Here is a 48,013-nt window from a genome sequence, read left to right as displayed (position 1 = left end):
AAACCCCGGACCAACCCCGCCTCCCAGCGCAAGCAATCCGAAACGCCCTCGTTCGGCGAGCCGCAACCATTTCCGTTCCGCTGCCTAATGACAATATCCAATAGGGTGGGTCAAAATAATCTATAGAGTGGTTATAGGTATTCTCTCGGGTGGTTTATGCGGCGCCGCAATTTCGGGCGGTCCCACCCACGCCGAAGGCCGAAGGCGCCTCGGCATCGGCAATGAAATACCGATAATTCAAACATCTGTGAGATAGGCAGCGCCTATGGACGAGGCGCCGTCGCTGCGGACAAGCCTCCCCGGCCGGGCTGTGACAGAATGACTTGAGCCGCGCCGCGGCGCCGATCAGCGGGCGGCGCTTCCCGGCGCCGGCGCGGCGACGTCCAACGCATTGCGCAGATCGGCGGCGCCCTTGTCGCGCGCGGTGAGCGGCGCCAGTCCGAAGCGCGTTTCGATCGTCGCCAGAATCGACGCAGTGTCATAGACCGTGTGGTCGACGAATCCCTTTTTCGCGAAGGGCGACAGAATCAACGTCGGCACGCGCGTCCCGGGACCGAAACGGTCGATCTGCGGCGGCGCGACATGATCCCAGGAGCCGCCGTTCTCGTCGGCCGTGATGATGATCAGCATGTCGTTCCAATTCGGACTGCGCCGCAGCCGCGCGACGACATCGGCGAGATGCGCGTCGCCGGTCTTCAGATCGGCGTAATGCGGATGCTCGTTGAACTTGCCGACCGGCTTGTAGAAAGAGACGGCGGGCAGCGTCCCCGCCTCCGCCGCCGCGAAGAAATCGTCGGCGTCCTTCAAATGCCGCTCGCGCGCGGGCGTTCCGGGACCGAAATCGGCGAAATAGAGAAAGGGCTGGTGATGCGTCTGAAAGAACTCGGGCGCCTCGCGCTGGCGAATGCGCCCGGCGCGCATGTCGTTCCAGCCGCCGGCATACCAGGCCCATGAGACGCCCTTCTCGCTCAGCCGGTCGCCGATCGTCGGCTGCGTCTGCGGCGGCAGGCCGAGGCCCGCGGGCGTCGGAGCGTCGCGTGGCGACAAGGGCGTCGTCGGCTGCATCGTGCTGACCACGAAGCCGTCGCTGGTGACGGGTCCGGGCTTTTTGTAGCGCGGCGGACCGATATGAGCGCTCGCCGGCGTGTCGGCGGCGCGCGCGAGAAAGCCGGTGGCCTCGTCGATCTCGGCGATCAGCGACGGCGGCGCCGAGGGGAAGGTCGGGGCGCAGGCGCAGACGAGAAACATGTGATTGAGGAAGGAGCCGCCGAAGGCGCCGTGGAAAAAATGATCGGCGAGCGTGAACTCCTGCGCGAGGCGCCATTGCGCGAGGGAGCGGCCGTCGTAATAGCCCATGACCAGCCCGCCGGCGCCCGAGACGGCGGCGAAGCGATCCATTCTGCCGCCATTGATCTGCTCCTTCTCCTGGAAGAAATCATGCGTCAGATCGGGCGTCTTCTCGGCATTGGGCAGGAAGGCGTCGATGGGAAAAGGCGCATTGGGGAGAATGGAGGGAAAACGGGCGTCGACGCCCTTGTCGCCGCGGATCGGCGGCAACTCGCCGAAAGGCTTGCCGTCGACGTCGACCTGGGCGAAGCGTTCGGCGCCTATGCCGAGGCCATCGGCGCCGGGATAGAGGCCGAAGACATTATCGAAGCTGCGGTTCTCGGTATAGATCACGACGATGTGGCCGATCGCCGCAAAAGGATTTGCCGCCTCCTGCGCGAGCGAGGAGCCGACGAGGCCGAAGAGAAATAGCAAAAGGGAAGCTCTGGCCAAAATTCGTGAGAGCGTCACGGCGCGGCTCCATTCGCAATTGTCTTTTTCGCAAGCTAAATGCGCAAACGCACAATTTCATGACTTCGCAGAAAAGCCTCCGCGCGCGGGCGCGGAGGCTGTGTCGAGCGCAGCGAGAAATCCGCTCAGTGAGCGTGCTTCGTCGCGAGCTCCTGCTGCGGCTTGGGCGTCGCATTGGTGCGCGCCGGCAGGACCGGATAGTCGACTTTCGGCTGATCGCCGGTCAGCGCGCCGAGGAAGGCGACGATGGCCGTGGTCTCGTCGGGCGCGAGCTGCACGCCGAGCTGGGATTTCGCCATGACCTCGACCGCCTCCTCCAGCGTCCACACCTGGCCGGTATGGAAATAGGGCGCGCGCAGCGCGACATTGCGCAGCGGAGCGACGCGGAAGGAGAAAACGTCCGCCGGGCTCTTGGTGACGGCGAAACGACCTTTGTCGGCTTCCGGCAGAATGGCCGCCGACGGCTTTTCCACCGCGCCGAACTGCGCGTAATTGCCGCCGCCGACGTTCACGCCGTCGTGGCAGCCGCTACAGCCCTTGTCGATGAAGAGGCGCAGGCCCTTCTTCTGCGTCGCGTCCAGCGCCGCCTCGTCGCCGGCGAGGAATTTGTCGAGGCGTGAGTTCGGCGTCACCAGCGTCGCTTCGAAAGCCTCGATCGCCTTGGCGAAATTGTCGAAGCTCGCCGGCTTGTTGTCGCCCGGGAAGGCCTTCTGAAACGAGGCGACATAGGCCGGAATGCTGTTCAGCGTCGCCTCGACATTCGACGGCGTGTTGTTCATCTCGACGCCGGCCTGCACCGGACCCTTGGCCTGAGCCTTCAGGTCCTCGGAGCGGCCGTCCCAGAACTGGGCGACGTTGAACACGGCGTTGAGAACGGTCGGCGCGCGGCGCGGGCCCTTCTGCCAGCCATGGCCGATGGAGGTCGAGCCGGCGTCGACGCCGCCGAGGCTCAGATTATGACACGAGTTGCAGCTGATGAGCTGGCTCGAGGAGATGCGCGGATCGAAGAACAGCTCTTTGCCGAGCTCGATCTTGGCGGGTGTGAGTTCGTTGTTCTTCACGGCCTTGGCGGCCGCAGCCGCGGTGACCGGCTTGAAAACGGCGTTGGCGTCCGATCGCAGATCGCCGGCGACTGCGGCGAAAGGGATCAGCGCCATCGCGCTCAGCGCGGCGATGAATGCACGTGACATTTCCCAGGGCTCCTCCGATGGGGCTCGCGCGTGCGCTGCGAACGGACGCCGCTCGAACCGCCGCCCGCCTACCACAAGCTGAGCCCGCGGGCAAAGGCAATAATGCGCCAAACTGGGAGATGTCATGTAATTACAACTATAACTCTACTATTTTTCCGGTCATGTCGAATTGATGACGCCGCCCCGGCGCCAGATATTTTTCTCGCGCCGCAAGCTTGAAATATTGGTCGCGCGGCGTAGCTTCGGTTACTGGCGGCAGGCGAGACAAAAGCTGGAAGACCGCCCCGAAAATCCTTGCCGATGAGAAGGATTCCAGGCAGGATTGCGAATGCTCGCGCCGAGCGAAAGAAGCGGCTTCAGCCGACAGGCGCAGCGGGGAGGACGACATGGCCGTGCGCAAGCGCGCCGCGACCGCGGTCGCGGCAATGTTCAGTCTCTCGTTTCTCGATCTCGCGGGGCTCGGTCTCGCCGGCCTCGGCGCGGCGGGACTTTCCGCGGGCGTCGCTATCGCCGAGCCGCTGGGCCTGCCGCCTATCCCCATCCCCGCTGATAATCCGCAGACGGCCGAAAAAATCGCGCTCGGCGATCGCCTGTTCCATGATCTGCGTTTTTCATCCGACGGCACGGTCGCCTGCGCCACCTGCCACAAGGACGACCGCGCCTTCACCGACAGCCCACTGCGCACCTCGGAGGGCGTCGGCGCGAAGACCGGCACGCGCAATGCGCCGACAGTGATCGACGCGGCCTATTTCACCTCCTTTTTCTGGGATGGGCGCTCGGCCTCGCTCGAGGATCAGTCGCAGCATCCATTCCTCAATCCCGTCGAGATGGGCCTGCCCACGCATGAGCCGATTCTCGTGATCGCGCGCTCCGATCCCTTCTATGTCGAGCTCTTCAAAAAGGTCTTCGGCAAGAGCGGCGACGGCGTGACGATGGATGAGGTGAAGAAGGCCATCGCCGCCTATGAGCGCACCCTCGTCTCCGGCGATTCGCCCTTCGACCGCTGGCGCTTCGGCCATGAGGAGAATGCGATATCGGAGGCAGCAAAGCGCGGCTTCGAGGTCTTCGTCGGCCAGGGCCGCTGCGTCTCCTGCCATGTGATCGAGCAGGACCAGGCGCTGTTCACCGACAATCGGTTCCACAATATCGGCGTCGGCGTCAATCGGATGCAATCCGCTATTCCGCGCCTCTCCGCCGAATTTCTGAACGCGAAATCGAAGGGCGTCGATGTCGACAAAGCCGTGCTGACCGACCCCATGACCTCGGAGCTCGGCCGCTTCGCCGTCACCGATCAATTCGACGTCATCGGCGCCTTCAAGACGCCCACGCTGCGCAATGTCGCGGTGACCGCGCCCTATATGCACGACGGCTCGCTGAAGACGCTGAAGGACGTCGTCGAGCATTATGACAATGGCGGGCGCAGCAAGGGCGATCCGCCGCAGGTGAATGATTATCTCTCCGGCGGCATTCGCCCACTGAACCTCTCCAAGCAGCAGCAGGACGATCTCGTCGCCTTCCTGGAGACGCTCACCTCGCCGGCCTATGTCGGCGCGGCGACGAAATGAACGCGCCCGGCGCGATCGAGAAAAGGGAGCCGAGCAGATGAGCGAATTCGTCACCAGGCGCAGCGTTCTCGCGGGAGCCGGGGCCGGCGCGGCGCTGACCACTCTGCCGATCAGCATGGTCACGCTCGCCTTCGGCGGGGAGCGCGAGGATTTCACCTTCACCTATATTTCCGACGCGCATATCCAGCAGATCAAAGGCGCGAGCTTCGTGCGCAATTGGGATCAGGGGCTGAAACGCGCCGTCGCCGAGGCCAATCTGGTGAAGCCGGAATCGGATTTCGTCATCTTCGGCGGCGATCTCGCCCAGCTCGGCAAGCGCGAGGAGCTCGACCACGGCGCCGAAATGCTCTCCAAGCTGAAAGGCAGACTGCACGCCGTCATGGGCGAGCACGATTATTATTTCGATCTCGGCGATTATTGGAGCAAGCTCTACGGCCCGCATTATTACAGCTTCGACCATAAGGGCGTGCATTTCATCGTGCTGAACTCGATTTTGACCAGCGAGCAATGGACCTTCCATCGCTGGCCGACGGCCGAGCAGCGCATGTTGGAGATGGCCGGGCTCGACAATCCGAACGGCTCGCCCTTCATGGTCGGCGACAAGCAGCGCAAATGGCTCGCCAATGACCTCGCCAAGGTGGACAAGAAGACGCCGCTCGTCGTCTTCTCCCATTCGCCGCTGCAGAAGATCTACAAGGGCTGGAATTTCTGGACCGACGACGCCGAGGAGGTGCAGGCGCTGCTGCAGCCTTTCGACAGCGTCAACGTCATCTACGGCCATGTCCATCAGATCCAATATAATCAGATCGGCAACATCAGCTTCAACTCGGTGATGGCCACGGCCTGGCCCTGGCCCTATCCGCAGAGCTATGCGCAGGCCGAGAGCCATCTGCCCGTGCTCACCATTCCGATGAACCGCGCCGATCCCTTCTTCGAGCGCGACGCCACCGGCTGGCAGCTGATCGACATAGGCTCGGGCCGCGTCACCGCGCGCTATCAGCTCTGGGACAATGACCAGCGCACCGTCGCCTTCGACCGCAAGGCCGGCCATCCGGTCGACGTCGCCTATCAGGAGCCGACGCAGCGTCGTCTACCGCAAACTCATTATTGATCGGAGTTCGCCATGCTTCGCTCGACCTTGCTCCTCGCTTTCAGTCTCGCCGCCTTCGCCGCGACGACCGCGCGCGCCGATGAATTCACCAAGACCGACGTCGAGCGCTATCAAAAAGAGTTCGAGCAGGTGGCGGCCAAGGGCCGCGAATTATGGACGAGCGGCACGCTCGGGACCAATGGCGTCGCTTGCGCGCAATGCCACCCCAACGCCGCCAACACGCACCCAGAGACCTATCCGAAGTTCCAGAAGCAGCTCGGCAAGGTGGCGCAGCTGTTCGAGATGGCGAATTGGTGCATTCGCAATCCGCTGCAGGGCGCTAATCTCGCGCCGGACGATCCGCGCATGACGGCGCTCGTCTCCTACATCACTTTCGAGCGGCGCGGCGTGAAGCTCGCGCCCGGCCAGCATTGAGGACAGGCGCCATGCGGAAATCCTTTGCTCTCGCCCTGCCCGCTTTGCTGATCGCCGGCTCGGCCTGGGCCGCCGCAAGCGACGAGACCCGCGCCGATGTGCAGAATTTGGCGGGCGCCGCCGCCCCGGCTCAGGCGGCGGCCGCGCCCTCCCCTTGCGCAGGCTGCGCCGGCCACGATTGCGCCAATTGTCCGTTGGCCCTGGCCGCCGCCGCGCAGGCGGCGACCGGAACGGCGTAATCGCCAGCCCCGATCCGCTGCAACGTCGACTGAGTCCGGCTATTCGGACGGCGCCGCAGCCATTGCCGCCGCGGCCACGAGAGGAATGCCGAAAAAGCTCTCCTCATCCGAGCCGGCGGCCTTGTGCAGCTCGAAAGCGTCCGTCCAAACCGCCCTCTCCGTGTCGTCGGCCGGGCGGTAGGTGCATTTGGCTTCGGCATTGCCGGCCTGAAGCCATTTCCTGCTGTTGCGAACGAAGCGGTCGAGCGCTTTCTGATCGGTCGGGCGAATAACGCATCTGGGGACGCCATCGACCAGGACGACTTGCGGCAGCATGTCCGATCTCCGACAAAGGGCCTGAGCCCGTCTGATTGCTTGTCTCAGAATTAGATAGCAATCGACATGCCATGCCTCGCAGGATCAGCCGATGTAATCCTGCACCACATCGCCCAGAATGCGGTTCACATCGTCTATGGTCGAGACGTCATAGCGCGTGGTCTTCTCGCCGGCGGCCTCGTCGTCGCGCTCGAATTTCGGATGGCCGAAGCGGATCGAGCTTCCCTCGATCTCGAAGGGCAGCGGCAGCGGCTCCTTGAGCGGACGCGAGACGAAGAGCAGGCCCATCACCTTCTGCTCGACGGCGCTCGCCTTCAGCGCCAGCTCGACACCGAATTTCGGGCCGATATCCTTTTTGATCGAATCGTCGAGGAAGGCGACCCAGCGGAAGAAGCTGTCGAAATTGCGCCGTGCGGCGGCGAGCACCTGTTCTTCCGCCTTGGCGAGGCTCGCGCTCGGATCGCTCATTGTGTCAAATCCCCGGTCTGCGGCGCCTTTCGCCGAAGAAGCCGAGAACTACGCGAAATTCGTGCCGCCAGACGCTCGACTGGCTTCATAGGCGCGCAAATGCGTCGCGGCGATTTCCAGCGCCGGCGTCTCCAGCCGCGCCCGCCGCGCCCGCGCCAGCATGTCGCCGAGAATATGCTCGCCCTCGGTGCGCCCTCCCCGCTCTATGTCGCGTAGCATCGAGGCTTTGAGCGCCGAGCCGCGCACGAATAAAATCGACAATAGTTCCGGGAACTCGGGCGACGGCGTCCAGCCCTGCGCGCGGGCGACGCTCTCGCATTCCGCGAGCAGAAGCCGGATGAGACGCTCACCTGAGGGCGTCGCCAATATGTCTCCGACGCTCGCGCGCATCATCGAGGTGATCCCCGCCAGCGTCGCGAGCAGCACGAATTTGTCCCAGAGCCGCCGCTCTACATCGTCGACGAAAGTCGCCGCGACCGACGTCCGCGCGTAAATGGCCTCCAGCGCCGTGAGCCGCTCGTCCGGTCCGCCGTCGCGCACGCCGAAAATCAAGCGGTTGCGCTCGCCGAAGTGGCGCACGACGCCATCCTCGGCGAGGGTCGCGCTGATCTGTGCGACGCCGCCGAAGACTTTCGCCTCAGGAAAGCGCGCCTCGATTCGATCGAGATGCGCGAAGCCGTTGAGCAGCGGCAGCACGCCCGTTCCCGGCGCGACGGCGCCGGCGATGGTCTCGAGGGACTCGTCGAGATCATAGGCTTTGCAAGTGAGGATCACGAGATCGAAAGCCGTCAGCGCTTTCGGGTCGAAGACGGCTTTCGCCGCGAGATTCATGTCGCCCAAAGGGCTCTCGATCCGCAGCCCGCGCTCGGCGAGGAGGCGCGAGCGCGCTTCCCGCACGAAAAAGGTCACATCCGCGCCCGCTTCGACGAGCCGGCCGCCGAAATAGCCGCCGACGGCCCCCGCGCCGAGGATCAGAACGCGCATCACGCGCCGCCGGTCGGATAATTCGGGCTCTCTCTGGTGATCGTCACGTCATGGACATGGCTCTCGCGCAGGCCGGCGTTGGTGATGCGCACGAATTCCGCCTTGGACTGGAACTCGGGAATGGTCGGCGCGCCGACATAGCCCATGGCGGCGCGCAATCCGCCGGCGAGCTGATAGAGGATCGGCGCCACCGGTCCGCGATAGGGCACCTGGCCCTCGATTCCCTCCGGCACCAGCTTCAGGCTCTCCTTCACATCCTGCTGGAAATAGCGGGCGGCGGAGCCGGCCTCCATCGCGCCGACGGAGCCCATGCCGCGGTAGGATTTGAAGGAGCGGCCCTGATAGAGAAACACCTCGCCCGGCGCCTCCTCCGCGCCCGCGAGCAGCGAGCCGATCATCACCGCCGAGGCGCCGGCCGCGATCGCCTTGGCGAGGTCGCCCGAATATTTGACGCCGCCGTCGGCGATGACCGGCACGCCGGCTTTGAACGCCTCCTCGGCCGCGTCCATGATCGCCGTGAGCTGCGGCACGCCGACGCCCGCCACAATGCGGGTCGTGCAGATGGAGCCCGGGCCGATGCCGACCTTCACGGCGTCGGCGCCGGCGTCGATCAGCGCCTTGGCCGCGTCGCGCGTCGCAATATTGCCGGCGACGATCGAAACCTTGTTGGAGAATTTCTTGATGCGGCCGACCTGATCCAGCACCGCCTGCGAATGGCCATGAGCCGTGTCGATGACGATGAGATCGACGCCGGCGTCGATCAATTGCAGCGCGCGCTCGAAGCCGCGATCGCCGACCGTGGCGGCGGCGGCGACGCGCAGCCGCCCCTCGGCGTCCTTGGCGGCGTGCGGATGCAGCGTCGCCTTTTCGATGTCCTTCACGGTGACGAGGCCGACGCAGCGATAATCCTCGTCGACGACGAGCAATTTCTCGATGCGATGCTGATGCAGCAGGCGGCGCGCCTCCTCCTGATCGACGCCCTCGCGCACGGTGATGAGCTGCTTGGTCATCAGCTCGGCGACCGGCTCGCGCATATTGTCGGCGAAGCGCACGTCGCGATTGGTGAGAATGCCGACGAGCTTGCCGGGCTTCTCGCCATGGCCGCGCTCGACCACCGGAATGCCGGAAATATTATAGCGCGCCATCAGCGCCAGCGCGTCGGCGAGCGTCTCGTCGGGATAGATGGTGATCGGATCGACCACCATCCCGCTCTCATAGCGCTTGACCTTGCGCACCTCGGCGGCCTGGGCGGCGGGGGTGAGGTTCTGGTGGATGACGCCCAATCCGCCGGCCTGCGCCATGGCGATGGCGAGGCGCGCCTCCGTCACCGTGTCCATGGCCGAGGAGATGATCGGCAGGTTGAGCGTTATGTCGCGCGTCAGCCGAGTCGAAATATCGACTTGCGACGGCATCACCAGCGAATGGCTCGGACGCAGCAACACATCGTCGAAGGTCAGAGCCTCGTGCAACGGCGGTCGTGCGTATGATGTCATGAAGCCAACTCCCTCGGGGGCGCAAAAACCGGCCATGCTCGAGGCCGGACGACATAGAGACGGCGACGGCCGTCTTCCGGGTTGGCGCGTGCTCATAGCACCAATATGACGGAAGGCAAAATCGGCGCGCGCCCGCGGTGGAAAACTCGATCGAGGCCGCGCGACGGAAGCCTCACGCCGTCTCCAGCGCCGCCGCTTCCGCGCCCATGTCGAATTGCAGCCGCGCCAGCCGCGCATAGAGGCCGCCCGCGGCGACGAGGCTCGCGTGAGTCCCCTGCTCCACGATGCGGCCCTCGCTCATCACCAGAATGCGGGTGGCTTCGAGCACTGTGGCCAGCCGATGGGCGATCACCAGCGTGGTGCGTCCCCGCATCACATCATGCAGCGCCTCTTTCACCAGCGCCTCGTTCTCGGCGTCGAGCGCCGAGGTCGCCTCGTCGAGCAGCAGGATCGGCGCGTCGGCGAGAATGGCGCGCGCAATGGCGAGGCGCTGGCGCTGGCCGCCGGAAAGCGTGACGCCGCGCTCGCCGATCTCCGTGTCATAGCCCTGCGGCAGCGCCTCGATGAATTGCGCCGCCTGCGCGCGCTTGGCCGCTTCGACGATCGCGCCGCGCGAGACGCCCTCGCGGCCATAGGTGATGTTGTCGGCGACGCTCATGCCGAAGACGATCGGGTCCTGCGGCGCGAGCGCGATGGCGCCGCGGAGCTCGATCGGATCGAGCGCGCGCAGATCGACGCCGTCGATCGTGATCGCGCCCCGCGAAACATCGTAGAAGCGCTCGAGCAATTGGAACACGGTCGATTTGCCGGCGCCGGATGGGCCGACAATGGCGATGCGCTCGCCCGGCGCGACGGCAAAGCTCAGCCCATCCAAGGCCGCCCGTCCCGAGCCCGCAGGATAAGAGAAGCCGACATCATCGAAGGCGACGCCGCCGCGAACGGGCTTCGGCAGATGGAGAGGAGCGGAAGGCGCAGCGACCGTGGGCTGGATGGAGAGAATCTCGCCGATGCGGCCGGCGGCGCCGGCGGCGGCGGACACCTCGCTCCAGACCTGCGACAATTCTCCGAGCGAGCTCGCCGCCAGCACGGCGTAGAGCACGAATTGCGAGAGAACGCCGGTGGTGATGCGGCCGGCGAGCACATCCTGCGCGCCCAGCCACAACATTGCGACGACGCTGCCGAAGGCGAGGAAAATCGTCACCGAAGTGACGATGGCGCGAGTCTGCGTGGCGTCGCGCGCGGCGGCATAGGCGCCTTCCGCCGCGGCGCCGAAACGCTCGGCCGCGACTCGCTGCGCATTGCAGGCCTGCATGGTGCGCATGGCCGCGAGATTTTCCGCGGCATAGGCGCTGGCCGTGGCGAGTTGATCCTGCGCATGGCGCGAGCGCCGCCGCATCACCCGCCCGGAGGCGATGAGCGGCAGGACGATGCAGGGAATGGCCGCGAGCGCGACGCCGGTGAGCTTGGGGCTCGTCAGCGTCATCATCACGATCGCCCCCGCGAACATGAAGAGATTGCGCAGCGCGATCGACACGGAGGAGCCGAACACGGATTTCAGCTGCGTCGTGTCGGCGGTGAGGCGCGAGGTCAGTTCGCCGGTCTTCGTCTTGTCGTAGAAGGCGGCGTCGAGCGAGGTGAGATGGCGGAAGAAATCGCCGCGCAGATCGGCGACGATGCGCTCGCCGAGCGTCATCACCAGATAATAGCGCGTGCCGGAAGCGAATGCGAGAATCGCCACGACGCCCACCATCGCGCCGAAATAGAGGTTCACGGCGGAAGGATCGTCGGCGGAAAATCCGTGATCGATCATGCCGCGCACGGCGAGCGGCAGGGTGAGCGTCGAGACCGCGGCCACGCCGAGCGCGATCAACGCCAGCGCGATTCGGCCCTTATAGCGATAGGCGTAGGGAAGAAGCGGCTTCAGCGCGTCGAAGGCGCGCAGCCGCGAACGAAAATCGCGAGAGGAGGTTTCGGCTGTCATGCGGGGGATATAAGCGCCGAACCGGATCAGTCCAAGCCGCATCGTGTCGGCCGACGCATTTCACGACGCCGGCGATTTCGCGGGGCGCCACGCCAAGCGATTGATTTGCCGAGATTGAGGAAAAAAGGGCCGCGTTTTCTCGAAAAACGGCCGACGGAGCCCGCTAGACAGTCGACAAGGTTATGTTAGGCTCGTCATCGTCGACAAGACAGCCCCGCAGAGAGGGGTAGGAGCGCACCCGCCACCGAATGAACGATAAGGCGGGACGTTCTGGAAACCAAAGGAGTGACACCAATGGCTGAAAAAGAATTCGAACTCAACACCACCGTCTATATTTTCGCGGGCGTCGGCGCCCTTCTGCTCGGCGGCCTCGGCGCTGCTGGTCTCGGCGGCGTCGCGAATACGCTTTCCGCAGCCGTAGTCGGCGCTCTCGCCGGCGGCATCCTCGGCTTCTACTTCAAATAAGCCGCGAACCGCTCGACCTCTCCCCCCATGGACGCCCGAGTCGGAACCCCTGTCCACGGATCCCGGCCAACGTCCGAATGTAACGCCGGCGACCGCCTGTCGCTGGCGTTACTTTATGCCCTGCCTCGAGCCGCTCGCCACTGATTCGCAACTGCGGGTCTGATGCGGCGGAACCTAGGCGCAAATAACCACAGAGCGCGGCCTGCGGTAAATGCGCCAGATTGTCGCGCCCCCTCGGCTCAATCGTCGTCGAAGTCGAGAGTCTTGAGCCGGCCGAACACACGGTCGGCGTCGAACTGATCTTCCTCCTCGACCGGAGGCGCGGCCGGGCGCTTGCCGAACACATCCTCGGTCGTCGTCGGCTCGTGATGAGGCGCAGTGGTGATCTCGGCCGGCTGCAGCGTCTGGCCCTGCTCCTCGAGCGCGGCGGGACGATCCTTGGCGGCGCGATTGACCTCGAAATCGAGATCGATCTGCGAGCAGAGGCCCAATGTCACCGGGTCCATCGGCGCGAGCGCCGCGGAATTCCAATGGGTGCGCTCGCGCACCGCCTTCAGCGTGCTCTTGGTGGTGCCGACGAGGCGCATGACCTGCGCGTCCTTCAGCTCGGGATGGTTGCGCACCAGCCAGAGAATGGCGTTGGGCCGATCCTGACGGCGCGACAGCGGCGTGTAGCGCGGCCCGCGCTGGCGCTTGACCTCGGGCACCTTGACCTTGGAGACGGACAGCGACAGCCGATGGGCCGGGTCGCGCTCGCCGCGGCCGATCTCCTCGCGGGAGAGCTGGCCGGACGTGATCGGATCGAGCCCGCGAATGCCGGCGGCGACCTCGCCATCGGCGATTCCCTTCACCTCGAGCGGGTGCAGCTTGCAGAAATCGGCGATCTGGTCGAAGGCGAGCGACGTGTTCTCGACGAGCCAGACGGCGGTCGCCTTGGGCATGAGCGGAGCGGTGCTCATCGATCGATTCTCCTTCAGATGCGCGAGATAAGCCGATCCCGCGCCGCGGGGCCGAAGCCGCGATTTTTACGGATTACCATGCGGGGGATGACCTCCATATAGACTGGCCGCCGGCGAAGCGCAATCGCCGATGCCGGCCTCGCGTCATCGAGCGCCTTCCCGCGCATGGGCGGGCCGCAATCCCCTCACAAATTCGGGCAGAGCGGCGCCGATCGCCGCGCCGAGCCGCGGCCCGTGGCGATGAAACAGCAGGCCGGCGGCGATGACGGCGACTCCTATGCCCGAGAGGGCGAAGGGAAAGAGAATCGAGTCCTTGAACACCTCGGACGCCAGATGGCCGAGATAGAGCGTCACGCCAAAGGCGCCGAAGACGGCGTAGGCGCGGCGCATCAGCACGAGCGACAGCAGCAGAAGGCCGAGATTGATCGCGCAATAGAGCGCCTTGCCGATCTCGTCGCCGCTGTGCTGCGCGGTCAGCCCGCCCCAAAAGGCGAAAAGCCCGGAAAGATGCAGCCAAAAGGCGAAGTCTCCGCCGCGCCAGCGCTTCAGATCGACGAGCCAGGCGGCGGCGATGACGAGCGCGCCGAAAGCGAGGCTCACATTGGCGCGCTGCTCGAAGGTGAAGGCCTCCTTGCCGACCAGCCAGGGCGTCAGATCCATCGACATGAACCACAGCGCGAAGGCGATTATCATGGTGAGGAAAGGAAAGGGAAAAAACGCCAGCGCCAGCACCGCCGCGGCGATCGTCCCCAGCTCCATCGGCAGCCAGCTCGCGCGCACCCAGACATAAAAGTCGTGATAGGGGACGGATTCGGTCGGATCATGACCGCCGAGAAGCTGGAGCGCGAAGACGAAGAGCGGCGCCATGGAGACGGCGCATGTCACCAGCAGGCCGGCGGGCGTGCGCAGCCCGCGCCGCCGCCACAGCCAGCCGCCCGCGGCGGCGAAGCCGACGCCATAGGCCAGCGAGGTGATCATCAGCGCGCGCGGCCCCCAGAGGCCGAAGGCGGTGGTGCTGAACAGGCTCATCGCGCCCATGACGATGAGCGCGCCCATATACCAGAGCACATTGACGACGTCGAAGCGCGGCGCCCCCTCCCCTGCGCTTCCGCGCTCGACGAGGAAATGCGCGAGCCGCCGATGGGCGTCGGCGTCTATGACGCCGGCCTCCAGCGCCGCGCCGAGATCGTCGGTGGTGAATTTCGATCGGGCCATGGCGAATTCTTTCCGTCCAAGAAAATCATTCGGGGCCGGACACGACCTCGGCCGCGCCATCTCGCGCCCGACTATAGCCGCTCCGCCCCGCATTCGCCCCTGCATAGCGCCTAGAAAGGGACAAAAATGTGCGTTTCCGCATTCTGGAGCCCACGTCTCCGCCGGGAGGGAGAGCCGGATGGCCGTCTCAGCCCCAATTTGACAGGACGCCCCCCTTTTGCCCATGTTCGCGCCCCGACGCGGGCCGGGCTCCCCGGCGAAGCCAAGCGGCGAGCCGCCCGCGACCGGATTTCTGAAGGACTGCTCGATGAATGTCGTCATCGTCGAATCGGCCGCCAAGGCCCAGACGATCAACAAATATCTCGGCCGCGATTTCAATGTGATCGCCTGCTACGGCCATGTGCGCGACCTGCCTCCCAAGGACGGCTCCGTCGATCCAGCCGAAGATTTCGCGATGAAATGGGAGAGCGACGCCAAATCGGCCAAGCGCATTTCCGCCATAGCGGACGCCGTGAAGAGCGCCGACACGGTCATTCTGGCCACCGACCCGGATCGCGAGGGCGAGGCCATCTCCTGGCATTTGCTCGACATATTGAAGAAGAAGAAGGCGCTCGGCGGCAAGCGCGTCGAGCGCGTCGTCTTCAACGCCGTCACCAAGGACGCGATCAAGCACGCGATGGCGCATCCGCGCGAGATCGACCAGGCGCTGGTCGACGCTTATCTCGCCCGCCGCGCGCTGGATTATCTCGTCGGCTTCACCCTTTCCCCGGTGCTGTGGCGCAAATTACCGGGCGCGCGCTCGGCCGGCCGCGTGCAGTCGGTGGCGCTGCGCCTCGTCTGCGACCGCGAGCTGGAGATCGAGAAATTCGTCACCCGCGAATATTGGTCGCTGGTCGCGCATCTGAAAACCAAGGCCGGCGAGCCCTTCACCGCCCGCCTCTCGGGCGCCGACGGCAAGAAGATCACCCGCCTCGACATCGGTTCCGGCCAGGAGGCCGAGGATTTCAAAAAGGCGCTGGAGAGCGCCGCCTTCACAATTCGCTCGGTGGAGGCGAAGCCGGTCAAACGGCACCCCTACGCGCCCTTCACCACATCGACGCTGCAGCAGGAAGCCTCGCGCAAGCTCGGCCTCGCGCCGGCGCAGACCATGCGCATCGCGCAGCGGCTCTATGAGGGCGTCGATATAGGCGGCGAGACCGCCGGCCTCATCACCTATATGCGAACCGACGGCGTCGACATGGCGCCGGAGGCGATCGCCTCGGCACGCAATGTGATCGCTTCAGAATATGGCGAGCGCTTCGTGCCCAAGGTTCCGCGCAAATATACGGTGAAGGCCAAGAACGCCCAGGAAGCGCATGAGGCGATCCGCCCGACCGAGCTCTCCCGCCTGCCCAAGCATGTCGCCAAGCATTTGGAGCCGGAGCAGGCCAAGCTCTATGAGCTGATCTGGACCCGCACCATCGCCAGCCAGATGGAATCCGCCGAGCTGGAGCGCACCACTGTCGATATCGACGCCCTCGTCGGCAAGCGGAGCCTCGAGCTGCGCGCCTCCGGCCAGGTCGTTCGCTTCTCGGGCTTCCTCGAGCTCTATCAGGAAGGCCGCGACGACGATCAGGACGAGGATGGCGGCCGCCTGCCGGCGATGGCCGCCGGCGAGCCGGCGACGCGCGAGAAGATCGAGGCCAGCCAGCATTTCACCGAGCCGCCGCCGCGCTACACGGAGGCCACTCTGGTCAAGCGCATGGAGGAGCTCGGCATCGGCCGCCCCTCCACCTACGCCTCGACTCTGGCCGTGCTGCGCGAGCGCGACTATGTGCGTCTCGACAAGAAGCGCCTCGTGCCGGAGGACAAGGGCCGCATCGTGACGGCCTTTCTGGAGAGCTTCTTCACCCGCTATGTGGAGTTCGACTTCACCGCCGATCTCGAGGAGAAGCTCGACAAGGTCTCCAACAATGAGATCGACTGGAAAGAGGTGCTGCGCGACTTCTGGGCCGATTTCTCGGGCGCCGTCGACGGCACCAAGGAGCTGCGCACCACTCAGGTGCTCGACAGCCTCAACGATCTGCTCGGGCCGCATATTTTCCCGGCCAAGCCCGACGGCTCCGATGCGCGCGCCTGCCCGGCCTGCAGCGCCGGCCAATTGTCGCTGAAGCTCGGCAAATACGGCGCCTTCATCGGCTGCTCGAACTATCCCGAATGCCGCTTCACCCGCACGCTCTCGCCGCCAACCGGCGAGGCCGCCGAGGGCGCGCGGCCAGGCGTGAAGGTGCTGGGCCAGGACCCGGAGAGCGGCGCCGAGATCACTCTGCGCGGCGGCCGCTTCGGCGACTATGTGCAGGAGGGCGAGGCGACCGAGGAGGGCGAGAAGCCCAAGCGCTCCTCCATCCCCAAGAGCATAAAGTCCGACGAGCTGACCCTCGAGCAGGCGATTCGGCTGCTCTCGCTGCCGCGCGAGGTGGCCAAGCATCCAGAGAGCGGCGAGCCGATCGTCGCCGGCATCGGCCGCTTCGGTCCTTATGTCCAGCACGGGAAGACCTACGCCAATATCGGCCGCGACGACGATATTCTGACGATCGGCGGCAATCGCGCCATCGATCTCATCGTCACCAAGGAGAGCGGCGGCGGCGGCTCGCGCTTCGGCCGCGCCTCCGACCCCGGCCGCGCGCTCGGCGACCATCCGCAGGGCGGCGCCATCTCGGTGAAGAGCGGGCGCTTCGGCCCCTATGTGAATTGGGGCAAGGTCAACGCCACCCTTCCCAAGGGAACCGATCCCGAGAGCCTGACGGTGCAGCAGGCGGTCGATCTTTTGGCAGCCAAGGCGAGCGGCGCGCCCTCGGGCGGCGGCCGCGTGCTCGGCGAGCATCCGCAGGGCGGCGCGATCACGCTGCGCGACGGCCGCTATGGCCCTTATGTGAATCTCGGCAAGGTCAACGCCACTCTGCCGAAGAATATGAGCCCGGAAGATGTGACGCTGGAAGAGGCGATCCGTCTGATCGAGGAGAAGGGCGGTCCGGTGAAGGCCAAGAAGGCGCCGGCCAAAAAGGCCCCCGCCGCCAAGGCCAAAGCGCCCGCCTCCAAGGCCCCGGCGAAAAAACCCGCCGCCAAGAAGGACATTGAAGAGAGCGACGAGGTTCCCTTCGAGGATTCGAAGCCGGCGAAAAAAGCGGCCGCCGCCAAGGCTCCGGCCAAGAAGCCCACGAAAAAGGCCGCCTCGGGGAAGTGAGCGGGAGGCGCGAAACGAGAATTTCGCGCCTTTCGACGTTGCCTCCATGCGTTCGAGACGTCATATTCACGGAATGTCGACGAAAATCGCCTATAGACCGCGCAATAGCTGAAGGGCAATCCGATGCTGCTGCGTTTTTCCGTCGCCAATTTCGGCTCGATCCGCGACGAGCAGCAATTGTCGATGATCGCCTCCTCGCTCAAGGACGAGCCCGGCGGCCTCATCGACACGCCTGCGCTGCGCTCGGAAAAAATCCTGCCCTCGGCCGTGATCTATGGCGCCAACGCTTCCGGCAAAAGCAATCTCGTGCGGGCGCTGGCGCATATGCAGTTGCTGGTGCGCAACTCGCACCGCCAGGGCGAGCCCGGCGCGCCCATCCCACTGAAACCCTTTCTGCTCGACCCGGCCTATGCGACGAAACCGAGCGTCTTCGCCATTGATTTCGTCTGGAACGGCGCACGCTACGCCTATCGCTTCGAGGCGTTGGGAAATGAATTCATGCAGGAATCGCTTCATGTCTGGCGCGGCGGGCCGGTGACGCTACTCTTCGAGCGCGAGCGGCAGGAGTTCAAATTCGGGCGCAGCTTGAAGGGGCGGAACAAGGTCATCGAGGATTTGACGCGGCCGAATAGTCTTTTTTTGTCGGCGGCGGCGCAGAATAATCACGAGGAGTTGAGTGATGTCGTCGATTTTTTTTCAAATTTTCAAGTTGATTCCGCAGATGTTAAGAACGCGCGTCAAGTGTCTTACGATGTTGCAGAGAGCGGCGTCGATCAGAAAGTGATAGCCCTGCTTTCAAAAATCGATTCCGGAATTGAAACCCTGCGCACAGTCAAGGATGATCTGGTACAAGATAAGACATATTTCCACGTATACACTACTATAAAAAATATAAATAAATCACAATCAAATAAGCGTGAAAAGTCGATATTTCGATATCGATCAGCTATTTCTAATATGACTGATTCAAGCCAAAAATCACTTTTTGATATAAAAGATCTAACACAGAGGTCGATATTTGATGATGACATGGTGCAATTGGGCCACCGAGCGATAAATGGCACAACCGTGTTCCTTGAAATTGAAGACGAAAGCAGTGGCACTGTACAACTCTTGTCAATCCTAGGCCCGGTTTTCCGAGCTTTGGACAAGGGCCATTTTATAATCATCGACGAATTCGGCAGCCGCGTGCACACACGCGCCTCCGAACTCATCCTCTCCCTTTTTGCGTCCAAGGAAACAAACCCCAAAGGCGCTCAGCTCATCGTGACGACTCACGACACCAATCTGCTGAACGCCCCTGCCCTTCGGCGCGATCAAGTCTGGTTCACCGAGAAGGACGAGACCGGCGCGACGCATCTCTATCCGCTGACCGACATAGAAACCCGCAAGGGCGACAATCTCGAGAAGGGCTATCTGCAAGGCCGTTATGGCGCCATTCCCTTCGCCGGCGCCGCCGCCGATCTGCTGAAGACGCGCTGATCCATGGCGCGCGACCGCTGGGACCTCGCGCGCGAGAAGGCCAAGCGCCAGCCGAAGCGTCGAATCATCATCTATTGCGAGGGCAAGAAGACAGAGCCCGCCTATTTCCGCGCGCTGGAGCGCCATTATCGGAATGCGCTGATAAAGGTCGAGACGATACAAGCCGGCGTGCCCATGACCGTGGCGGAGCGCGCCGTCGCGCGCGCAATCGACGAGGGGCTGTCGAAGCGAAGCCGGCGCAAGCCGAAAAACTCGTTCGAGGAAGGCGATCAAGTCTGGGCGGCCTTCGACGTCGACGAACATCCGCGCTTCGACGAAGCGGTCGCGCTATGCGTCTCGACGGGCGTCGGCATCTGCCGCTCGAACCCTTGCTTCGAGGTGTGGCTGATCCTACACGAGCAGGAATTTCACAGCCCCGCAGACCGTCACGCGGTCTGCGCGCATCTCGAGCGCCTGCGTCCAGAATATGACTCGAATGGCGCGAAGACCTGCGATTTCGAGGAAATGGTTCATCGCGTCGAAACCGCCGAGACGCGCGCCAAAACGCAGCTTCAAAGCCGCGAAAAAGAACGGGCGCCATTCGGGCGCCCGTCCACCACCGCCGGCGAATTGACGGCCGCGATCCGCGAGGCGGCAGCGCTTCACAGGCCGAAGCGCTGATCTCCCCTCACTGCGTCAGCCGCAGCGAGCCGAGCCCCGTGCCGATCGTCGAGAAGGCGAGGTTGAGGCTCTCCGCGTCGGTCGCCGCGAAATAGTGATCCTTGTTGGTCGCGCAATTCTTCAAGAGCGTCAGGCCCTGATCGTCGATCGGATCGCTCGAGATCGAGAAGCCGATGGTGAAAATCTCCACCCCTGCCGCTTTGGCCGCCTTGCAGGCCTCCAGCGTCAGATCGTCCTCGGCGCTGCGCGATGTCGACAGATAGCTCGTCTTGCTTCCGGCCGAGGCCGTGAGCGCCGATCGGTAATTGACGCCGTCGCCCGCCGAGCCGTCTGGAAGCCGCGCATTGGCGGAGCCGTTGTAGGTGTAATAGCCGAGCGACTCGTAGTCGGACCCGACCACGGTGCGGGTTTGCGTTCCCCAATTGTTGAAGCCGTCGGTCATGAACACGATGACCTTGTGATTGCCGGTGGCGCTATAGGCCTTGCCTCGAGCGAAGGGACCGACCGGCGAGATCGTCCGCCAACCCCACATGAAGCCGACATGGAGATTGGTGTTGCCATTGGCGGCGAGCTTGTCGATCTTGTTTTCGACCGTGGTCTGCGTCGAAGTGAGCTGCAGAACCGATTGCGTCGCATTGTCCGGGCAGAACTGATTCGGCCCGAAAAAGCTCTCGGGGCCGAAGGAGCCGCCGATCGACGAGCTGGTGTTGTATTTGCAAATATGGGTGAGCCGGCCCCATTCGCTGCTCGCCGTATCGCCGCAGGTCGAGGACGCGCTCCCGCCGCCCCAGTCCCAACTCCACCCCCCGTACTCGGCGTCGTTGTCGTCGAGATAGCTGTTGCCGTAGCCGTTGCTATCCGGCTCGTCGGGCGCGAGATAGGGGACGAACAAGGTCTCGGCGTTCGTCGAAGAGATCGTCATATCCTGCACATTATAGGGATAGATCGGCTCTTCGAAGCAGCCGCGCCAATCCAGCGAGGACCTGCTGCTCGCGAGCTTGCTGAAAATGTCGAAACGGTTCGTGAAGCCGGCGGCGGTCGCCGCCGTCTTGCCGCCGAAGGCGACCCAATGCTGAGAATTGGCGCCCTCGAGATCGATCCAGGAGGCCGAACGATTGGTCGAGACGGTGGGATCGACAGCGACGACGCCGCCCGCGAAAGGCGTCACCGCGAACTTCACCCGTCCCGGCGCCTTGGTGAACATGGTGCCCACGAAGCTCTTCGCGGCGGTCCGCAGGGCCTTGAGCTTCGTCACGCCGCCCGTGCTGCGGGTCATCGAGCCGGAATTGTCGAGCACCAGCGCGATCTCATAAGTGTCATTCGGGCTGATGCCGCCCTGCAGCGCCGCGCAGGCCGTCACCTGGGTGGACATGGACGTCGTCCCGGCGATCTTCATGATGGCGGTCGCGACCTGCGCCTGCGCCGTGACACAGAGCGAGAGCCGATCGGCGGCGATGGCCGCCGACGTCACCGTCGCCGTGGCGTTGCGATAATTGGTCGAGAGATAGACCTGGGCCTGGCTGCGCGCCTGCTGATCGGTCGTCGTGCCGACGATGCCCTTGGCGACCGCGAGCACGGCTGTGTCCGCCGCCTGCTGCAACGAGCCGCGCGCGGCGGCTATGCGGCCATAATCGACGCCGGCGCCGATCATCATGACGACCGGCACGAAGCTCAAGCCGAATATGATTCCGACGTTTCCTGCTTTGTCTCGTGCGAAGGAACGAGCAGATCGTTCCTTATTCGCCACAGGCCGCATCATGTAGGGGCTCTCGATGTTCGTGAAAATCGGACCGCCTACGCTTACGGCAAATTTCTCTTTCGGTTCTAAACCGATCCGGACAATTACGGTTGACCTCCGGTAACCTCGAGAAAGCGTAAACGGAGCCTATTCGCCCCCTCGGCGCCGGGCCGCGCGCTTCGGCGTCGCACGGTGTATATATCGACGTCCCAGCGCCGACCGCCGGGACGATTCCGCGACCTTCGAGACCGACTTTGACCAGAAAAACACGCGAGTTCGCCTCGCCCGCCCCCGTCCTTCCCGCACGCGAGGAAATTCTCGCCTTCATCGCGCGCGAACGCGAGGCGATGAGCCGCGCCGGCAATACGGGAAAGATCGGCAAGCGTGAGATCGCACGCGCGTTCGGCGTCAAAGGCGCCGATCGAATCGGATTGAAGCGCATTTTGGCCGAGCTCGAAGCCGAGGGCGCGATCGAGAGGCGCGGCAAAAGGCTCGCGCGTCCGGGCGTCCTGCCCGCTGTCGTGCTGGCCGACATCACGGGTCGCGACCAGGATGGCGAGCTGATCGCCGCGCCGGCCGAATGGGATTCCGACGAGCTCGGCGCGCCGCCGCGTATCCGCATCTCCGCGCCGCGCAGACCCAAGCCCGGCGAGCCGCTGCCCGGCGTCGGCGACCGCGCTCTGGTGCGCGCCGAGCCGGATCGTGACGCCGGCCCGAATGATCCGCCCTACGCCGGGCGTGTGGTGAAGCTCCTCTCCAAGGCGCGGGCGCGCATCGTCGGCGTGCTGCGCGTCGCCGCCAATGGCGTGGCGCACATAGAGCCCGTCGAGAAGAAGCAGGCCGGCCGCGAGATGGTCATCGCGGCGGAGGATCGCGGCGAGGCCAAGGACGGCGATCTCGTCTCCGTCGATCTCATCGGCAAGACGCGGCTCGGCGCGCCACGCGCCCGCGTGCGCGAGACGCTCGGCTCGCTCGCCACCGAGAAGGCGATCAGCATGATCGCTCTGCGCGTGCATGGCGTTCCCGACGAGTTCCGCGCCGAGGCGGTCGCCGAGGCCGCCGCCGCTCTGCCCGCGCGGCTCGAGGCGCATCGCGAGGATTGGCGCGAGCTGCCGCTCGTCACCATCGATCCGCCCGACGCCAAGGACCATGACGACGCCGTCTTCGCCGAGCCGGACACGGCGCCCGACAATCCCGGCGGGCACATCGTCACCGTAGCCATCGCCGATGTCGCTTATTACGTCCGCCCGCATTCGGCGCTCGACAAGGATGCGCTGGAGCGCGGCAATTCGGTCTATTTTCCCGATCGCGTCGTGCCCATGCTGCCCGAGCGCATCTCCAACGACCTCTGCTCGCTGAAGCCACACGAGGATCGGCCGGCGCTCGCGGTGCGAATGCGCATCAGCGAGAAAGGCCATAAGCTCGGCCACACCTTTCATCGCGTGATGATGCGCTCCAAGGCCAAGCTCAATTATGCGCAGGCGCAGGAGGCGCTCGACGGACGCCCGGACGAGATTTGCGCGCCGCTGATGGAGCGCGTGCTGGAGCCGCTGTTTCGCGCCTATAAATCGGCGGATCAGGCGCGCGAATTGCGCGCGCCGCTGGAGCTGGAGCTACCCGAGCGCAAAATTCTGCTGAAGGCCGACGGCACGGTCGATCGAATCGTCGTGCCGCCGCGCCTCTCGACGCACCGCTTGATCGAGGAATTCATGATCCTCGCCAATGTGGCGGCGGCGGAAGTTCTCGAGGAAAATCGTCAGCAGCTCATCTATCGCGCCCATGACGAGCCCTCGCGCGAGAAGGTGGCGGCGCTCTCGGAATTTCTCGCGACGATCGGCGTGAAGCTCGCCAAGGGCCAAGTGCTGCGGCCCTCGCATTTCAATGTCATCCTCGCGCGCGTGCGTGGCAAGGAGCATGAGAATATCGTCAATGAGATCATCCTGCGCACGCAGGCGCAGGCCGAATATACGCATGAGAATTACGGCCATTTCGGCCTCAATCTCCGCCGCTACGCGCATTTCACCTCGCCCATCCGCCGCTACGCCGATCTCGTCGTGCATCGCGCGCTCATTCGCGCGCTGGGCTTCGGCCCCGGCGCCATGCCCGAAATCTCGGCCGGCGAGCTGGCGGAAATCGCCGCGCGCATCTCCGGCGCCGAGCGGCGCGCCATGGCGGCCGAGCGCGAGACAATCGATCGGCTGATCGCCGCCCATCTCGCCGAGCAGATCGGCGCGCGCTTTCCGGCACGCATTTCCGGCGTGACGCGCGCCGGACTCTTCGTGCGGCTGCTCGATACGGGCGCGGACGGATTCATTCCGGCTGCGACGCTGGGGCGCGAATATTTCCGCTATGACGAGGCCGGCCATGCGCTGACCAGCGGCTCGGGCGAGAGCTTTCGCTTAGGAGACATCATAGAGGCGCGGCTCGTCGAGGCGACGCCGATCGCCGGCGCCCTGCGCTTCGAGGTGGCGAGCGGCTCCCGCAGCAGGGCGGCGCCGATGAAAAGCGGCCGGCTCTCGGGACGCGGCCGCGTCGAGCGGGCGAAGCAGAAGCGACGCAAATGAGCGCTCGCCGACGTTCGGACGCCGAACGAACGCCATTTCCGCCCGAAACGACCCTATATCGGCGATTTCTGCGAGATCGCGCGCCGCCGCCCGCCTTGACAAAGGCGCCCGCGTCCTTATGGTGCCGGCCAATGCGCCGCCGGGTTCGTGAGGATCGGGACCGGAGCGAGAATGTCCCCTCACAAGTTCAGGACTGACGGCAATGGCCAAATCCGCCATGATCAAGATCAAGCTTCTGTCGACGGCCGACACGGGCTCCTTCTATGTGACGAAGAAGAACGCCCGCACCAAGACCGAGAAGCTCGTGTTCAAGAAATACGATCCCGTCGTGCGCAAGCATGTCGAGTTCAAGGAAACCAAGATCAAGTGAGGCGAGGCGGGCCAGCCCGCCTCTTCCGCCGCCGACGGCGCCGCTATCGCGGCTTCGAAGCTCGAAGACGCCCGAAGCTCTAAGTGATACTGAAACGAAACGAGCCCGGAAACGGATTTCTCCGTTCCGGGCTCGTTTCGTTTCAGGCGGAGAGAAGATTGTTCCTCGATCGTCACGCCCACCGGCTGCGGCCGCCTTCGTTTCTCCCGAAACGAAGGCGGCCGACTGGCGCTGGCTTTAAGGAGGCCACTCCAACCAACGCCAGCCGGCCAACCCCACGGACCCAGGAGATGCGGCGGACCTGAGCACTCCGCAGGGTATTCGAAGTTGTCTGCCGATACGCATCCAACGCAAAAGCACGCCTTGGGTTCTTATTCTTCTTTGCCCCCCGACGCTGCCTGACGCGCATCACGTTTTGGCATGGCTGAGGTTAGCTCAGCTGCATAAAAATGCAACCATCTGGCAAAATTTTCTACAACTTTCCAGATACTAAGTCAAAAACAGTGGCTTGTGATGACGCCTCCGCGGAAGTGAGCGCGCTCTGCGGGCGCTTGTCCACGACGCCTTTGCTCGGGACCGAGCTTTGTGGCAAACCCAGCCGGCCGGGGGCCGCCGATCGGGTTTGGCCGTCAGCGGCGTGGGAGGAAAATCGATGAAGTTTCGTGGTCTCGGATTGGCGCTCATCGGCGCGGTGGCGCTGGCGCTCGCCGCCTGCAGCGGCGGCCGCGAGCCCAATGACGCCGTCGGCGCCAAAGTGCTGCGCAATCTGCTTTCCAAGCAAGGCGTCAATGGCAAGCTGATCTCCTTCAAGAAAATCGACGGCCGCGCGCTGAAAACGCCGAACGCCGAGGCCTATGAGTTCTTGTACGAGGCCGAGGTGCAGTTCCCGGAGGCCTATGAGGCCGAATGCGCGAATGAGCGCGCACGCGGACGCTGCGCCTATCTCGGTCTCGCGCAAAGCCAGAGCTTCCAGAAGGGCGAAGTGCTGAAAGCCGAGGGCACGCTGCATTTCGTGCGATCCGACAAGGGCTGGGTCGGCGAAGACCAGATCGCCTATTGAGCCGCCCGCTCGTCGTGATCCCCGCCCGAATGGGCTCCTCGCGCCTTCCCGGCAAGGCGCTGGCGCCCATAGCGGGGCGGCCGATGATCCTGCATGTGCTGGAAAAGGCCCTCGCCGCCGCGATCGGCCCGGTCGCGGTGGCGACCGATTCTCCCGAGATCGCGGCGATCGTCGCAGCGGCCGGCGGGCGCGTGGCGATGACGAGCGGCGATCACGCCTGCGGCAGCGACCGCGTCGGCGAGGCGGTCGCCGGCCTCGATCCGGCCGGCGAGCATGACATCATCGTCAATCTTCAGGGCGACCAGCCGAACATCGCCCCGGATACGCTGGCGACCGCGCTGGAGCCGCTCGCGGACCCCGAGGTGGATATCGCGACGCTCGCCGCGCCGGCCGCGCCGGGCGAGCGCGACGACCCCAATTCCGTCAAGCTGATCGGCGCCGAGATCGCGCCGCGTCGGATGCGGGCGCTCTATTTCACCCGCGCTCCGGCGCCATACGACGATGGGCCGGATTACCATCATATCGGCGTCTACGCCTTTCGCCGCACGGCTTTGGCGCGCTTCGCCGCCCTGCCGCCCTCCGCGCTCGAGCTTCGCGAGCGGCTGGAGCAGCTGCGCGCGCTCGAGGCCGGAATGCGCATCGACGCCATGATTCTGGACAAAGCCGCCCGCGGGGTGGATACCAGCGCCGACCTTCAACGCCTGCGCGCGGCGCAGGACAAAGACGAACGGAGCCGTCGATGAGCGAGCGGCCGAAAATCGCCTATCAGGGCGAGCCCGGCGCCAATTCCGACATCGCCTGCCGGGACGCCTATCCTGATCACGAACCCCTGCCCTGCGCCAGCTTCGAGGACGCTTTCGCGGCGGTGACCGAAGGCGTCGCGGCGCTGGGCATGATCCCGATCGAGAATTCGATCGCCGGCCGCGTGGCGGATATTCATCATTTCCTGCCCAACGCTGGACTCTACATCATCGGCGAATATTTTCTGCCGATCCATTTTCAGCTGATGGCGCCACGCGGCGCGACGCGCGAGACGTTGCGCGGCGTCTACAGCCATGTGCACGCGCTCGGCCAGTGCCGCAAGATCATCCGCGCGCTCGGCCTCACCGCCCATACGGCCGGCGACACCGCCGGCGCCGCGCGGGAAGTCGCCGAGTGGAACGACACGAGCAAAGCCGCCCTCGCGCCGCGCCTCGCAGCGGACATATATGGTCTCGACATTCTCGCCGAGAATGTCGAGGACGCCGCGCATAACACGACGCGCTTCGTCGTGCTGTCGAAGACGTCGAGATGGGCGGCGGCGGGCAATGGCCCGACGATGACGAGCTTCGTCTTCCGCGTGCGCAACGTGCCGGCGGCGCTCTACAAGGCGCTCGGCGGCTTCGCCACCAATGGCGTGAACATGACCAAGCTCGAGAGCTATATGGTCGACGGCGAATTCGCGGCGACGCGTTTCCTCGCCGATGTCGACGGCCATCCAGACGAGCCGCCGCTCGCCCGCGCGCTCGACGAATTGCGCTTCTTCTCCAAGGAGCTGGAGATCATCGGCGTCTATCCGGCGCATCGCTTCCGCCAGGAGAACAAGCGTAGCTTCGAATATGGCGATTAGTTTCGGACGCACGATCGACGGCGCGCATCACCCTCCCCTTCAGGGGAGAGGGTCGGCCGGCGAATAGCCCGGCGCTTGCGACGGGCGTTCTTTATAGAACGCCCTATGGCCGGACGGGGTCCGAGATTCGGGAAGTCCCCCTCCCGAGCGCATTCGGCGCTCGACCTCACCCTGGAGGGGGGAGGTGGAAACGCGATCTTTCATACGTCTCTGTCGTTCCGCCCGATTTCGCTGGTTTCAGACGGGAGAAGCCCCATGGCCGCAGCCTATGACAATGACAATGTGTTCGCCAAAATCCTGCGCGGGGAGATTCCGGCGCATAAGGTCTATGAGGACGATGTGGCGCTGGCGATCATGGACATCATGCCGCGCGCCGAGGGCCATGTGCTGGTGATCCCCAAGGTTCCGGCGCGCAATCTCCTGGACATCGACCCGGCCGCGCTCGCAGCGCTCATTCCCCGCGTTCAGCATGTCGCCAAGGCGGCCAAGGACGCCTTCGGCGCCGACGGCCTCACCCTGCAGCAGTTCAATGAGAGCGCCGGCGGACAGGTGATCTTTCACCTCCATTTCCATATTCTGCCGCGCTTCGAGGGCGTCGCGCTGCGGCCGCCGGGAACCATGGCCGATGGCGAGAAGCTGAAGGCGCAGGCGGAGAAGATCAGAGCCGCGCTCGGCCCGTTTGTGGGCTGAGCGTCGCCCGCTTCAAGCGCGCCCGAATATTTTCCGCAGCTCTGTCTTGGCCCTCTCCAAAATGCGGCGGCGCTCCGCCGGCAGACCGCGTCCGGCGCGATTGATGTAGAAGGTCAGCATGGACATTGCGGAGCGAAAGGGCGCGCTCTTGCGACGCTCGCTGTTTTCCGCCGAGCGCTTCAGCGAGCGCGCTATGGCGCGGGGATCGTCCTGCGTGAATACGTCGGGCTCGAGGTCCAGCGCATTGCTCTTGCGCCCGACCTCGGCCGACCAATAGGCGGATTTGCTTTTCTCGCCGCTCAGGCGGCGCGCGCGCTCTGGCAATGGTGACCGCCGGGCTGGGAAACGCCGCGCAATGTCGCGCCGCTGAGGCCGGCGTCGCGATCCATCGCGAGATCGGCGAGCGAGACGATGCCGACGAGGCGCTTGCCGCGATCGAGCACGGGCAACCGGCGCAGCTGCTGCTCGGCCATGTTCTGCGCGACATCCTCGACGTCGTGATCCTCATAGCAATAGCGAACGTCTCTGGTCATGACGTCGCGAATCTTCGTCTCCGCGCCCTTGCCGGCCGCGATGGCGCGCAAGGCGATGTCGCGATCGCTGATCATGCCGACGAGACGATCGTTCTCGCCGACCGGCAACAGGCCGATGTCGAGATCGGCCATGCGTTTGGCCGCGTCGCAGATCGTCTGATCGGGCTCGACGAGACAGACCTCGCGCGTCATGATGTCCTTGATCTTCATCATTCGACTCCGTGTTTGCCTTGGAAAACTTGCGGGGCCGGCGAAGGTTCCGCGCCTTTCAGCGCGCGAGCAGCGCGACCGCGAGGCCGCCGGCGAGCGCGAGCGCGGAAGCTGCGGCGACACGAAAGCCGAGGCCGGCGCCGCCGATCCACCATGTCAGCGCCGCCTTGGAGAGCGTGTTGACGGCGACCGCGAGGCCGATCGACGCCGCAGCGACATCGAGCGTGAGCGTCGCGCGATCGAGCCGCGCGACGGACAAAGTTATGGCGTCGACGTCGACGACGCCCGAGATCGCCGCGACCGCGAGCGCGCCCGCCTCGCCCGCCATTCGGGTCGCGAGACGCGCCACGATCGCGACCACGGTGAGGAGCGCGCCGAATTGAAGCACGACGCCGAGATCGAGAGGGTTCTTCGACGCATGGCTCACATCTGTCGAAGAGGCGACCGCGCGGCGCATGAACAAAAGCGCGAAGGCGAGCATGACGGCGCCGCCTGCCGCGAAGGGCGCCGCGAGAACGCCGAGGAGCTCGATATCGATCAGCGCGACAACAGCGAGCACGCGCAGCGCCATTGTGGCGTTGGCGAATAACGCGCCGGCGGCGAAGAGCGGCGCGCCTTCGCTCTGCTCGCGCAAGAGGCGCGCCATCGTCATCGTCGCGGCGGTGGAGGAGACGAGGCCGCCGGCAATTCCGGTCAGCGCCACGCCGCCGACGCCGCCCGCCGCCTTCATGGCCACATAGCCGAGGAAGTTGATGACCGCTATCAGCACGGTCAGCAGCCAGATCTCGTGCGGATTGACCGTCTTCCACGGATCGACGGCGCGGTCCGGCAGCAGCGGCAGCAGAATGACCGTCATGGCGGCGAGCGTCAGGCCGGAGCGCAGCTCCTCCCAGCTCAGGCGCCGCAGCCAGCCATGGCTCGCGGATTTCAGCGCCAGCAATCCCGCAGTGGCGACGCCCGCCGCGGCCGCGGCCTCGACATCGCCGACGACGGCGAAAGCGCCGAGCGCGAAAGCCAGCATAGCGGCGACCACTGTGGTCGCGCCGAAGGTCTCGTCATGGACGATCTCGCGATAGCGAAACAGGACGATCGCGCCGGCGAACGCCACGAAGGCGAGGCCGAGCGACACCGCGCCGCCTATGCCGGTCTGATTGCAGATGGCGCCCCAGACGGCGCCGAGGAGGGCCGCCAGCGCATGGGTACGAAAGCCCGCGGCGCGCTCGCCCTCCTCGTCCTCGCGCGCCTGCCAGCCGCGCTCGAGGCCGATCAAAAGGCCGATCGCCAGAGCCACCGTCAGGCGGCGGAACAATTCGGTCGTCTCCATGCGCCGGCCTTCCCGAATAGTGGAACTTCACAATTATACTCGCGCTCCGGCAAACATGCGCAGCGCCGCCGGCGAGACGCCTTGTCGCAGATCGAAATAGCCCGCCCAAGGATCGGCGCGTAGCGCGGCGAGGCGACGCTCCACCTTGTCGAGGCAATAAAAATCGGCGCGCTCGATGCGGCCGAGCTCGTCCCAGGAGACTGGCGTCGCCACGGAAGGCGTCTCCCGCGCGCGCGGCGAGAAAGGCGCCACCGCGCTCGCGCCGCGATCATTACGCCGATAGTCTATATAGATGCGGCCATGGCGCCGCGCCTTGGTCGCTATTGCGGTGAAGCGGGCCGGATCATCCGCCGCGAGACGGCCGGCGACGCCTCTGGCGAAACCGGTGAAGGTCGGCCAGTCGAGCGCGTCATCCAGCGGCGCGACGACATGCAGCCCCTTGCCGCCGGTGAGCAGCGCGAAGCTCGCGAGCCCCGCCGCCTCCAGCAGAGCGCGGAAATCGCGCGCGGCGCGCTTGACCTCCTCGAAGGTCACGGATGGATCGGGATCGAGATCGAAGACGAGACGATCGGGACGTTCCAGCGCATCGAAGCGCACGCCCCAAATATGCAGCTCCAGCGCATCCATCTGCGCCGCGCCTTCGAGGCCCGAGAGATCGTCGAGGAAGAGGAATTCTTCCCATTCGCCGTCGCTCCCGGCGATGGGCGCGGCTTTGAGTCCCGCGGGCAGGCCGCGCCGATGATGGCGCTGGAAGAAGCAGCCATGCGCCGCGCCATTGGGACAGCGCAGCAACGACAGCGGCCGCCCGGCGATATGCGGCAGAGCGAAAGGCGCGACCCGGCGCCAATAATCGACCAGCCTCTGCTTGGTGACATGCAGAGCGGCCGGGTAGAGCGGCTTGTCCGGGTTGGTGAGGCGGATCATCGCTGGCCTCGCTTCGGCTCGCGAGGCGTTGGGATGGAGGCTCCCTCATCCTGAGGAGCGGCCGCAGGCCGCGTCTCGAAGGACGAGGGAGCCTTCATGCGCTGGCTGCTGGATCTCGCCCTCGTGCTTCGAGACGGTCGCTTCGCGACCTCCTCAGCATGAGGGCGAGGATTGCAGGACGTTGGAGAACTCACCTCACTCGCCGGCTTGTCCTCGCGCAGGCCGATGAAGGTCGGATGACGCAGCACTCCCTCCTTGGTGCGCTCCGTATAATCGATCTCGACGACGAGCCGCGGCGCCACATAGCGCGCATGACGCGCGATTTCCGCCGGAACGGCGGCGAAAGGCGAGGTCTTGCGCGCATGCGCCCGCAGAGCGGCGCCGATCTGCGCAAGATCGCGATCGGAAAAGCCGGCGCCGACGCGGCCGCGATAGCGCAATTCGCCATCGACGAATTCGCCGAGCAGCAGAGAGGCGAAGTCGCGGCCCTTCTTCGTCGAAGGACGATAGCCGCCGACGACGAACTCATCGCGGCCGAGACATTTGACCTTTATCCAGGCGCGCGTGCGCCGCGAGAGATAGGGCCGATCGACGCGCTTGGAGACGACGCCCTCGAGCCCCATGCGTCGGCATTCCGCGAGAAAACGCGCGCCGGCGCCGATCACATGGCCGCTGTAGCGTATCGCCGCCGGCGGCTCGGCGAGCAGCGCAGCAAGACGATTCTTGCGCTCGAGCAAAGACTCATTGGAAACATCCTCGCCATCGAGCTCCAGCAGATCGAAGGCGTAGAAGACGAGCGCCCGCGGACGCTTCTCCAGCATCTTCTGCAGCAGGCCGAAATCGCTGCGGCCGCTCTCCTCCAGCGCGACGATCTCGCCATCGATGAGCGCGCTTTTCATCGGCAATTGCGCGGCGGCCTCGGCGATGCCCGAAAATTTCGCCGTCCAATCGAGGCCGGAGCGCGTGTAGACGCGGCACTTGCCGCCCGCTGTCGCGACGAGCGCGCGATAGCCGTCGAATTTGATCTCATGCAGCCAGTCCTCGCCGGCAGGCGGCTCGGCGGCCGGCGTCGCGAGCTGCGGCGCACGAAATTTCGGCAAGCGCGGCGCACGGGTTTCGCCATCGGCGATCTCCGCGAAGCTGCGGCCCGTCGTCACGCTGCGCGTCCATTCGCGCGTCGGATCGAGATCGGCGTCGGCCTGCCCATCCTTCATTTTGACGAGAAGCCAATTTTCTTTGAGCTCTTTCCCCCGGCGCGGCACTCGCACCAGCGCGAAGCCGCCTCTCAGCCGCTCGCCTTCCAGAATGAGCTCGAGACGCCCATCCGCCAGGCCGCGATGCGGATCGCCCTTGGGCGTCCAGCGGCCGCGGTCCCACAGCATCACCTCGCCGCCGCCATATTCGCCTTTGGGGATGGTTCCCTCGAAGCTCCCATAATCGAGCGGATGATCCTCCGTGCGCACGGCGAGACGCTTCTCGCTCGGGTCGAGGCTGGGGCCGCGCGTGACGGCCCAGCTCTTCAGCACGCCGTCCAGCTCGAGGCGCAGATCGTAATGCAGCCGGCGCGCGCGATGCTTCTGCACGACATAGGCGCCCTGCCCTTGCGCCCGTGCGGCGCCTTCCGGCTCGGCCGTGCGGTGAAAATCGCGCTTGGCGCGATAGGCGACGAGCCGCTCGTCCTTCGCTGCGAGCGGCCTCGCGCGGGGAGAAGCGCGATGAGCCGATGACGAGCGCGCGGATGGACCCAATTTGCGCTCCTCTCGCGGTCACGCGCGCTTCTTCACCGGCCCCGTCTTCGCCGCAGCCTTGGCTGACGCCGTCTTCGCCGGACTCGCCTTTTTCGCCGGCTCGGCGGCGCGCGCCTTGCCGTGTACGGGTTGCGGCGCGCTCTCGCCGACGCTGCGCTTCAGCGCCTCGATGAGATCGATCACCTTGCCGGGGCCGCGACGCTCCTCCTCGCCAGTGGTGACGATCGCCTGGCCTTCGCGCTTGCGCTCGACGAGATCGCGCAACGCTTCGGCGTAGGAATCCTTGAACGCCTTGGGATCGAAAGGCGCGCTCTTGCGCTCGATCAGCTCGGACGCCAGCGCCACCATCTCGGCGTCGCTGTCGCCTTCGCCGATCTCGGCGAAATAAGGCTCATAGGAGCGGAGCTCATTGGCGTAGCGCAAGGTCTCGACGAGCAGCCCCTTGCCGAGCGGCGTCACCGCGACAATGCTCTCGCGCCCGCGCATGGTGAGCCGGCCGATGCCGATCTTGCCGGCGCGGCGCAGCGCCTCGCGGATCACCGCATAGCCTTCGGTCGAGACATCGCCCTCCGGGGCGAGATAATAGGGCCGGTCGAAATAGCGCGGATCGATCTCCTCGCGCCCGACGAATTGCACCAGCTCGATCGCTTTGCCGCTGTCGAGCTTGATCTCGTCGAGCTCGTCCGGCTCCAGCACGACATAGGAATCGTCGCCGATCTCGAAGCCTTTGACGATATCGGCGGAGTCGATCGGGCCGACGCCGGGCACGACCTTCTCATAGCGCACGCGCTTGCCCGAGGGCTTGTGGATCTGATGCAGCGTCGTCGCCTGGGCGCTCGATGTCGCCGCATAGAGCTCGACGCCGATGGAGACGAGCGAAAGCCGCAGATAGCCTTGCCAATAAGCGCGCGCGCGTGGAGCCATGAGGTGAGACCCTTTGCTGTTCGCGCTCTATCTAGCGCCGCGGCGCGCGCGGACGATGGCGGCGTTGAGTTCGCCGCCATAGATGAAGATGACGCCCGAGAAATAGAGGAAGACGAGCGCGATCATCGCCGAGGCGAGGCCCGCATAGGTCAGCGCATAGCGGTCCGAGAAGGCGGCGAGATAGCGGCCGAAGGCGGCGCCGGCGACGAGCCACAGCAGCAGTGTCGCCAGCACGCCGGGGAGTATGTCGAGAAAGCGCCGCCGCCCCGCCGGCAGCCAGGCGTGAACGGACAGCAGCGTCAGCGCCAAAATCAAAGTGGCCACGCCATAGCGCGCGAGCGTCACCATCGTCTCGAAAGGCGCGAACCAGTCGAAATAGCGCGCAGCGGCGTCAGTGATGAGCGGGCCGAGCACGACCAGCACCGAGAGCGCCAGCAGCGCCGCCGCGCTGCCGATCACATAGAAGATCGACTCGAGCCGCAGCAGCCACCAGCTGCGCGATTCCGGTGTTTCATAGGCGCGATTGAGGCCGATGCGCAGGCTCTCGAGGCCGCTGGAGGCGAAATAGACGGCAAAGAGCGCGCCGAAGGTGAGATTGCCGACCTGCGGCTCCGTCGCGACGCGCCGGATCTCTCGCGCGATCGGCTCGGCCACCTCCGGCGGCCAGGCGTCGAGCAGCAGACGGCCCGCCTCGTCCGCGAGGCTCTTCGAGCCGAGCAGGCCGGCGAAGGCCGTGACCACGATGAGAAAGGGAAACAGCGACATCAATGTCGAGAGCGCGATATGGCTCGCTATGGCGAAGCCGTCGCGATCGACGAAATGCAGGAAAGCGTCCAGCGGAATGCGTAGCGGCGCGGGCAATCGTTCCGCCCATGGCGCGAGCGACCCGAGAGCGCGCCGGAAGACTGCTTTGTCGACCTCGTCCAATCTCGGCTCCCACGCTCGCCGGCAAGCGATAGTCGAGCATATAGAGCCATAGGACGTCGGCAACTTTCGTCATCCGGCGACGTTGAAGAGAAGCGGCGGCGACGCTCCGGCGCCGTCGCCGGCTGCCTCAGACGCCGCGCCGCAGCACGCCACCGACGAGGGCGATGATGAAGAGCACCACCGCCACCCAGAACAATATGCGCGCGGCGTCGATCGCCGTGCCGGCGACGCCGCCGAAGCCGAAGAAGGCCGCAATCAGCGCGACCACGAGAAAGACGACGGCCCAGCGCAGAAGATCGCTCATCTCTGTCTCCTCCCATAGAGGATGGATGAGGGATAACGTCGGCGCGCCCAACGGGTTTCGCGCGAGAGGAGGCGGAAATGAGCTTGGGGACCAGAGCGGGAACGGGCGCGCTCCCGCGCGCCGACGGCGAGCGTAGCTTCACCATCAATTTCGGCCCTGTGCATCCGGCCGCGCATGGCGTGCTGCGCCTGGTGCTGGAGCTCGACGGAGAGGTCGTCTCCCATGTCGACCCGCATGTCGGCTTCCTGCATCGCGGCACGGAGAAGCTCATCGAGGACAAGAGCTATCTGCAGGCCCTGCCCTATTTCGACAGGCTCGATTATGTCGCGCCGATCAATCAGGAGCACGCCTTCTGCCTCGCCGCGGAACGGCTGCTCGGCCTCGCGGTTCCCAGACGCGCGCAGCTCATTCGCGTGCTCTATTGCGAGATCGGGCGGCTGCTCTCGCATCTGCTCAACATCACCACGCAGGCCTCCGATTGCGGCGCGCTGACGCCCAATCTCTGGGGCTTCGAGGAGCGCGAGAAGCTGATGGTCTTCTATGAGCGCGCCTCCGGCGCGCGGATGCACGCCTGCTATTTCCGTATCGGCGGCGTGCATCAGGACCTGCCCGCCGCGCTGCTCGACGATATCGAAGCGTTTTGCGATCCATTCCTGAAAGTCTGCGACGATCTCGAAGGATTGCTCACCGATAATCGCGTCTTCAAGCAGCGCAACGCCGACATCGCCGCCGTATCGCTGGAGGAGGCCTGGGGCCTCGGCTTCTCCGGCGTGTTTGTGCGGGCCTGCGGCGCGCAATGGGATTTGCGCAAGGCGCAGCCCTACGAATGCTACGAGGAGCTGGATTTCGACATTCCCGTCGGGCGTCACGGCGATTGCTACGACCGCTATTGCGTGCGCATGGCCGAGATGCGCCAATCGACGCATCTGATGCGCCAATGCGTCGCTTTGCTGCGCAGGCCGGAAGGCCGTACGCCGATCGCCGTCGACGACCATAAGGTGACGCCCCCCAAACGCAGCGTGATGAAACGCTCGATGGAGGCGACGATCGAGCATTTCAAGCTGTTCAGCGAAGGGATTCACGTTCCGCCCGGCGAGGTCTACGCCGCCGTGGAGGCGCCCAAGGGCGAGTTCGGCGTCTATCTCGTCGCCGACGGATCGAATCGTCCCTATCGCTGCAAGATTCGCGCGCCTTCCTTCGCCCATCTGGCGGCGGCCGACCGGCTCTCGACCGGCCATATGCTGGCCGATGTCGCAGCCATCGTCGGCTCGATGGATATCGTCTTCGGAGAGATCGACCGCTGAAAAAGGAGAAGCCGACATGCCGACGACGCTCGCGGAAAAGACCTGCACGCCCTGCCGCGGCGGCGTTCCGCCGCTCGACCGCGCAAAGGCCGAGGCTCTGCTCGCCGAAGCGCCCGATTGGTCGCTGATGGACGAAGCGCGGCGCATAGAACGCGGCTTTCGCTTCGGCAATTTCCGCGAGGCGGCGGAATTCGTGCGCCAGATCGGCGAATTGGCCGAGGCGGAAGGCCATCACCCGGATATCGCCTTCGGCTGGGGCTATGCGACCGTCTCGCTGCAAACGAAGAAAATCCGCGGCCTGCACGAGAACGACGTCATAATGGCGACGAAGATCGACCGCATCTTCTCGCGCTGGCGAGGCCTGCCTGCAGGGCGCATGTGAGGCCGACCCGTCCCTTGCGCCGGCTTTTCAAAAGCCGCCCGCTCTAGTACATGTCCGTGTCGCGGTCCCGGTAGCTCAGCAGGATAGAGCAACGGTTTCCTAAACCGTAGGTCAGGGGTTCGAATCCCTTCCGGGACGCCACTTCGCAACTGTCCGGACCGCGTCGCCTCGAAACCTCCGCTCGGCGGGGCCGCCGCCGGTCCGCGGCGAGTGTTGCGCCGCCGCACGCGTTCCTCGCCGAACAAATCGCGCCTATTCGTCTCTCGTTAGCCCGGTTTTCGTGCGAGCGCCGGCTTCCCTCGGAATTTTTCGTTTGCGCTGCGGGATGCATCTGCCATAAAAATCGCGGGCGTCCATAGCGAGCTCGTGGGTGGACCTCGGCTCCGAGCGGGGATTTTTGCAAATGGCCGACGCGCGCAGAGTTTGGGTCGCCGGGCACAAAGGCATGGTCGGCTCCGCCGTGACGAGATGTCTCGAGGCGCGGGGCGAATCCGTATTGAAGGTCGATCGCTCCGTGGTCGACCTCCGCAATCAGATTGCAGTCGAGGTCTGGCTGAAGCAAAACCGGCCCGACGCTATCGTATTCGCCGCTGCGAAAGTCGGCGGCATCTACGCCAATGACACTTATCCGGCCGATTTCATCTACGACAACCTCGCCATCGAGACCAATATCATTCACTCCGCTCATGCAGCCGGCGTAAATCGTCTCGTTTTCCTCGGTTCCTCCTGCATCTATCCGAAATTCGCGCCGCAGCCGATCACGGAGGGCGCCCTGCTGACCGGGCCGCTGGAGCCGACCAATGAATGGTATGCGATCGCCAAAATCGCGGGCATCAAGCTCTGTCAGGCCTATCGCAAGCAATATGGCCGCAGCTACATCTCGGTGATGCCCTGCAATCTCTACGGCCCGAACGACAATTTCGATTTGCAGACGAGCCATGTGCTGCCGGCCCTCATCCGCAAATTTCACGAAGCCAGGGAGGCCGGCCGCGACGAGGTGGTTGTTTGGGGCACGGGAACGCCGCTGCGCGAATTTCTGCATGTCGACGATCTCGCGCGCGGCGTCGTGTTCTGCCTCGATAATTATGACGGCTATGAGCACATCAATTGTGGCGCGGGCTCCGAGGTCACGATCCGCGAGCTCGCCGAGACGGTGCAGCGCGTCGTCGGATTTTCCGGCCGGCTCGTGTTCGACACGACCAAGCCGGATGGCACGCCGCGCAAATTGATGGATTCGAGCCGGCTTCGCGATCTCGGATGGACGCCGCAGATTTCCCTCGACGAGGGAATCGCCGATGCTTATCGATGCTTCCTCGCCAAGGAGAAAGCCGAGCGGGCGCCGGTCCTCGAGCCCGTCGGCTGACGCTCCGAGATTTCGAGAGCAATGGTCGCACTCGAACGAGACGGCGCGCACGCGATTTGGCGCGCGGCCGATGTTGCGAACTGATCCGCGATCGCGATGCGACGGCTCCGAGCTGACACGAAAATGAGGCCACGTCCCGAATTTTCGCAGTGATCGGACGCTGGGCAGCGTCCGATCCGACCCTCGAGAGAAAGGAAGCAACAGGCTCTCCTCGCCCTTCGCCGGAGGGGCCCGAGCTTTTTGTCGAGAACGAGTTGACTAGATGAAATATCGCTATATTGGTTGGAAAAGTCAACGATTTGAGGCCTGCGTGTCGATCGCCGAATCAGCCAAGAATCTCGTCCGATCGATGAACCTCGGCAAGCTCTTCGGACGTTTTCCCCGCCGTTTCGACATCGTTCCCCTCATCGACCTAGAGACGACAGCGAATGCGGTCGGCGAGTGGGAGGTCACCGGCGGCGATCCTCAATTCGACCTCGCAGGCTTCGGCGTCATTCCGCTCCCCGCCGGCCCTTATGCGATTCGGTCGGTCGGCGGCGCAGCGCTCGACCAGCTCCGAGAGGCCAGCATCTACATCGACACCGGGTCGGGATTTTCCGAGGACGCGCGTCAACGCATTCGCTTTTTCGAAGAGCCCGACGGCGGATTCACCGCCTATTGCCGCTTCGCCGCGCCGGTCATGCGCATTCGCTTCGATCCGGCCGACGGCTCGCGGCCCGTTTTCTCGCTTCTGCAGCTCGAATTCGAGCCGACCTCCGCTCAGGAGCAGGCCGCGCGGCTTCGGCGCGAAAGCGAAGGGCGCATTCGCCTGCTCATGAATTTGGTGCGCCTGCTCCCGGAAACCGAAGGGGCCGGCGGCGCCGGCCGCGTATGCAAGGCCTATCTCGCGCATCTGCCGGACTTCGTCACGCTGCGCGTCGCCGTCCCGCCCTATCACGCCGATCTCGCGCAGCGCTATCCAAAGGCCGAATTCGTCGTCGTCACCGCCGACGACACTGCGCAAATGACGCAGCATCTCGACTGGTGCGACTGCTATTTCGACCCGCTGAACGCGCTGCGTCCGACCTATATTCCCAAGCATGTGCCAGTGCTCGGTTGCGTTCTCGATCTGCAGCACATGCATCATCCGACATTCTTCTCCGATACAGAGAATGCGATGCGTCTGCGCGAATACGGCTATGTGTTCGATCGCGCCGATCTTCTCGTCGCCATCTCCGAATTCGAGAAACGCAACTTCGAGAGATTTTACGGCGTCGACGGCATTCACGTGGCTCACCTCAGCGGCTTCATGGCCGAGGACGCCGGCCTGTCGCGAGACGACATCGCCGCCGCACGCGCCCAGAGCTGCGACGCCGGTCGCTATCTCATTTATCCGGCCGTGCCTTGGGTTCACAAGAACCACGAGATATTATTGCAGGCCATCGCCCTGCTCCGCCGACGAGGCCTCGACGTTCCGATCATGCTGACCAACACGGGCGCGAAGAAAGATCGCGTCGCGGAGCTGAAGGCCGTGGCCGCGCAGCTCGACGTCTCGGACCTCGTGCGGACCGAGTCCTTCCTCCCAGAATCGACGCTGCTCCATTATTTCGTCCATAGCGCCGGCCTCGTATTTCCATCGCTGTATGAAGGTTTCGGCATCCCCCTCGTCGATGCCATGAAGCTCGGCGTTCCGATTTTGACGGGGACATCCTCTGCGATCCGGGAAATCTGCGGCGACGCTTGCGCCTATTTCGAGAATGAACGCAACGCAATCGCCGTCGCCGACGACATAGAGCGCTTCTGGCTCGACGAGGACCGCCGCCGCGCGCTCGCCGAAAAAGGCTTTGTGCAAGGCGAAAATTTCTCGTCGCGAAAAATGGGCGAGCAATTGACGAAGGCCATAGAGAGTCTCGTCGAACGCAAGAAGCGCGACGCCGCCGCCGATGCGCCCACGTTTCGACGCGAGAAGCGTCCAGCGATCATCGAGCGTCTCGCCGTATTCGCGCTCTATCTCGCGCCGCTCGACGCGGACGAGACCGCGACTTTGCGCGAGATCGAGGATATAAATCGCTATCATGCGCATCTCTTCGGCGCGCAGGCCCAGGTGACCGTCGGCGTCGACATCTCCCTGCTACGCGACGAAACACTGCGATCCCTATTCACGAAAGCGCGTCGACTGATCGTTTTCGACTCGTCCAAGCCCCGAGCGCGCGAGCTCGCGACGCGCGAGTTCAGCCATCGCTACAATGACGCGCTCTATCAGCTCGTCACCACTCTGCCTCAAAGCGATTCCCTTTATCGGGCCAATATCATGGACGCGCTTTTGATGGGTCTCGATCTCAATCCGACGGCGACGCACGGCGAGCTCGATGTCGGCGCCGCCAACATCACGCTCGACCCGCCGCCGACGGAAATCGAGGGCGTCCTGCGATATGAGACGCGGCGCAGAAGCGGCTATGCGGTGGTCGATGCGGTGATCCGCCGCGGCGGGCCGCTCAGCGATCTATACAATGGCGACATCGCCTATCTCAGCGCCTTTTGCACGCGGGGGACGCGTCTGCGCTTTCCCGGCCGCGTCTCTCCCCCTGACGATTCTCGAGCCGGTCACTGACAATGAGAATGGCAGATATCTTCCTTGGGCGCGATCGTGCGAATGTCGAAGGCAAAGCGCCTCCGACATCGGAGAGGCTACGCGGGAAGCCGGCCGCCCCGCAGAAAAAGGAGCATATCTACCCGATCGTGGGCGTGGTGACGCCGGTCCGCAATCGGCGCGACTGGACGCTCGGCTTCGCGCAGAGCATGAGAAAACAGAATTATCCTTTTTTTCGGCTCTACATCGTCGATTCGGGCTCGACCGACGGCACGCCGCAGGCGCTCCGCGCGCTCGGCGCGAGCGAGATCACCGTCATCGACGACCCCGATTGGCACTATTGGACCGCGGCGACGAATTCCGGCGTCGTGGCCGCGCTGAAGGACGGCTGCGACTATATTCTCACGCTCAATGACGACGCCATTCTTCCCGACGATTTCATCGCCAATATCGTCGAGGGCGCGCTCGAGAGCGACGCCCCCATCGTCGGCAGCGTGATCTCCTTCGCCAATGATCCCGGCCGGCTCTGGGGAGTCGGCGCCTATAATGATTGGGAGAACGGCGCCTTCGTGCAGACCGGGCTCGCCAATCTCTATGAGGATGCGCTCGACGCGAAGACGCGAATCGGCGCCGATATGATCGCGGTCGACTATCTGTGCGGCAATGGCACGCTCGTCCATAAATCCGTCTTCGAGAAGATCGGCCTCTACGAGCAGCGCAACGCGCCGCATTATCATGCGGACAGCGAATTCACCATGCGCGCCGAAAAGGCCGGCCTCCCGCGCCTCGTCGCCCTTCGCGCACGGCTCTATAATCGCTTCACGCTCGACGCCGACGGCCCCTTCTCGAAGAAGAATATGAAATTCTTCTCTCTGCGCTCGGCCAATTTCGTGCGCCCGATCCTGCATATTCTGAACGAATATTGCCCGGCGGAACATCGCACGCGCGCCTTCGTTTTCTATTATGGCCGCTATTTGTCGCTCTTCGACGCGCGCGCGCGATCCAAGCTCCTGCGCGCCGTCAAATTCATGACATTGTCGAGCGCCGAGCGGCGCGCTTTCGCGCCGCGCCTCGTGCCGCCCGCCGATCCCGCCTTTCTCGCCTGCGACGATCTCGAAATTCTTCTGTCTCTGCCGGCGCTCGAATTCGTCCTGCTCGCTTATGCCTATCTGCTTCAGCGCAGCTGCTCCGACAATGAGTTGCACAGCTATGCCCATGCGATCGGCGCCAGAAAGTCGCGCGAAGCGGCCATCGTCGAATTCGTCGGGTCGGGAGAATATCGCAGCCGCCCGCGTCCGCTGGTCGCGGAGCTCGATGTCGCGCTTTCCGCGCCACGTTTCGGCGAAAAGAAAATCGACGCCGCGCTGGATATGTCGGATTCGCAATTCACGCTGGCCTGCCTGTTGGCGGCGCGAGGTCGCGCGCCCTCGCGCGACGAATTTCTCAAAGCGCGACGCCTCGTCGCGACGCGGGGACGCGCCGCCCTCGTCGACGAGCCGAGCGATTCCCGCGCCCTGGCGTCGCCGACCTTGCAGGCTTTGTCGGAGACGGTCGCGAGACGTGTGGCGGCGCCGGCGCGAGACGACGCGGTCCACGTCTATGTCAATATCGACGTGCTCTGCATGGCGATCGTCGATCCGAAAGCGAGAACCGGCGTTCATCGCTATGCGAAGAATGTCGTGAACGAGATGCTCGACGATTCCCGCGTGACGCTGCGCGTCTTCCATTCGCCGTCGCTGCGGCGCGAATGGAGCCGACTGGTCGAGGCGGAGCCCGTCTGGCTCGAGCGCGAGGCTCACGCCGAAGACCCGATCCCGGCGCGCGCCGTCGTGCTGTTCCCCTATTTCCCGATCGAAGCCGCGCCGGCGCGCTTCGCCGCGCTGCCGCAATGCATAATGATGCATGATCTGTTTCCGCTGGAGCGGCCGGAATGGTTCAGCGCGGAGGCCGTTTCGACATTCCGGCGCCAGCTGCGTCAGCTCCTGACGGCGAGCCATATCTTCTGTAATTCACGCGCGACGCAACAGCAGCTGCAGAGCGCTCTGCCGACGCTGCGGGCCTCCTCGTCCGTCGCCTATCTCGCCGCCGACGGGAGCGGCCGGACGGGGCGGCGCGAGCTCCGCAAAATCGTCGATCTGCCGCGGAGCGCACGTTATTTTCTGTGCATCGGCACCATCGAGCCGCGCAAGAATCTGCTCAATGCGATCTCCGCCTTCGCGCTTCTGGCGAGCCGGCCGGAAGCGCGCGGCCTGCATATGCTGATCGTCGGCCAGGAAGGATGGAATGTCGACCTCGCCGACCTCCGCAAGGCCGCCTTCGATGCGACGAAGCGGATACATTTTCTCGGGCGTGTGCCGGACGCAGACCTCTGGACTCTCTACGAAGGCGCGATCTGCACCGTTTTTCCCTCGCTCGCCGAAGGGTTCGGCCTGCCTATACTCGAATCCTTCGCCTGCGGCGCGCCGGTCGTCACTTCTCGCGGCTCCAGCACGGAAGAGATCGGCGGCGACGCCGCTATACTCGTCGATCCGCTCGACCCATCCGAAATCGCCGCGGCGATTTTGCGTATCGCCACCGATACGACAGAGCGGCGGAGGCTGAAGATGGAAGCCCTCCGCCGCGCGCAGGATTTTTCCTGGGCGCTCTGCGCCGAAGCTCATATCGCGGAATTCGAGCGCCTGACGAAGAGATGAGACGAAAAAGCGCCCCCTAGAGAGGGGCGCTTCGCATTTCGTCACAGAGCCGCAAAAGGCGCGCGGATCACGCCGTCTGCTGGATCGCGGAGAGCTTCCAGGCCTCGGGCCCTTCTCCGGCCGGGCGGCGGAAGGTCCATACCTCGGTCGATTGCGTCGGCTGCGAGGCGTCGCCGGAAACGATCTTGCCGGTCGCGCGATCGATGAAGAGATCGATCAGCGCGAAGCGCATCGCCACAGTCGCATATTCGTCCTGGCCCTCGCGCCAGGCCTCGGAGAGATCGCCCTGCAGCAGCTTCACCTCCGAGATGCGGTTGATGACTCCTTCGCGCGCATTGGCGCGAATGTCGTCGGAGAAATAAGAGACCATCTCCGGCGTCGCAAGATCATGCAGCCGGCCGATATCCTCCTGACTATAGGCGGATTGGGCGTCGGAGAGCACGCGCTCGAAAGAGCTGAAATCCTCTGGACGCAGGCTCAAGGGCTCGCTGGCGGCGTGACGCGCCGCGGCCGCGCCGCCGCCGAGACCCGTCCCGCCGCCGGTGAAGGCGAAGGCGCCCGGACGCGAGCCGCCTCCCGCGCCGCCCATGGCTCCGGCGAAGCGACGGCCGGCGAACCATTGAAAGGCCAGCCGCGCCAGAACGACGATGATGGCGATCTGGACCAGAAGCCCGATGATCGAGGCGAGGCCGCCGAGCCCGCCCATCAGCCCGTTGCCGGAGAGGAGGCCGAACAGGCCAGCGCCGAGCAGGCCGCCGGCGAGGCCGCCGAGCAAGCCGCGTCCGAAGGCGCCGCCGGCCGGATTGGCGGCCGGGCGCTGCGGCGCGGCCGGCTGAGCCTGCGGCTGAGGCGCCGGTTGCGGAGCCACGCTGCGCTCCATGGGCGCAGCCGGTCGCGGCGCCGTAGTCGTCGCGGGCGGCGCCGTGAAGCTTCGCGAGCCGCGGCTTCCCGAACTCGCGCCGCCGCCCATTTTGGCCTCGGCGAGCGCCGGGGCGAAAGCAATGAGCGCGGCGAGCGCCAGGGCCGGCAGTGATTTGGCGTTCGATGTCCAAGTCGACATGACTATCCTCGAGCGGTTCGCCCAGAGATGAGGAATCACTCGGGCGCAATCTATATAGGAATGCTCCGGGCTCGCGGCAAAGGGCCGCGCGGCGGAAGCAGAACCGTTTTCGACGCTCATAAGGTCGCAAACTGTTCTAATTTTCCATTTAGACGATTCGATGCGAAGAGGGGGTCTCTAGCGCGTGACGCTGAAATTGGTCTTCGTCGCCGCCGTGGCGCGCAATCGCGTCATCGGCGCAAAGGAGCGGACGCCCTGGCGGCTCGCGAGCGATCTCGCGCGTTTTCGCGAGCTGACCTGGGGCAAGCCGCTGGTCATGGGGCGGCGGACGTTCGAATCGATCGGGCGCGCCCTGCCCGGCCGCGAAACCGTCGCTCTATCGCGCGATCCGGATTTTCGTCCCGAAGGCGCGCATGTGGCGCGCAGCCGCGCGGAAGCGCTGGCCCTCGCGACGCGGCTCGCCGAATCGATGCGAGCGCCGGAGGTCATCGTCGCCGGCGGCGCGCAGGTCTACTCGGCCTTTCTGCCGCAGGCCGATGTGATTCACCTCACCGAAGTGGCGCTGACGGTGGCCGGCGACGCATTGTTCCCAGCCCTCGATTCCGCCCAATGGCGCGAGACGCGGCGCGAGACGCCGCCCCGTCTGCCGGAGGACGAGGCGGATTTCCAATATCTGCGGCTCGAACGCAGGTGAAAGTGGAAGAGGGCGCAAACAGCTGTTGCAGGCCGGGGAACGTGAAGCTATAAACCGCCTCGACCAGCGGCGGCCGCTTCGCGGACGCCAGATCGGAGTGTAGCGCAGCCTGGTAGCGCACCTCGTTCGGGACGAGGGGGTCGGAGGTTCGAATCCTCTCACTCCGACCAAATTCATGAAAATTCGGCGTTTCGGGCTTCGGTTCCGTCGCTTGCGCATATCGGCGAGATCGCGTCGGTAGATCGATCCGAAAGGACGCCGCGAAGGCGGCGGCGAAGCTCTCGCTCCCACCTCCAGCCGGCTCGACAGCGCGGTGAAGCCGGCGGCGTCGCCTCCTCCTCGCTCACTCCTCCGCGCCGGCGCCGCCCGAGACAATGACGCCGAGCCATTCCACGAACCAGCTCGGCGGCCGCTCCGCCCAAAACCCCCGCCAGCGGAACAAATGCGCGTGGGAGAGCTCATATGTCAGCACGGGCGCGTACCATTGGCCTTGGCGTAATTATCGTAGGAGGCGTAGACGCCGATGATCGTCGTGCGCGCTAAGCTGCGCCCATGCGCTTCCGCGACGCCGCGCATCGCCTCCGGCAGCATTCGCCCGACGACGACGGAGCAGCCCTCGGCTCCCGGCTCGTGACGAACGGGCGAATCGGCGGTCGGCGCCGGCAGCCGTTTCGGATCGTTGAAAGCGGCCGACGCGAAACGCGACAGGCGCATGGCGAGGCCGACCAGAGCGACGAAGGAGACGAGCAAAGCAAAACGAGAAACATGTTGCACGATGAAAACCCGGCTGCGTCGCGACGCGTCCATACAGCGCCCGCGCGAGCCATGCCGAATGCCGGCGCCAAATAATATGCGCCGACACACATTCTGAAAAAAACGTCTCAGCGCGAGCCGATCGAGACCGGCGTCCAGCCCCCCGCCTCCATTTCCACCGCAAAAGAGACGCCCCGGGCGATGAGCTTGTTGCGGTTGGCGACGCCGGCCACCGGCGCGCGATCGGAGGTCGCGATCTCGGCGATGGGCGCGCCGGGGAGCGCCGTCTGCTCGGGCCGGGCCAGCCCGCTGAGCCGTCCGGCGACCGGCGCGCGCACCGGCTCTTCGCCGAGAAAACCCAAAATCTCCTCGGCGTCGATGCGATCCCCAATCGTCTTGCGCGCAGCGAACGTGCCCTCGCGAGCGGCGATCACATCCCAATAATCGAGCGCGAGGCGATCAGCGTCGCGGCGAGGCGGCGGCGCGTCGCCCGCCCTCAGCACTGCGCCCGGATCGAGCCCGTCGGTCGCGACGACGAGATCGCAATCGCTCCCGGCCACGAAGCCGGAGCCGACGCCGATCGTCAGCACGGCCAGATCGGCGAGCGCGCGCGGGGGCCGCTCGTCATGATCCGGCGCGGAGACGATGACGTCCCAGGGCCAACGCTCCACCACCTCGTCGAAAGGCCGCAGCAGAAGCGGCAGAAATTGCCGCGTCTGCATTCCGCAGAGAAATTCGCTCGGCCGATCGGCGCGGCGCGCCTCGACTCCGCCGAGCGCGGCGACGCCGTCGAACCAGGCGTCGGCATAGCACATGCGCCGCCGTAGACTCCGCGGCGGCCGCTCCTGATGAAGCACAGTCGCATAGCCTTCGCCGATCAGCCGTCTGGCGACCGCCGACGCCCTTTCCCCGACGCCGCAGACGAGCACGCAGAGCTCTTTGTTCATCGACCCTTCTCAGCCTCGATACGCACGCGACATATCGATAGGTATCAGAATTACATATTGCGGCGCAACCCGTCGTGCTGCGGCGCAATGCGGGCGCTCTCCCTCGCGCGATCACGAGAGATGCGAGACGCCGCGGCCTGCTGTATAGCAGAGCCTCCAGCGATCTTGCGCGCGCGAAATGACCCACACGCACAGCCTCACCATCCGCATCTATTACGAGGACACGGATTTTTCCGGCCTCGTCTATCACGCCTCCTATCTGCGTTTCATGGAGCGCGGCCGCACGGAGCTTTTGCGCGATCTCGGCCTCGGCCAGCGCGAGCTTCTCCAGGCGCAGGGCGGATTGTTCTTCGTCGTGCGCGCCATGACCATCGACTTTCGAAAGCCCGCGCAAATGGACGATCTCCTCATCGTAGAGACGGTCGTTCGCGAAGTGTCGGGCGCGTCTTTCGATCTCGATCAGCGCGTCATGCGCGGCGGGGAGTTGCTCGTCGGCGCGCAAGTGAAGATCGCGGCCGTGGAAGGCGGCCGGCCACAGAGGCTTCCGGCGGAAGTGCGTAAGAAATTCGCCGCAGTCGCCACGCCCCGGTAGTCAGTTTGGAATTTTGCCTATCGGGATGATCTCAACGCTATATTCGCCAAGCATTTTTTCTGAGTCGCCGATGACGATCGATGAACAGCGCTTCTCGTGAAATTCGTAGGTCGTGTGGACGAATTGTATCAAGCAAAGGCCAGCGGCGAAACTGACGATCGATCTGAAGTTTCGTTCCGTCTTTTCGCATCGTAGGGCGACCCTTTTGAATCGCTTGAGCCGGCCGAAGCCTTGTTCGATGCGAGCGCGAGCTTTGTAGAGGGCCTTGGCGAAGAACTTGGGCCGCTCCTTTTCGTTGGCCTTGTGCGGGATCACGGGAGCGATGCCCCGCTTCCTCGCCGCCTCGCGGTTCGCCTTGCTGGCATAGCCTTTGTCGCACACGACGGCGCGAGGCTTCATATCGGGTCCGATATCGAGCAGGGTTTCGAAGTGGCGCGTGTCGGAAGCCTCGCCGCCGGTCAGGTCGAAGCCGATGATCGTTCCCGAGGCATCGGCTTTCGCGTGGATTTTCGTCGTGAAACCGCCGCGCGAGCGCCCGAGCGCTTGCCCCTCTTGCCCCCTTTTGCGCCAGCGGCGGAGACGTGAGCGCGCACGATCGTCGAGTCGAACATTTGGATGAGATGGGCGGAAGCGCTCATCGACGCGAGCGTGTCGAAGAACGCCTCGAACACGCCGGCCTTGCTCAGGCGATCGAACCGCTTCCAGACGCTGTTCCAGTGACCGAACCGCTCCGGCAACGCGCGCCATCGCACGTTCTCGACCGTGAAGAAATGCAGCGCCTCCAGGAATAGTCGGTCGTCCTCGGCTTTGCGTCCTCGACGAGGAAGGCAGGCCCGAAACACGGCGAGCACATGCGCCCAGTCCTCTTCATCCATCCGCGTCGACATGATTTCCGGCCTCCGAATCGGTCGGAGGTCTATGAATCACACCGGATTCACGCTGGGAATCGTGAAAATTCGACCGCTCTTAATTCGTCCACACGACCTAGCATTACAGTTGCTTTTTGAGATGGGCTCGCCTTGCTTCGGCTTGGTGCGCTCGTCGCCATAACGACCATGCGATGACGAACTCGGGGCGAATGCGTTTTCGTGCGAGGCGCGTGGCGATGCGTCGGATTTCCTGCATCGACCAGCGGATCAGTTCGCCGTCGACGACGGTCGCGCAGTTTTT

General features: G+C 64.8%; 46 protein-coding genes, 2 tRNA genes and 1 pseudogene. 23 read left to right on the top strand and 26 right to left on the bottom strand.

Features of this window, described 5'->3' with window-relative positions; genetic code table 11:
- Positions 1-345: 345 nt before the first annotated feature.
- The 3 genes from acpA to FMZ75_RS16440 all read right to left on the bottom strand — a co-directional run bounded on the left by acpA (position 346) and on the right by FMZ75_RS16440 (position 3,375).
- On the bottom strand, positions 346-1,797 hold the full coding sequence (gene acpA, locus FMZ75_RS16450; protein WP_370464732.1) for an acid phosphatase: 1,452 nt from the start codon (positions 1,795-1,797) through the stop codon (positions 346-348).
- Between the two features lie 125 nt (positions 1,798-1,922).
- The gene (locus tag FMZ75_RS16445) at positions 1,923-2,987 is read right to left on the bottom strand and encodes a cytochrome-c peroxidase (RefSeq protein ID WP_166144271.1); all 1,065 of its coding nucleotides are present in this window, start codon (positions 2,985-2,987) and stop codon (positions 1,923-1,925) included.
- A 136-nt stretch (positions 2,988-3,123) separates the two neighbouring features.
- Complete coding sequence (locus FMZ75_RS16440) at positions 3,124-3,375, bottom strand: hypothetical protein (RefSeq protein ID WP_166144269.1); 252 nt, start codon at positions 3,373-3,375, stop codon at positions 3,124-3,126.
- On the opposite strand from FMZ75_RS16440, the gene FMZ75_RS16435 reads away from it, so the two are divergent.
- Genes FMZ75_RS16435 through FMZ75_RS16420 form a run of 4 tightly spaced genes read left to right on the top strand, consistent with a single transcriptional unit; the run spans position 3,374 to position 6,316 of the window.
- Positions 3,374-4,552: a cytochrome-c peroxidase gene (locus FMZ75_RS16435; protein WP_166144267.1), complete on the top strand. Its 1,179-nt coding sequence runs from the start codon at positions 3,374-3,376 to the stop codon at positions 4,550-4,552. The two genes, FMZ75_RS16440 and FMZ75_RS16435, sit on opposite strands and share 2 nt — an antisense overlap.
- Before the next feature lie 37 nt (positions 4,553-4,589).
- Entirely contained in the window at positions 4,590-5,663 is a 1,074-nt protein-coding gene (locus FMZ75_RS16430) for a metallophosphoesterase (RefSeq protein ID WP_142863450.1), read from the top strand.
- A 12-nt stretch (positions 5,664-5,675) separates the two neighbouring features.
- A complete protein-coding gene (locus FMZ75_RS16425) occupies positions 5,676-6,077 on the top strand; it encodes a cytochrome C (protein WP_142863451.1) in 402 nt (133 codons plus the stop codon).
- Between the two features lie 11 nt (positions 6,078-6,088).
- Entirely contained in the window at positions 6,089-6,316 is a 228-nt protein-coding gene (locus FMZ75_RS16420) for a hypothetical protein (protein ID WP_166144265.1), read from the top strand.
- Positions 6,317-6,355: 39 nt separating this feature from the next.
- Here the strand turns inward: FMZ75_RS16420 and FMZ75_RS16415 are convergent, their stop codons facing one another.
- The 5 genes from FMZ75_RS16415 to FMZ75_RS16395 form a co-directional block, all read right to left on the bottom strand.
- Positions 6,356-6,631: a hypothetical protein gene (locus FMZ75_RS16415; RefSeq protein ID WP_024880178.1), complete on the bottom strand. Its 276-nt coding sequence runs from the start codon at positions 6,629-6,631 to the stop codon at positions 6,356-6,358.
- A gap of 84 nt (positions 6,632-6,715) precedes the next feature.
- The gene (locus tag FMZ75_RS16410; protein WP_108918005.1) at positions 6,716-7,099 is read right to left on the bottom strand and encodes a hypothetical protein; all 384 of its coding nucleotides are present in this window, start codon (positions 7,097-7,099) and stop codon (positions 6,716-6,718) included.
- A gap of 48 nt (positions 7,100-7,147) precedes the next feature.
- Positions 7,148-8,083 (bottom strand): ketopantoate reductase family protein, encoded by a 936-nt coding sequence (locus tag FMZ75_RS16405; protein WP_142863453.1) that lies wholly within the window; start codon positions 8,081-8,083, stop codon positions 7,148-7,150.
- Positions 8,083-9,576 carry an IMP dehydrogenase gene (gene guaB, locus FMZ75_RS16400; RefSeq protein WP_108918006.1) on the bottom strand — a complete coding sequence of 498 codons (1,494 nt, stop codon included), beginning with the start codon at positions 9,574-9,576 and terminating at the stop codon, positions 8,083-8,085. The genes FMZ75_RS16405 and guaB overlap by 1 nt, the downstream gene beginning before the upstream one ends.
- A 172-nt stretch (positions 9,577-9,748) precedes the next feature.
- Positions 9,749-11,557, bottom strand: a complete 1,809-nt coding sequence (locus tag FMZ75_RS16395) for an ABC transporter transmembrane domain-containing protein (protein WP_166144263.1) — start codon at positions 11,555-11,557, stop codon at positions 9,749-9,751.
- A 294-nt stretch (positions 11,558-11,851) separates the two neighbouring features.
- Between FMZ75_RS16395 and FMZ75_RS16390 the strand changes: the two genes are divergently transcribed.
- Positions 11,852-12,022 carry a hypothetical protein gene (locus FMZ75_RS16390; protein ID WP_166144260.1) on the top strand — a complete coding sequence of 57 codons (171 nt, stop codon included), beginning with the start codon at positions 11,852-11,854 and terminating at the stop codon, positions 12,020-12,022.
- Positions 12,023-12,261: 239 nt separating this feature from the next.
- On the opposite strand, the gene FMZ75_RS16385 is transcribed toward FMZ75_RS16390, so the two are convergent.
- Entirely contained in the window at positions 12,262-12,981 is a 720-nt protein-coding gene (locus tag FMZ75_RS16385) for a DUF1013 domain-containing protein (protein WP_166144258.1), read from the bottom strand.
- Positions 12,982-13,125: 144 nt separating this feature from the next.
- Positions 13,126-14,196 carry a hypothetical protein gene (locus FMZ75_RS16380; protein WP_166144256.1) on the bottom strand — a complete coding sequence of 357 codons (1,071 nt, stop codon included), beginning with the start codon at positions 14,194-14,196 and terminating at the stop codon, positions 13,126-13,128.
- Positions 14,197-14,503: 307 nt separating this feature from the next.
- On the opposite strand from FMZ75_RS16380, the gene topA reads away from it, so the two are divergent.
- The 3 genes from topA to FMZ75_RS16365 all read left to right on the top strand — a co-directional run bounded on the left by topA (position 14,504) and on the right by FMZ75_RS16365 (position 19,561).
- A complete protein-coding gene (gene topA / locus FMZ75_RS16375) occupies positions 14,504-17,419 on the top strand; it encodes a type I DNA topoisomerase (protein WP_166144254.1) in 2,916 nt (971 codons plus the stop codon).
- 123 nt (positions 17,420-17,542) lie between these two features.
- Positions 17,543-18,901: an ATP/GTP-binding protein gene (locus FMZ75_RS16370; RefSeq protein ID WP_166144252.1), complete on the top strand. Its 1,359-nt coding sequence runs from the start codon at positions 17,543-17,545 to the stop codon at positions 18,899-18,901.
- A gap of 3 nt (positions 18,902-18,904) precedes the next feature.
- Positions 18,905-19,561, top strand: coding sequence for an RloB family protein (locus FMZ75_RS16365; RefSeq protein ID WP_142863458.1), 657 nt, complete (start codon positions 18,905-18,907; stop codon positions 19,559-19,561).
- A 7-nt stretch (positions 19,562-19,568) separates the two neighbouring features.
- On the opposite strand, the gene FMZ75_RS16360 is transcribed toward FMZ75_RS16365, so the two are convergent.
- The gene (locus FMZ75_RS16360) at positions 19,569-21,317 is read right to left on the bottom strand and encodes a pilus assembly protein (RefSeq protein WP_255461825.1); all 1,749 of its coding nucleotides are present in this window, start codon (positions 21,315-21,317) and stop codon (positions 19,569-19,571) included.
- Positions 21,318-21,553: 236 nt separating this feature from the next.
- Here FMZ75_RS16360 and rnr point away from each other — a divergent pair, with 236 nt between their 5' ends.
- The 6 genes from rnr (at position 21,554) to FMZ75_RS16330 (ending at position 27,592) form a co-directional block, all read left to right on the top strand.
- Positions 21,554-23,863 (top strand): ribonuclease R, encoded by a 2,310-nt coding sequence (gene rnr / locus FMZ75_RS16355; protein WP_166144248.1) that lies wholly within the window; start codon positions 21,554-21,556, stop codon positions 23,861-23,863.
- Positions 23,864-24,065: 202 nt separating this feature from the next.
- Positions 24,066-24,233 (top strand): 50S ribosomal protein L33, encoded by a 168-nt coding sequence (gene rpmG / locus FMZ75_RS16350; RefSeq protein ID WP_108918013.1) that lies wholly within the window; start codon positions 24,066-24,068, stop codon positions 24,231-24,233.
- 652 nt (positions 24,234-24,885) lie between these two features.
- Entirely contained in the window at positions 24,886-25,293 is a 408-nt protein-coding gene (locus tag FMZ75_RS16345; RefSeq protein WP_142864466.1) for a hypothetical protein, read from the top strand.
- Positions 25,290-26,036: a 3-deoxy-manno-octulosonate cytidylyltransferase gene (locus FMZ75_RS16340; RefSeq protein WP_166144246.1), complete on the top strand. Its 747-nt coding sequence runs from the start codon at positions 25,290-25,292 to the stop codon at positions 26,034-26,036. Before FMZ75_RS16345 ends, FMZ75_RS16340 begins: the two co-directional genes overlap by 4 nt.
- Positions 26,033-26,902, top strand: coding sequence for a prephenate dehydratase (locus FMZ75_RS16335; protein WP_166144244.1), 870 nt, complete (start codon positions 26,033-26,035; stop codon positions 26,900-26,902). The genes FMZ75_RS16340 and FMZ75_RS16335 overlap by 4 nt, the downstream gene beginning before the upstream one ends.
- 255 nt (positions 26,903-27,157) lie before the next feature.
- Positions 27,158-27,592, top strand: a complete 435-nt coding sequence (locus tag FMZ75_RS16330; RefSeq protein ID WP_166144242.1) for an HIT family protein — start codon at positions 27,158-27,160, stop codon at positions 27,590-27,592.
- 12 nt (positions 27,593-27,604) lie between these two features.
- On the opposite strand, the gene FMZ75_RS16325 is transcribed toward FMZ75_RS16330, so the two are convergent.
- The 8 genes from FMZ75_RS16325 to FMZ75_RS16290 all read right to left on the bottom strand — a co-directional run bounded on the left by FMZ75_RS16325 (position 27,605) and on the right by FMZ75_RS16290 (position 34,486).
- The gene (locus FMZ75_RS16325) at positions 27,605-27,916 is read right to left on the bottom strand and encodes a DUF3175 domain-containing protein (protein ID WP_108918017.1); all 312 of its coding nucleotides are present in this window, start codon (positions 27,914-27,916) and stop codon (positions 27,605-27,607) included.
- Positions 27,892-28,335, bottom strand: coding sequence for a CBS domain-containing protein (locus FMZ75_RS16320; RefSeq protein WP_108918038.1), 444 nt, complete (start codon positions 28,333-28,335; stop codon positions 27,892-27,894). Before FMZ75_RS16320 ends, FMZ75_RS16325 begins: the two co-directional genes overlap by 25 nt.
- A 58-nt stretch (positions 28,336-28,393) precedes the next feature.
- The gene (locus FMZ75_RS16315; protein ID WP_166144240.1) at positions 28,394-29,659 is read right to left on the bottom strand and encodes an MgtC/SapB family protein; all 1,266 of its coding nucleotides are present in this window, start codon (positions 29,657-29,659) and stop codon (positions 28,394-28,396) included.
- A gap of 33 nt (positions 29,660-29,692) precedes the next feature.
- A complete protein-coding gene (gene ligD / locus FMZ75_RS16310) occupies positions 29,693-30,583 on the bottom strand; it encodes a non-homologous end-joining DNA ligase (protein WP_166144238.1) in 891 nt (296 codons plus the stop codon).
- Positions 30,580-32,331, bottom strand: a complete 1,752-nt coding sequence (gene ligD / locus FMZ75_RS16305) for a non-homologous end-joining DNA ligase (RefSeq protein ID WP_166144236.1) — start codon at positions 32,329-32,331, stop codon at positions 30,580-30,582. The genes ligD (FMZ75_RS16310) and ligD (FMZ75_RS16305) overlap by 4 nt, the downstream gene beginning before the upstream one ends.
- A gap of 18 nt (positions 32,332-32,349) precedes the next feature.
- On the bottom strand, positions 32,350-33,255 hold the full coding sequence (locus FMZ75_RS16300; RefSeq protein WP_142864458.1) for a Ku protein: 906 nt from the start codon (positions 33,253-33,255) through the stop codon (positions 32,350-32,352).
- 27 nt (positions 33,256-33,282) lie between these two features.
- Positions 33,283-34,182 (bottom strand): YihY/virulence factor BrkB family protein, encoded by a 900-nt coding sequence (locus tag FMZ75_RS16295; protein ID WP_246729017.1) that lies wholly within the window; start codon positions 34,180-34,182, stop codon positions 33,283-33,285.
- Positions 34,183-34,309: 127 nt separating this feature from the next.
- Positions 34,310-34,486 carry a DUF1328 domain-containing protein gene (locus tag FMZ75_RS16290; protein ID WP_024880202.1) on the bottom strand — a complete coding sequence of 59 codons (177 nt, stop codon included), beginning with the start codon at positions 34,484-34,486 and terminating at the stop codon, positions 34,310-34,312.
- A 77-nt stretch (positions 34,487-34,563) separates the two neighbouring features.
- Between FMZ75_RS16290 and FMZ75_RS16285 the strand changes: the two genes are divergently transcribed.
- The 6 genes from FMZ75_RS16285 to FMZ75_RS16260 all read left to right on the top strand — a co-directional run bounded on the left by FMZ75_RS16285 (position 34,564) and on the right by FMZ75_RS16260 (position 42,797).
- The gene (locus FMZ75_RS16285; RefSeq protein ID WP_166144234.1) at positions 34,564-35,790 is read left to right on the top strand and encodes an NADH-quinone oxidoreductase subunit D; all 1,227 of its coding nucleotides are present in this window, start codon (positions 34,564-34,566) and stop codon (positions 35,788-35,790) included.
- Between the two features lie 16 nt (positions 35,791-35,806).
- Complete coding sequence (locus FMZ75_RS16280; RefSeq protein ID WP_166144232.1) at positions 35,807-36,172, top strand: 4a-hydroxytetrahydrobiopterin dehydratase; 366 nt, start codon at positions 35,807-35,809, stop codon at positions 36,170-36,172.
- Positions 36,173-36,236: 64 nt separating this feature from the next.
- Positions 36,237-36,313: transfer RNA gene (locus tag FMZ75_RS16275), tRNA-Arg, on the top strand.
- 262 nt (positions 36,314-36,575) lie between these two features.
- Positions 36,576-37,535 carry a GDP-L-fucose synthase gene (locus FMZ75_RS16270; RefSeq protein ID WP_166144207.1) on the top strand — a complete coding sequence of 320 codons (960 nt, stop codon included), beginning with the start codon at positions 36,576-36,578 and terminating at the stop codon, positions 37,533-37,535.
- A 310-nt stretch (positions 37,536-37,845) separates the two neighbouring features.
- Positions 37,846-40,125, top strand: coding sequence for a glycosyltransferase family 1 protein (locus tag FMZ75_RS22205; protein WP_166144205.1), 2,280 nt, complete (start codon positions 37,846-37,848; stop codon positions 40,123-40,125).
- Between the two features lie 134 nt (positions 40,126-40,259).
- Positions 40,260-42,797 carry a glycosyltransferase gene (locus FMZ75_RS16260; RefSeq protein ID WP_166144203.1) on the top strand — a complete coding sequence of 846 codons (2,538 nt, stop codon included), beginning with the start codon at positions 40,260-40,262 and terminating at the stop codon, positions 42,795-42,797.
- Between the two features lie 67 nt (positions 42,798-42,864).
- Here the strand turns inward: FMZ75_RS16260 and FMZ75_RS16255 are convergent, their stop codons facing one another.
- Positions 42,865-43,857, bottom strand: a complete 993-nt coding sequence (locus tag FMZ75_RS16255) for a Tim44 domain-containing protein (protein WP_166144201.1) — start codon at positions 43,855-43,857, stop codon at positions 42,865-42,867.
- A 184-nt stretch (positions 43,858-44,041) separates the two neighbouring features.
- Here FMZ75_RS16255 and FMZ75_RS16250 point away from each other — a divergent pair, with 184 nt between their 5' ends.
- Both FMZ75_RS16250 and FMZ75_RS16245 read left to right on the top strand, forming a co-directional pair.
- Entirely contained in the window at positions 44,042-44,551 is a 510-nt protein-coding gene (locus tag FMZ75_RS16250; protein ID WP_166144199.1) for a dihydrofolate reductase, read from the top strand.
- 93 nt (positions 44,552-44,644) lie between these two features.
- A tRNA-Pro gene (locus tag FMZ75_RS16245) sits at positions 44,645-44,721 on the top strand.
- Between the two features lie 173 nt (positions 44,722-44,894).
- On the opposite strand, the gene FMZ75_RS21950 is transcribed toward FMZ75_RS16245, so the two are convergent.
- From FMZ75_RS21950 to FMZ75_RS16235, 3 genes are all read right to left on the bottom strand, one after another.
- On the bottom strand, positions 44,895-45,023 hold the full coding sequence (locus tag FMZ75_RS21950) for a hypothetical protein (protein ID WP_255461822.1): 129 nt from the start codon (positions 45,021-45,023) through the stop codon (positions 44,895-44,897).
- Positions 45,017-45,325: a hypothetical protein gene (locus tag FMZ75_RS16240; protein WP_166144197.1), complete on the bottom strand. Its 309-nt coding sequence runs from the start codon at positions 45,323-45,325 to the stop codon at positions 45,017-45,019. The genes FMZ75_RS21950 and FMZ75_RS16240 overlap by 7 nt, the downstream gene beginning before the upstream one ends.
- Before the next feature lie 107 nt (positions 45,326-45,432).
- Positions 45,433-46,251 (bottom strand): hypothetical protein, encoded by an 819-nt coding sequence (locus FMZ75_RS16235; RefSeq protein ID WP_166144195.1) that lies wholly within the window; start codon positions 46,249-46,251, stop codon positions 45,433-45,435.
- A 178-nt stretch (positions 46,252-46,429) separates the two neighbouring features.
- Between FMZ75_RS16235 and ybgC the strand changes: the two genes are divergently transcribed.
- Positions 46,430-46,843, top strand: a complete 414-nt coding sequence (gene ybgC, locus FMZ75_RS16230) for a tol-pal system-associated acyl-CoA thioesterase (RefSeq protein ID WP_166144193.1) — start codon at positions 46,430-46,432, stop codon at positions 46,841-46,843.
- On the opposite strand, the gene FMZ75_RS16225 is transcribed toward ybgC, so the two are convergent.
- The 3 genes and pseudogenes from FMZ75_RS16225 to FMZ75_RS21370 all read right to left on the bottom strand — a co-directional run.
- Entirely contained in the window at positions 46,844-47,590 is a 747-nt protein-coding gene (locus FMZ75_RS16225; RefSeq protein WP_166144191.1) for an IS5 family transposase, read from the bottom strand. It abuts the gene before it with no gap.
- Positions 47,560-47,718, bottom strand: a pseudogene (locus FMZ75_RS22200) (transposase); the annotation flags it as partial. The pseudogene FMZ75_RS22200 and the gene FMZ75_RS16225, both read right to left, overlap by 31 nt.
- 115 nt (positions 47,719-47,833) lie before the next feature.
- The coding region (locus FMZ75_RS21370; protein WP_207783479.1) for a hypothetical protein at positions 47,834-48,013 on the bottom strand (180 nt) is incomplete at its 5' end.

Source organism: Methylosinus sp. RM1 (assembly GCF_011378635.1).
Taxonomy (GTDB): domain Bacteria; phylum Pseudomonadota; class Alphaproteobacteria; order Rhizobiales; family Beijerinckiaceae; genus Methylosinus; species Methylosinus sporium.
The sequence above is the reverse complement of the archived record's forward strand: the minus strand, read 5'-3'. Positions and strand labels throughout refer to the sequence as shown.

Bases quoted from the DNA above. Each gene is read 5' to 3' on its own strand.
- FMZ75_RS16445 (WP_166144271.1), bottom strand. From the start codon at position 2,987: ATGTCACGTGCATTCATCGCCGCGCTGAGCGCGATGGCGCTGATCCCT.
- FMZ75_RS16435 (WP_166144267.1), top strand. From the start codon at position 3,374: ATGGCCGTGCGCAAGCGCGCCGCGACCGCGGTCGCGGCAATGTTCAGT.
- FMZ75_RS16440 (WP_166144269.1), bottom strand. From the start codon at position 3,375: ATGTCGTCCTCCCCGCTGCGCCTGTCGGCTGAAGCCGCTTCTTTCGCT.
- FMZ75_RS16430 (WP_142863450.1), top strand. From the start codon at position 4,590: ATGAGCGAATTCGTCACCAGGCGCAGCGTTCTCGCGGGAGCCGGGGCC.
- FMZ75_RS16425 (WP_142863451.1), top strand. From the start codon at position 5,676: ATGCTTCGCTCGACCTTGCTCCTCGCTTTCAGTCTCGCCGCCTTCGCC.
- FMZ75_RS16420 (WP_166144265.1), top strand. From the start codon at position 6,089: ATGCGGAAATCCTTTGCTCTCGCCCTGCCCGCTTTGCTGATCGCCGGC.
- FMZ75_RS16415 (WP_024880178.1), bottom strand. From the start codon at position 6,631: ATGCTGCCGCAAGTCGTCCTGGTCGATGGCGTCCCCAGATGCGTTATT.
- FMZ75_RS16410 (WP_108918005.1), bottom strand. From the start codon at position 7,099: ATGAGCGATCCGAGCGCGAGCCTCGCCAAGGCGGAAGAACAGGTGCTC.
- FMZ75_RS16405 (WP_142863453.1), bottom strand. From the start codon at position 8,083: ATGCGCGTTCTGATCCTCGGCGCGGGGGCCGTCGGCGGCTATTTCGGC.
- guaB (WP_108918006.1), bottom strand. From the start codon at position 9,576: ATGACATCATACGCACGACCGCCGTTGCACGAGGCTCTGACCTTCGAC.
- FMZ75_RS16395 (WP_166144263.1), bottom strand. From the start codon at position 11,557: ATGACAGCCGAAACCTCCTCTCGCGATTTTCGTTCGCGGCTGCGCGCC.
- FMZ75_RS16390 (WP_166144260.1), top strand. From the start codon at position 11,852: ATGGCTGAAAAAGAATTCGAACTCAACACCACCGTCTATATTTTCGCG.
- FMZ75_RS16385 (WP_166144258.1), bottom strand. From the start codon at position 12,981: ATGAGCACCGCTCCGCTCATGCCCAAGGCGACCGCCGTCTGGCTCGTC.
- FMZ75_RS16380 (WP_166144256.1), bottom strand. From the start codon at position 14,196: ATGGCCCGATCGAAATTCACCACCGACGATCTCGGCGCGGCGCTGGAG.
- topA (WP_166144254.1), top strand. From the start codon at position 14,504: ATGAATGTCGTCATCGTCGAATCGGCCGCCAAGGCCCAGACGATCAAC.
- FMZ75_RS16370 (WP_166144252.1), top strand. From the start codon at position 17,543: ATGCTGCTGCGTTTTTCCGTCGCCAATTTCGGCTCGATCCGCGACGAG.
- FMZ75_RS16365 (WP_142863458.1), top strand. From the start codon at position 18,905: ATGGCGCGCGACCGCTGGGACCTCGCGCGCGAGAAGGCCAAGCGCCAG.
- FMZ75_RS16360 (WP_255461825.1), bottom strand. From the start codon at position 21,317: ATGCGGCCTGTGGCGAATAAGGAACGATCTGCTCGTTCCTTCGCACGA.
- rpmG (WP_108918013.1), top strand. From the start codon at position 24,066: ATGGCCAAATCCGCCATGATCAAGATCAAGCTTCTGTCGACGGCCGAC.
- FMZ75_RS16345 (WP_142864466.1), top strand. From the start codon at position 24,886: ATGAAGTTTCGTGGTCTCGGATTGGCGCTCATCGGCGCGGTGGCGCTG.
- FMZ75_RS16335 (WP_166144244.1), top strand. From the start codon at position 26,033: ATGAGCGAGCGGCCGAAAATCGCCTATCAGGGCGAGCCCGGCGCCAAT.
- FMZ75_RS16330 (WP_166144242.1), top strand. From the start codon at position 27,158: ATGGCCGCAGCCTATGACAATGACAATGTGTTCGCCAAAATCCTGCGC.
- FMZ75_RS16320 (WP_108918038.1), bottom strand. From the start codon at position 28,335: ATGAAGATCAAGGACATCATGACGCGCGAGGTCTGTCTCGTCGAGCCC.
- FMZ75_RS16315 (WP_166144240.1), bottom strand. From the start codon at position 29,659: ATGGAGACGACCGAATTGTTCCGCCGCCTGACGGTGGCTCTGGCGATC.
- ligD (WP_166144238.1), bottom strand. From the start codon at position 30,583: ATGATCCGCCTCACCAACCCGGACAAGCCGCTCTACCCGGCCGCTCTG.
- FMZ75_RS16300 (WP_142864458.1), bottom strand. From the start codon at position 33,255: ATGGCTCCACGCGCGCGCGCTTATTGGCAAGGCTATCTGCGGCTTTCG.
- FMZ75_RS16290 (WP_024880202.1), bottom strand. From the start codon at position 34,486: ATGAGCGATCTTCTGCGCTGGGCCGTCGTCTTTCTCGTGGTCGCGCTG.
- FMZ75_RS16285 (WP_166144234.1), top strand. From the start codon at position 34,564: ATGAGCTTGGGGACCAGAGCGGGAACGGGCGCGCTCCCGCGCGCCGAC.
- FMZ75_RS16280 (WP_166144232.1), top strand. From the start codon at position 35,807: ATGCCGACGACGCTCGCGGAAAAGACCTGCACGCCCTGCCGCGGCGGC.
- FMZ75_RS16270 (WP_166144207.1), top strand. From the start codon at position 36,576: ATGGCCGACGCGCGCAGAGTTTGGGTCGCCGGGCACAAAGGCATGGTC.
- FMZ75_RS16255 (WP_166144201.1), bottom strand. From the start codon at position 43,857: ATGTCGACTTGGACATCGAACGCCAAATCACTGCCGGCCCTGGCGCTC.
- FMZ75_RS16235 (WP_166144195.1), bottom strand. From the start codon at position 46,251: ATGAACAAAGAGCTCTGCGTGCTCGTCTGCGGCGTCGGGGAAAGGGCG.
- ybgC (WP_166144193.1), top strand. From the start codon at position 46,430: ATGACCCACACGCACAGCCTCACCATCCGCATCTATTACGAGGACACG.
- FMZ75_RS16225 (WP_166144191.1), bottom strand. From the start codon at position 47,590: ATGGCGCGCGTTGCCGGAGCGGTTCGGTCACTGGAACAGCGTCTGGAA.